The sequence below is a fragment of the Endozoicomonas sp. GU-1 genome (assembly GCF_027366395.1).
Taxonomy (GTDB): Bacteria; Pseudomonadota; Gammaproteobacteria; order Pseudomonadales; family Endozoicomonadaceae; genus Endozoicomonas.
This window is the reverse complement of sequence record NZ_CP114771.1, coordinates 461,372-519,042: the sequence shown is the minus strand read 5'-3', so window position 1 is coordinate 519,042 and position 57,671 is coordinate 461,372. Positions and strand designations below refer to the sequence as shown.

Annotated in this window: 56 protein-coding genes and 2 pseudogenes (2 of these 58 running past the window's edge); 8 read left to right on the top strand and 50 right to left on the bottom strand. The window is 52.1% G+C overall.

What is annotated here, in order from left to right; all coding sequences use genetic code 11:
• Both mfd and O3276_RS02385 read left to right on the top strand, forming a co-directional pair.
• On the top strand, positions 1-2,394 hold the 3' portion of the coding sequence (gene mfd / locus O3276_RS02390; RefSeq protein ID WP_269674196.1) for a transcription-repair coupling factor. 1,065 nt of this gene lie to the left of the window's left edge; the window shows 2,394 of its 3,459 coding nt (coding positions 1,066-3,459); its start codon lies beyond the left edge, outside the window; its stop codon occupies positions 2,392-2,394.
• Between the two features lie 108 nt (positions 2,395-2,502).
• A complete protein-coding gene (locus tag O3276_RS02385; RefSeq protein ID WP_269674195.1) occupies positions 2,503-3,339 on the top strand; it encodes a CsiV family protein in 837 nt (278 codons plus the stop codon).
• A gap of 226 nt (positions 3,340-3,565) precedes the next feature.
• Here O3276_RS02385 and O3276_RS02380 read toward each other — a convergent pair whose 3' ends face one another.
• The 10 genes from O3276_RS02380 to O3276_RS02335 form a co-directional block, all read right to left on the bottom strand.
• The gene (locus O3276_RS02380; protein ID WP_269674194.1) at positions 3,566-4,006 is read right to left on the bottom strand and encodes an ATP-binding protein; all 441 of its coding nucleotides are present in this window, start codon (positions 4,004-4,006) and stop codon (positions 3,566-3,568) included.
• A 2-nt stretch (positions 4,007-4,008) separates the two neighbouring features.
• Positions 4,009-4,341, bottom strand: coding sequence for an STAS domain-containing protein (locus O3276_RS02375; RefSeq protein WP_101747520.1), 333 nt, complete (start codon positions 4,339-4,341; stop codon positions 4,009-4,011).
• A gap of 50 nt (positions 4,342-4,391) precedes the next feature.
• Positions 4,392-4,646, bottom strand: a complete 255-nt coding sequence (locus tag O3276_RS02370; protein ID WP_269674193.1) for a PP2C family protein-serine/threonine phosphatase — start codon at positions 4,644-4,646, stop codon at positions 4,392-4,394.
• Positions 4,636-5,562 (bottom strand): response regulator, encoded by a 927-nt coding sequence (locus tag O3276_RS02365; RefSeq protein ID WP_269674192.1) that lies wholly within the window; start codon positions 5,560-5,562, stop codon positions 4,636-4,638. The genes O3276_RS02370 and O3276_RS02365 overlap by 11 nt, the downstream gene beginning before the upstream one ends.
• A gap of 36 nt (positions 5,563-5,598) precedes the next feature.
• A complete protein-coding gene (locus O3276_RS02360) occupies positions 5,599-6,648 on the bottom strand; it encodes a mechanosensitive ion channel family protein (RefSeq protein ID WP_269674191.1) in 1,050 nt (349 codons plus the stop codon).
• Positions 6,649-6,767: 119 nt separating this feature from the next.
• Positions 6,768-7,889 carry a mechanosensitive ion channel family protein gene (locus O3276_RS02355; RefSeq protein WP_269674190.1) on the bottom strand — a complete coding sequence of 374 codons (1,122 nt, stop codon included), beginning with the start codon at positions 7,887-7,889 and terminating at the stop codon, positions 6,768-6,770.
• Positions 7,890-8,284: 395 nt separating this feature from the next.
• On the bottom strand, positions 8,285-8,926 hold the full coding sequence (nagZ, locus tag O3276_RS02350) for a beta-N-acetylhexosaminidase (RefSeq protein WP_269674189.1): 642 nt from the start codon (positions 8,924-8,926) through the stop codon (positions 8,285-8,287).
• The gene (locus O3276_RS02345) at positions 8,877-9,311 is read right to left on the bottom strand and encodes a glycoside hydrolase family 3 N-terminal domain-containing protein (RefSeq protein WP_269674188.1); all 435 of its coding nucleotides are present in this window, start codon (positions 9,309-9,311) and stop codon (positions 8,877-8,879) included. The genes nagZ and O3276_RS02345 overlap by 50 nt, the downstream gene beginning before the upstream one ends.
• 26 nt (positions 9,312-9,337) lie before the next feature.
• A complete protein-coding gene (locus O3276_RS02340; RefSeq protein ID WP_269674187.1) occupies positions 9,338-9,820 on the bottom strand; it encodes a L,D-transpeptidase in 483 nt (160 codons plus the stop codon).
• Between the two features lie 34 nt (positions 9,821-9,854).
• Positions 9,855-10,484: a TetR/AcrR family transcriptional regulator gene (locus tag O3276_RS02335; protein ID WP_209277694.1), complete on the bottom strand. Its 630-nt coding sequence runs from the start codon at positions 10,482-10,484 to the stop codon at positions 9,855-9,857.
• Positions 10,485-10,630: 146 nt separating this feature from the next.
• Here O3276_RS02335 and lexA point away from each other — a divergent pair, with 146 nt between their 5' ends.
• Both lexA and O3276_RS02325 read left to right on the top strand, forming a co-directional pair.
• Positions 10,631-11,227, top strand: coding sequence for a transcriptional repressor LexA (gene lexA / locus O3276_RS02330; RefSeq protein ID WP_269674186.1), 597 nt, complete (start codon positions 10,631-10,633; stop codon positions 11,225-11,227).
• A 357-nt stretch (positions 11,228-11,584) separates the two neighbouring features.
• Positions 11,585-12,016 carry a SulA-like leucine-rich domain-containing protein gene (locus O3276_RS02325; protein ID WP_269674185.1) on the top strand — a complete coding sequence of 144 codons (432 nt, stop codon included), beginning with the start codon at positions 11,585-11,587 and terminating at the stop codon, positions 12,014-12,016.
• A 20-nt stretch (positions 12,017-12,036) separates the two neighbouring features.
• Here O3276_RS02325 and O3276_RS02320 read toward each other — a convergent pair whose 3' ends face one another.
• From O3276_RS02320 to O3276_RS02305, 4 genes and pseudogenes are all read right to left on the bottom strand, one after another.
• Positions 12,037-12,279, bottom strand: a complete 243-nt coding sequence (locus O3276_RS02320; RefSeq protein ID WP_269674184.1) for a hypothetical protein — start codon at positions 12,277-12,279, stop codon at positions 12,037-12,039.
• A 128-nt stretch (positions 12,280-12,407) separates the two neighbouring features.
• Positions 12,408-12,884 (bottom strand): DUF6586 family protein, encoded by a 477-nt coding sequence (locus tag O3276_RS02315; RefSeq protein WP_146000036.1) that lies wholly within the window; start codon positions 12,882-12,884, stop codon positions 12,408-12,410.
• Between the two features lie 119 nt (positions 12,885-13,003).
• Positions 13,004-15,636 (bottom strand): annotated as a pseudogene (topA, locus tag O3276_RS02310) (type I DNA topoisomerase).
• 477 nt (positions 15,637-16,113) lie between these two features.
• Positions 16,114-17,376 (bottom strand): FAD-dependent oxidoreductase, encoded by a 1,263-nt coding sequence (locus O3276_RS02305; RefSeq protein WP_269674183.1) that lies wholly within the window; start codon positions 17,374-17,376, stop codon positions 16,114-16,116.
• A gap of 55 nt (positions 17,377-17,431) precedes the next feature.
• Here O3276_RS02305 and O3276_RS02300 point away from each other — a divergent pair, with 55 nt between their 5' ends.
• A complete protein-coding gene (locus O3276_RS02300) occupies positions 17,432-17,683 on the top strand; it encodes a hypothetical protein (protein ID WP_269674182.1) in 252 nt (83 codons plus the stop codon).
• A gap of 309 nt (positions 17,684-17,992) precedes the next feature.
• Here O3276_RS02300 and O3276_RS02295 read toward each other — a convergent pair whose 3' ends face one another.
• The 8 genes from O3276_RS02295 to fadB all read right to left on the bottom strand — a co-directional run bounded on the left by O3276_RS02295 (position 17,993) and on the right by fadB (position 25,591).
• Positions 17,993-18,577, bottom strand: coding sequence for a hypothetical protein (locus O3276_RS02295; RefSeq protein WP_269674181.1), 585 nt, complete (start codon positions 18,575-18,577; stop codon positions 17,993-17,995).
• The gene (locus O3276_RS02290) at positions 18,519-18,791 is read right to left on the bottom strand and encodes a hypothetical protein (protein ID WP_269674180.1); all 273 of its coding nucleotides are present in this window, start codon (positions 18,789-18,791) and stop codon (positions 18,519-18,521) included. The genes O3276_RS02295 and O3276_RS02290 overlap by 59 nt, the downstream gene beginning before the upstream one ends.
• Positions 18,757-19,134, bottom strand: coding sequence for a hypothetical protein (locus tag O3276_RS02285; RefSeq protein ID WP_269674179.1), 378 nt, complete (start codon positions 19,132-19,134; stop codon positions 18,757-18,759). The genes O3276_RS02290 and O3276_RS02285 overlap by 35 nt, the downstream gene beginning before the upstream one ends.
• A 19-nt stretch (positions 19,135-19,153) precedes the next feature.
• Positions 19,154-19,714 (bottom strand): hypothetical protein, encoded by a 561-nt coding sequence (locus O3276_RS02280; RefSeq protein ID WP_269674178.1) that lies wholly within the window; start codon positions 19,712-19,714, stop codon positions 19,154-19,156.
• Positions 19,715-19,953: 239 nt separating this feature from the next.
• On the bottom strand, positions 19,954-21,339 hold the full coding sequence (locus O3276_RS02275) for a hypothetical protein (protein ID WP_269674177.1): 1,386 nt from the start codon (positions 21,337-21,339) through the stop codon (positions 19,954-19,956).
• Complete coding sequence (locus O3276_RS02270) at positions 21,282-21,956, bottom strand: hypothetical protein (RefSeq protein ID WP_269674176.1); 675 nt, start codon at positions 21,954-21,956, stop codon at positions 21,282-21,284. The genes O3276_RS02275 and O3276_RS02270 overlap by 58 nt, the downstream gene beginning before the upstream one ends.
• A 255-nt stretch (positions 21,957-22,211) precedes the next feature.
• Positions 22,212-23,384, bottom strand: coding sequence for an acetyl-CoA C-acyltransferase FadA (gene fadA / locus O3276_RS02265; RefSeq protein WP_269674175.1), 1,173 nt, complete (start codon positions 23,382-23,384; stop codon positions 22,212-22,214).
• 59 nt (positions 23,385-23,443) lie between these two features.
• Positions 23,444-25,591 (bottom strand): fatty acid oxidation complex subunit alpha FadB, encoded by a 2,148-nt coding sequence (gene fadB, locus O3276_RS02260; protein ID WP_269674174.1) that lies wholly within the window; start codon positions 25,589-25,591, stop codon positions 23,444-23,446.
• A gap of 691 nt (positions 25,592-26,282) precedes the next feature.
• Between fadB and O3276_RS02255 the strand changes: the two genes are divergently transcribed.
• Positions 26,283-26,723 (top strand): universal stress protein, encoded by a 441-nt coding sequence (locus O3276_RS02255; RefSeq protein WP_269674173.1) that lies wholly within the window; start codon positions 26,283-26,285, stop codon positions 26,721-26,723.
• Between the two features lie 50 nt (positions 26,724-26,773).
• Here O3276_RS02255 and O3276_RS25400 read toward each other — a convergent pair whose 3' ends face one another.
• The 7 genes from O3276_RS25400 to O3276_RS02225 form a co-directional block, all read right to left on the bottom strand.
• Positions 26,774-26,998: a hypothetical protein gene (locus O3276_RS25400; RefSeq protein ID WP_332328176.1), complete on the bottom strand. Its 225-nt coding sequence runs from the start codon at positions 26,996-26,998 to the stop codon at positions 26,774-26,776.
• On the bottom strand, positions 26,995-28,674 hold the full coding sequence (locus O3276_RS02250) for an ATP-binding cassette domain-containing protein (RefSeq protein ID WP_332328175.1): 1,680 nt from the start codon (positions 28,672-28,674) through the stop codon (positions 26,995-26,997). The genes O3276_RS25400 and O3276_RS02250 overlap by 4 nt, the downstream gene beginning before the upstream one ends.
• Before the next feature lie 118 nt (positions 28,675-28,792).
• Positions 28,793-29,350, bottom strand: a complete 558-nt coding sequence (locus O3276_RS02245) for an MFS transporter (protein WP_269674172.1) — start codon at positions 29,348-29,350, stop codon at positions 28,793-28,795.
• 11 nt (positions 29,351-29,361) lie between these two features.
• Entirely contained in the window at positions 29,362-30,039 is a 678-nt protein-coding gene (locus tag O3276_RS02240) for an MFS transporter (RefSeq protein ID WP_269674171.1), read from the bottom strand.
• A 275-nt stretch (positions 30,040-30,314) separates the two neighbouring features.
• A complete protein-coding gene (gene sixA, locus O3276_RS02235; RefSeq protein ID WP_269674170.1) occupies positions 30,315-30,758 on the bottom strand; it encodes a phosphohistidine phosphatase SixA in 444 nt (147 codons plus the stop codon).
• 3 nt (positions 30,759-30,761) lie between these two features.
• A complete protein-coding gene (locus O3276_RS02230) occupies positions 30,762-31,109 on the bottom strand; it encodes a DUF4389 domain-containing protein (protein WP_269674169.1) in 348 nt (115 codons plus the stop codon).
• Between the two features lie 43 nt (positions 31,110-31,152).
• Complete coding sequence (locus tag O3276_RS02225; RefSeq protein WP_269674168.1) at positions 31,153-32,205, bottom strand: NAD(P)H-dependent glycerol-3-phosphate dehydrogenase; 1,053 nt, start codon at positions 32,203-32,205, stop codon at positions 31,153-31,155.
• A 592-nt stretch (positions 32,206-32,797) separates the two neighbouring features.
• On the opposite strand from O3276_RS02225, the gene fabA reads away from it, so the two are divergent.
• Positions 32,798-33,352: a 3-hydroxyacyl-[acyl-carrier-protein] dehydratase FabA gene (gene fabA, locus O3276_RS02220; protein WP_209201228.1), complete on the top strand. Its 555-nt coding sequence runs from the start codon at positions 32,798-32,800 to the stop codon at positions 33,350-33,352.
• Positions 33,353-33,446: 94 nt separating this feature from the next.
• Positions 33,447-34,661 carry a beta-ketoacyl-ACP synthase I gene (gene fabB, locus O3276_RS02215; protein ID WP_101747654.1) on the top strand — a complete coding sequence of 405 codons (1,215 nt, stop codon included), beginning with the start codon at positions 33,447-33,449 and terminating at the stop codon, positions 34,659-34,661.
• A gap of 270 nt (positions 34,662-34,931) precedes the next feature.
• Here the strand turns inward: fabB and tssM are convergent, their stop codons facing one another.
• From tssM to O3276_RS25385, 21 genes and pseudogenes are all read right to left on the bottom strand, one after another.
• The gene (gene tssM / locus O3276_RS02210; protein ID WP_269674167.1) at positions 34,932-38,432 is read right to left on the bottom strand and encodes a type VI secretion system membrane subunit TssM; all 3,501 of its coding nucleotides are present in this window, start codon (positions 38,430-38,432) and stop codon (positions 34,932-34,934) included.
• 18 nt (positions 38,433-38,450) lie between these two features.
• Positions 38,451-39,350: a type IVB secretion system protein IcmH/DotU gene (icmH, locus tag O3276_RS02205; RefSeq protein WP_269674166.1), complete on the bottom strand. Its 900-nt coding sequence runs from the start codon at positions 39,348-39,350 to the stop codon at positions 38,451-38,453.
• 4 nt (positions 39,351-39,354) lie between these two features.
• Positions 39,355-40,443 (bottom strand): type VI secretion system baseplate subunit TssK, encoded by a 1,089-nt coding sequence (gene tssK / locus O3276_RS02200; RefSeq protein WP_269674165.1) that lies wholly within the window; start codon positions 40,441-40,443, stop codon positions 39,355-39,357.
• On the bottom strand, positions 40,385-40,693 hold the full coding sequence (gene tssK, locus O3276_RS02195) for a type VI secretion system baseplate subunit TssK (protein ID WP_269674164.1): 309 nt from the start codon (positions 40,691-40,693) through the stop codon (positions 40,385-40,387). Before tssK (O3276_RS02195) ends, tssK (O3276_RS02200) begins: the two co-directional genes overlap by 59 nt.
• Positions 40,683-41,186, bottom strand: a complete 504-nt coding sequence (gene tssJ / locus O3276_RS02190; protein WP_269674163.1) for a type VI secretion system lipoprotein TssJ — start codon at positions 41,184-41,186, stop codon at positions 40,683-40,685. Before tssJ ends, tssK (O3276_RS02195) begins: the two co-directional genes overlap by 11 nt.
• A gap of 19 nt (positions 41,187-41,205) precedes the next feature.
• Positions 41,206-42,000, bottom strand: coding sequence for a hypothetical protein (locus tag O3276_RS02185; protein WP_269674162.1), 795 nt, complete (start codon positions 41,998-42,000; stop codon positions 41,206-41,208).
• Positions 42,001-42,148: 148 nt separating this feature from the next.
• Complete coding sequence (locus tag O3276_RS02180; RefSeq protein ID WP_269674161.1) at positions 42,149-42,445, bottom strand: PAAR domain-containing contractile injection system baseplate protein; 297 nt, start codon at positions 42,443-42,445, stop codon at positions 42,149-42,151.
• A gap of 2 nt (positions 42,446-42,447) precedes the next feature.
• Positions 42,448-42,870 carry a DUF6931 family protein gene (locus tag O3276_RS02175; protein ID WP_269674160.1) on the bottom strand — a complete coding sequence of 141 codons (423 nt, stop codon included), beginning with the start codon at positions 42,868-42,870 and terminating at the stop codon, positions 42,448-42,450.
• Positions 42,851-44,502, bottom strand: a pseudogene (locus O3276_RS02165) (IS1634 family transposase). Before O3276_RS02165 ends, O3276_RS02175 begins: the two are co-directional and overlap by 20 nt.
• Positions 44,430-44,786 (bottom strand): hypothetical protein, encoded by a 357-nt coding sequence (locus O3276_RS02160; RefSeq protein ID WP_269674159.1) that lies wholly within the window; start codon positions 44,784-44,786, stop codon positions 44,430-44,432. Before O3276_RS02160 ends, O3276_RS02165 begins: the two are co-directional and overlap by 73 nt.
• Complete coding sequence (locus O3276_RS02155) at positions 44,783-46,933, bottom strand: type VI secretion system Vgr family protein (RefSeq protein ID WP_269674158.1); 2,151 nt, start codon at positions 46,931-46,933, stop codon at positions 44,783-44,785. Before O3276_RS02155 ends, O3276_RS02160 begins: the two co-directional genes overlap by 4 nt.
• 20 nt (positions 46,934-46,953) lie before the next feature.
• Positions 46,954-49,017 carry a hypothetical protein gene (locus tag O3276_RS02150; protein ID WP_269674157.1) on the bottom strand — a complete coding sequence of 688 codons (2,064 nt, stop codon included), beginning with the start codon at positions 49,015-49,017 and terminating at the stop codon, positions 46,954-46,956.
• 22 nt (positions 49,018-49,039) lie between these two features.
• Complete coding sequence (tssH, locus tag O3276_RS02145; RefSeq protein ID WP_269674156.1) at positions 49,040-51,670, bottom strand: type VI secretion system ATPase TssH; 2,631 nt, start codon at positions 51,668-51,670, stop codon at positions 49,040-49,042.
• Between the two features lie 22 nt (positions 51,671-51,692).
• On the bottom strand, positions 51,693-52,526 hold the full coding sequence (locus O3276_RS02140; protein ID WP_269675923.1) for a type VI secretion system baseplate subunit TssG: 834 nt from the start codon (positions 52,524-52,526) through the stop codon (positions 51,693-51,695).
• A complete protein-coding gene (locus O3276_RS02135) occupies positions 52,417-52,758 on the bottom strand; it encodes a hypothetical protein (RefSeq protein ID WP_269676066.1) in 342 nt (113 codons plus the stop codon). Before O3276_RS02135 ends, O3276_RS02140 begins: the two co-directional genes overlap by 110 nt.
• The gene (tssF, locus tag O3276_RS02130) at positions 52,722-54,512 is read right to left on the bottom strand and encodes a type VI secretion system baseplate subunit TssF (RefSeq protein ID WP_269674155.1); all 1,791 of its coding nucleotides are present in this window, start codon (positions 54,510-54,512) and stop codon (positions 52,722-52,724) included. The genes O3276_RS02135 and tssF overlap by 37 nt, the downstream gene beginning before the upstream one ends.
• Positions 54,505-54,981 (bottom strand): type VI secretion system baseplate subunit TssE, encoded by a 477-nt coding sequence (gene tssE / locus O3276_RS02125; RefSeq protein WP_269674154.1) that lies wholly within the window; start codon positions 54,979-54,981, stop codon positions 54,505-54,507. Before tssE ends, tssF begins: the two co-directional genes overlap by 8 nt.
• A complete protein-coding gene (locus O3276_RS02120) occupies positions 54,978-56,264 on the bottom strand; it encodes a type VI secretion system contractile sheath domain-containing protein (protein WP_269674153.1) in 1,287 nt (428 codons plus the stop codon). The genes tssE and O3276_RS02120 overlap by 4 nt, the downstream gene beginning before the upstream one ends.
• A 187-nt stretch (positions 56,265-56,451) precedes the next feature.
• Entirely contained in the window at positions 56,452-56,874 is a 423-nt protein-coding gene (locus tag O3276_RS25395; RefSeq protein WP_332328174.1) for a hypothetical protein, read from the bottom strand.
• The gene (locus O3276_RS25390) at positions 56,820-57,503 is read right to left on the bottom strand and encodes a type VI secretion system contractile sheath domain-containing protein (protein ID WP_332328173.1); all 684 of its coding nucleotides are present in this window, start codon (positions 57,501-57,503) and stop codon (positions 56,820-56,822) included. The genes O3276_RS25395 and O3276_RS25390 overlap by 55 nt, the downstream gene beginning before the upstream one ends.
• Positions 57,454-57,671, bottom strand: the end of a protein-coding gene (locus O3276_RS25385; protein ID WP_332328172.1) for a type VI secretion system contractile sheath domain-containing protein. It continues 262 nt past the right edge of the window; the window shows 218 of its 480 coding nt (coding positions 263-480); its start codon lies beyond the right edge, outside the window; the stop codon is at positions 57,454-57,456. Before O3276_RS25385 ends, O3276_RS25390 begins: the two co-directional genes overlap by 50 nt.

Genomic DNA, 57,671 nt, shown 5'->3' with positions numbered 1-57,671 from the left:
CGATTTAATTTAAACCGTGAGGAATTGCCGGAACTGACCATTAATGCCCGGCTTGAGCAACCACTGGCCCACCTCAAAACCTTTATAAATGACATTCATCATGTCCTGCTGGTCGCCGAAAGTGCTGGGCGGCGGGAAGTACTGCTGGAGCTGCTGAGCCAGAATAATATAACCCCTGATCTGTGTGATGGCTGGTCCGCATTTCTTAAAGAAAAGCCCGCCCTGGCGGTCAGTACCGGGCTACTGGACAACGGACTGTACTTACCGGAAGAACAAATCGCTGTTATCCCGGAAGCACTTTTGCTTGGCCAGAGAGTACAACAGACCAGACGGCGGAAGACAGAAGACGAACACAGTGCCGACCAGGTGATTCGCAACCTGACCGAGTTAAGAATCGGAGCCCCCGTGGTGCATATTGACCATGGGGTTGGCAGATACAGAGGGCTGGAAACACTGGCAGTGGATGGCCAGACCACGGAGTTTCTGACCCTGGAATATGCCAACGAAGCCAAACTTTATGTACCGGTCGCTTCTCTCCACCTGATTTCCCGATACACCGGTGCCGATGATGAACTTGCCCCGCTGCACCGGCTGGGCAGTGAGCAATGGAGCAAGGTGCGGCGTAAGGCCGCCGAAAAAGCCAGGGACGTGGCCGTTGAACTGCTGGATATTTATGCCCGCAGAGAAGCACGAAAAGGGTTTCCTTTCACTGAGCCGGAGCAGAACTATCTGGCTTTCGCTGCGGCCTTTCCGTTTGAAGAAACGCCCGATCAGCAACAGACCATTGCCGCCGTTATTGGTGATATGTGCGCACCAAAACCCATGGATCGCCTGGTCTGTGGTGATGTGGGCTTTGGTAAAACAGAAGTTGCCATGCGGGCCGCTTTCCTTGCGGCCCATAGCGGTAAACAGGTGGCCATTCTGGTTCCCACGACGCTGCTGGCGCAACAGCACTACGAAAGTTTCCGCGATCGATTTGCGGACTGGCCCGTAGAAATTGATGTTATTTCACGATTCAAATCGCAAAAAGCCGTGGATCAGGTAAAAGAACGGCTCACTGAGGGCAAACTGGATATCATTATTGGTACCCACAAGATTCTTCAGGGCGACCTGACCTTTAAAGATCTTGGCCTGCTTATTATCGATGAAGAACACCGCTTTGGGGTCCGCCACAAGGAAAAGCTCAAGTCATTGAGGTCCGAGGTTGATATCCTGACCCTGACCGCAACACCCATTCCAAGAACGCTCAATATGGCCATGTCCGGTATTCGCGACCTGTCCATTATCGCGACACCACCGGCACGGCGACTCTCGGTGAAAACCTTTGTCCGGCAATATGACCAACCCCTGGTGAAAGAAGCGATCCTCCGGGAGCTGCTGCGTGGCGGGCAGGTGTACTATCTTCACAATCAGGTGGAATCCATTGAAAAAGTAGCCAGCGACCTTCAGGAACTGATTCCTGAAGCACGGGTCATCACCGGTCATGGCCAGATGCGTGAGCGTCAGCTTGAACAGGTGATGTCCGATTTTTACCACAAGCGCTACAACGTTCTGGTATGCACAACCATTATTGAAACCGGTATCGATATCCCTAATGCCAATACCATCATCATCAACCGGGCTGACAAGTTTGGCCTGGCCCAACTGCATCAGCTTAGAGGCAGGGTTGGTCGCTCACACCACCAGGCCTACGCTTATCTGTTAACACCGACACCGAAATCGATGACGGCGGATGCCGCGAAACGCCTTGAAGCCATTTCTGAAGCACAAACCCTTGGTGCCGGGTTTATGCTGGCCTCGAACGACCTGGAGATCAGGGGTGCGGGTGAACTGCTGGGCGAAGGTCAGAGCGGCCAGATACAGAGTGTTGGCTTTACGCTTTACACCGAGATGCTTGAGCGTGCCGTTAACGCCATTCGCAACGGCGAAACACCCAATCCGGACCAGCCCTTGAACCATGGCACAGAAGTGAACTTAAGGCTTCCGGCCCTGTTGCCTGAAGATTATATTCATGATGTCCATAGCCGCTTGATTCTCTATAAGAGAATTGCCGCCGCTGATAATGAGGAAAAGTTAAAGAACCTTCAGGTTGAGCTGATTGACCGGTTTGGCCTCTTGCCCGACCCGGCCAAAAACCTGTTCCGTCAGATGAAGTTAAAACTCTGTGCCCAGAAACTGGGCATCAAGAAACTCGATGCCAGTAGCAAAGAAGCAAGGGTCGAGTTTGAAGAGCAGCCCAGTGTCGATCCTATGCTGATTATTAAACTTATCCAGTCAAGCCCTCAGCAGTTCAGGCTGGAAGGCAGCAGCATCTTAAAGTACATTGACGCAATGGAAACTCCGGAACAGAGGTTTAAGGCAACAGAAACGTTGCTGGGCAGGCTTGCGGGTTAGCAGCTGATCTCTAGCAATAGCCACCTGGCTGGTTTTCAGACAGTCAGGAGCTGCTGCACAAAAGCCACAATCCCTGATTCCGGATTGGGTGATCCAAGGAAATTCTGTATGAAAAAACTTCAGCTTATCGCATTGTCGATAGCACTACTGGTTAATGTACCGCTTTCTGCTGCACAGAACGCGAGTGATGGAGAACCTGACACCCCATGGTATCAGGTGGATCTTGTGGTTTTTCGTTACCTCAACAATCACAGTGGCGAAGCCTGGCCTCCCGTTGCCGGTTACCGGGCACCTGGCAATGCAATCAAACTGCAAACTTACGCTGCCGACCCTGAGGATAGCAGTCCTCTGTTTGACATCATTGAGCCTGTAAAGCAGAGCCATCCTGATACGATGCGTGATGCCTACATCGACCTGCCAGCCAATGAAAGGATTCTGAACAGTCAGGTAACTGCACTTGAGAGAAATCGCAACTATCAGGTGATTACCCATAAAGCCTGGCGAATGCCTGTCAGCGCCAGATCAGGTAAGCGACCGATTGAAATCCGGGCTGCTCTCAGCGGGCAGGACAATCTGTTGCTGAATGGCACGGTCAGCGTCAGTGAAGAGCGCTTTCTGCATGTTGATATTGATTTGTGGCTGAATAAATTAAGTCCGGAATCACTCTACTCCGCACTGTCCGGAAACAATTACGAACAAAAGACAGCCGACGTTCTAGCTGCTTCTGATATAGGATCTGACAATCTGGTAAGGCTGGATGATGGCTCTCCGCCTTTGCGCATAACCGATAATTTTCAGATAAAGCAGCGAAGAAGAGTCCGGAATGTAAAGGAAATTCAATACATAGACAGTCCGGAGATTGGCGTCCTGTTCAAACTTACGCCCTATGATCGCCCTGAGGCGTTGGTGGAAACGGGGATGATCATTTCAGAAAAAAGCAGCTGACGTTGCTAGAAATAAGTGAACAGAACAGTTCATCATTTCAATAAGTTTCATGTGGACAATCTCCGTTCACCCTGAGCGGAGTCGAAGGGTGACTGGCACAATACATGAGGCCGGAGTTCACGCCCTTCGACAGGCTCAGGACGAACGTAGTTTTGAAACCCAGAAATGTGGAAATTATTTCAGGACAGCTCCTAAATGACCCCATCAACTGTATTGAAACCGTGTACTAACTCCTGATCTGCTTACTCATGATAAAACTGTTTTTATCCCCAACAGTCTGATACTCAACGTTATCCATCAAACTCTGGACGATCGGTAACCCTCTACCGCTGCACAGCCACGCCGCAGGATTGTCAGGATCCACTGACATATCCCTGCTCCCCAGCTTACCCTGCTCCATTGGCTTACCCCAATCACTGATGGTCAGCATTAAGCAAGCCTGCATAAGACTGACCCCAACCTCAACCTTATGGCCCTTTTCATTACCATAAGCGTGTTCAATGGCATTATTGACAATCTCAACCACACACAGCTCCACACGATTCACCTCAACCGGGGACAGTGTTGTCATGGCACAAAGGCCCCGGACAGCCATGGCAACCAAAGTGGTATTCGCCAGCTCACTGTCAATCTCAAGCCTGACAGCCTGCCCCTTTTCGTCGGTCATGATTACTTCTCCTTAATGGCCTCGGTCACTGTAGGGAGAATGGTAAACAGCTTGTCCATAGAGGTAAGACTGAAAAGATCCATAACCGCAGGCTGGGCACTGGCCAGCTTCATGGAACCGGCTCCCCCCATTTTTTTCAGGCCTGCCACCAATGCCCCCAAACCACTGCTGTCCATAAAACGCACCTGGGATAAATCAATCACCAGGTTATCGGAGCCATTGTCGATCTGGTCAAACAGATAAATCCTCAAAGGCTCTGATAAAGATGCATCAAGCCGGGTTTCGTCGATTGATACGATGGTATGCCCGGCATCATTTTTAGAGTCAAATGGCATGTCGCTCTCCTTGCGTTATAAACGTTGCGTAATTAATAAGGCAAGCCTGGTTACGGCTGCCACTCCAATACCAGATAAGTTACATCATCCTCAAAAACATCAGCTCCGCTCCAGTTAACAATGTCCTGCTCAACCCGGCTGATCATGGCTTCAAGGGTGTGATCAAAAGCATCCTCCAGAGAAGCTACCAGCCGGTCTTCACCAAACATTTCACCGATATGGTTTTCACACTCCGTCACCCCGTCGGAGTAAAGAAAAAGTCGGTCACCAGGTTGCAGCGCAATAGTGACATTTTTATACGTCATGTCTGGCATCATACCTATCGGTACGCCACCACAGGCAATTTTTTTCGACAGATTTTGAACCGCTTTTCAGCCACAGTGATGATGGATGGCCAGCCTGCGACAACGTAACAGAACCGGTACGGCTGTTGATTATCCCATAGGCAATGGTGAAGTAGAGCATCGACTCAGGTTTTGCCTGAAACTGCTCATTCAGACTCACCAGCACTTCATTGGGTTCTTTTATCCGATAAAAAGGCGGCTCGCTGAATGACGCCTTAACCAGCGATCCACTCCCGTCCTCACGAAGGGTATTGTTCAATGAAAAAGAAAACAGTGCTGAAGGAATACCATGTCCGGCTACATCCAGTTGATAGAAGCCCAGTGTCTCTCCATCAAGTGCCTGATAACCAAACATATCGCCACCAAGAATGCGGCTTGGTTTGAAATACCAGTTAAAATCCACACTCTGAATTTTCGCAGGTTCAGATAGCAGACGGGCCTGGGTTTCTGCCGCCGACTCCAGGTCTTTTTCTATGGTATGTATTTTATGTTCAAGCGCCGCTTTTAATTCGATAATTCGAATGCCGGCATTCAGGCGTGCACCAAGCTCATCAAAATCCACTGGCTTATTGATAAAATCATCAGCACCACGGTTAATTCCTTCCACCACGGCCTCACGATCCGAGTTACCCGTTAGCAGCATGAAATAGATATAGTACCCAAAATCACTGTTACGGATCGCCTCACACAGCTCGATACCATCCATATTGGGCATCATCCAGTCGCTGATGACAATCCGGATATCAGGATGGCTTTCCAGAACATTCAGTGCTTCATAGCCGTCTGATGCCTCAAAAACACGATGCCCCTGCTTTTTCAGAACCACAGACAGAATCATTCTCTGGTCACGGGCATCTTCAACAATCAGTATATCCATTAGCCTTGTTATCAATTTTCATCGTATTGAATATAACTACTGTGTTATCGACCCATCGGAAAGAATCCTTCGAGTCGGATAAGCAAATGACGCCCCTTCCTCGTTAACAACCGCTGCAACCAGAAGCAAAATAGATTGCTGAGCCTGTAAAAAACCAACACGATCCGTTCTTGTGATATGCACCCGAACCTGACATAACAGGGCAGAATCATCATAACGGATGAAAACGGCATAATGAGGCTCACGACTGTCAACCTCGGGAACCTGTTGAACAAGATCATCTATGCGACTGAGAATACGGGGTATTTTGCCAATATCCTCGTAACGAAGAGCAAAATTTTCAATCATCCGGCGGTTTTTCATTCGAGTGGCATTCTCCACCACGATGCCGGTAAAGATTGAGTTTGGGACATAAATAGGCCGTCTATCAAAGGTTCGTATTTTTGTCAGACGCCAGCCAACCTTTTCGATATGCCCTTCAATGGATCGGTCCGGAGAGCGAATCCAGTCACCCTCGGTAAAAGGGCGATCCAGCATCAGCATTAATCCACCGAAAAAGTTTGCCAGCCAGTCCTTGGCAGCAAGACCCAGAATAATACCGCCAATACCACCAAAGGCCAGAAGGGTTGACAGGCTATACCCGAAAGCCTGGGCAAGACTCAACAGTGTAGAAACAACGATAATCAACTGCACGGAACGGGCAATCACTGAAGGCGATAGGCGCTCACGCCACCGCTCGCCCATGGAAGCCAGCACCTCTGGCATATTCAGGCTGATTTCCCAGATAAACCAGGCCGGATAGATGGTCAGAATGAGTTTTTGAATCAGTTGCAGGGTTTCATTGACATCCGACCGCTCAAGCCCCGGCCAGTAATGCGCCGAATAGAGAATGAACAACACCCAGGGCAGCGTCAGCAAGGGTCTGTGCAGTATGTTGATAGCCAGGCACCAGAAGACCCGTTCCGGCCCCTTTTGCTCACCATGGGCCAACCACTTTATGCCATAAAATGAGGCAGCAGCCAGCAAAAAGGCAATCATCAAATGAGAATAGAACGAGATAAATTCGGGGTTCATGATCGGGATCATTCAGGGATTTCAGTTGGTTATTTTTATAAATTGTAGCCAGTTTGTTTACTATCCTCTTTCAAGCATTCCCACAACCTTGACAAACTGCCGCAACAACTCTGACCAACCATTTGAAACCACTAAATTTTCACCGCCTCAAGGGACGGCGAACCGGCACGCTGCTGAATATCACTTACCCCCTGATCACTATTGGATACATCCAGCGTCCGGGTCGGGAAGGCAATATCCGCCCCATGACTGTGTATAATGCTGATGATCTCAAGCAGCACGTTCTCCTGAATCTGCAGATATTCCGCCCAGTCAGTGGTTTTGGTAAAGCAGTAAATCTGACAATCAAGACTTGATGCAGCAAAGCGAATAAAATTCACAATGATGGTCTTATCCTGATCAATAGCATCGTGGTGCCTCAGGTAACTGCGGACATCCTCAAGAATCAAATGGACTTTATCGCTGTCACGATATCTTAATCCAAAGACCTGTTTGATGCGTCGATTTTGCATCCGGGAGGGATTTTCGACCGAAATATTCATAAATGTAGAGTTCGGAACATAGAGAGGGTGTTTTGCAAAGGTCATAATACGAGTCTGTCGCCAGCCAATATACTCTACAGTGCCTTCTATTTTTTTATCCGGAGAGCTGATCCAGTCTCCCACACGAAAAGGTTTATCCACATAGATCATCCAGCCCCCAAAGAAATTGGCCAGCATGTCTTTGGCGGCAAAACCCACAGCCAGCCCTCCCAACCCACCAAAGGCAAGGATACCGGAAAGGCTGTACCCCAGGGTCTGCATGGCAACCAGCACCCCGGTGATGATGACCGCAACTCTGATCAGACGGCCCAGGGCAATCACTGAGGTCTGGTCCAGTTTTTTCTTGCGTTCAACCTGCAGGTAGCGATGTTCCAATGCGTTGATAAAGGAGACAAAAACCCAGCAGAAAAGCACAATAACCAGAAGATCCCGGAAACTGAGAAGGCGCTGAAACAAAGTATTGCCGGTTCCTTCCCATATTTCTTCTGCTGTCCAGCTTAACCCGACAACCCAGATAAACAGATAAACCGGCTTCTGGCTCGCCGCAAGCAGTGCGTTATCCCAGAAATTCTGGGTAGCTTTTACCTTCGTCGTGAGCTTGCCGAAGAGTTTGCCAACAAGATATCGGGTAAAAGCTGTCAGACAGAGAGCTATCACTGCCAGGGGCAACCAATCAGGAATATTGGCTGAAGTAGGGGATAAAAAGTCCATGGTTATACCACAATGCTTAACCAAACCAGGTTATACCAATTCCGCCCTGCCCAACTGTTCAAAATGACTTGCCCGGTCTGATAGTTAGAAGGTGGAATTGGTATGAATACGGGCTGAAGAGAAAGCGTAATAGTCGCACCGGATTTATAACTATAAACCAGTACGACAGCTTAGAAAGAAAGTTACCCTGAATTACCGGACGGTGATGGCCATGGCACCATTAAAATCAGTCTATTCTCGGTCAGCCTCCAAGGAGGCTGTCCGAGAATAGCGCCCATAGCGAGGATGGCAGAAAATTGAGGATAAAAATTTCGTTTTGTGAGGTGAATAGCGGGGCTATTTGCCGAACAAAACGGAATTTTTAGACCAATTTGCTGCCACCGCAGTAGGGCAGTCTATTCTCGGACAGCCTCCAAGGCTTCTGTCAGCATTTTACGCGCTGTCCTGTAGCGCTCTGACTGTTCAAGAGACGCCCAGTCAGTGTATGAGTCAGGCATCAAACCATCCGGACCGACACCCTGCAACCCTGGGCCATCTATCTCAGCCAGAACCTCCCGAACCCCCTGACGATTACAGATAATCAGGAGATCACAACCAGCATCCAGGGCTGCCCTGGCCCTGGCAGGATAACTGCCGGTTTTCGCCGCTCCCTCCATCGACAGGCAATCGCTGATAACCAGCCCCTCAAATGACAGCTGGTTGCGTAACACCCCTTGCAGCCACTCTGAAGAATAACCCACCGGATGCCGGTCAATAGCGGGAAACAGGATATGGGCCGGCATTAATGCCTCAACCCCCTTTTGCATCATTACCCGGAAAGGCTCCAGGTCCGACTGGCAGATCTCATCAAAAGTACGATCATCCTGGGGAAGGCTTACGTGGGAATCAGCATCCACATTCCCATGGCCCGGAAAGTGCTTGATCACCACGGACATTCCCGCTTCATGAACCCCATCAATCCACAATGAGGCCAGGTGATTCACCTGCTCAATCGAACGCCCAAAAGCCCGATCCCCCCACGATCGGCGTTTTACCATGATCAATATCCAGCACAGGCCCCAGGCAAAGATCTATCCCGCAGGCCAGCAACTCAGAGGCCATTAGCCAGCCTGACTGATAAGCCATCTGATACTGCTGATCCGGGTCAAATACCCCATAAGCCTGCGCCGGGGGTAGACGGGTAAATCCGTCCCTGAAACGTTGCACACGCCCACCTTCCTGATCCACACAAATTAACAGATCCCGACGAACATTCCGGACAGAACGAACCAGGGCAATTAACTGTTCCCGACTCTGATAGTTCCTGGAAAAAAGGACAATACCCGCAACACCGGGCAGGGCAAGCAGCTGGTGTTCTTCGGCGGTCAGCTGCACTCCCTCGAGATCAATCAAAAGAACACCACGGTTCAGGCCTGTTGGCACGACTCTATCCTCTAAAAAAAACGGTATCAGCTAAGCTGTATATCGATCCTGGTACCGGTATCTACACGGTCAAACAGATCGATAATATCTTCCCCATGCATCCGGATACATCCCCGCGAGCCGGGTTCTCCCATCACTGCCGTATCCGGCGAACCGTGGATATAGATATAGCGACGCATGGTATCAACATTACCCAGCCGGTTATATCCGGGCTCCAGGCCACTGAGCCATAAAATTCTGGTTAATATCCAGTCCTTTCTTTCAGGGTACTGCTGACAAAGCCCGGGGGAATAAATCTCACCGGTAAAGCGACGCCCGACAAATACTGAATTAGCCGGCAGACCGGCACCAATTTTCGCCCGGATAACATGCTGACCAAGAGGTGTTTGCCAGCTCCCTTCCTGCTGCCCGACTCCCTTGCTGGCAGTAGACACAGAATAAACACGGCGCTTGCCGTCCTTCTCATGCAGCACCATCGCCTGACTGGCAATATGAACAGTAAGATGCATCGGTAAATCAAGCTCTGTATGGTTAAATGATCCGTCAGGTGTGTGATCTGAGACCTGCCGCCATGAAAGGCACCATCTTTCTCATGATATCTTCCAGTTCAGTCCTGACCCCATAATCGCTTTCCGCAATAGCCCTCAGTGCATCCGCTCCTGAAAGGGTAAACACCGCGGAACCCAGAATAAAATAGACGCGCCAGAACAGGTCATTCAATGGCAACTCAGGACACGCTTTTACCAGCAACTCCAGATAAGCCTGGAATACTTCCCCGTAGACGTCGCGCAAATATTTCTTCAGATGCCCCTGGCCCTGTGTGTAGGCCAGGCCAATCATCCTCATACAAACAGAGAGATCTTCAGGGCTGCGGGGTTTAACCGCCATGATCTGATCCACCAGTAAATGAAGTATTTCTTCCAGATCAATAACGTCATTATTATCCTGATATCGCACAAGAGCCCCGGAAAGATTGCTGACAAAAGGATCAAGAAAACGGGAAAAGACTGCCTGGATCAGGGATTTTTTGGAGCCGAAGTGGTAATTAACAGCGGCCAGGTTAACACCCGCCTGACTGGTAATTGAACGCAACGAGGTCTCTGCGAACCCATGCTCAGCAAATAACTTCTCGGCAGCGTCCAGAATCCTGTCTACTGTCGCTGACTGTGACATGTCTGTAAAACCTCCAATGTAAACACTTGTTTAAAACTAACGTTTGCTAACTGAAACATCAAGTTAGATTAATAAGACAGGGGTGGTTGCAGTCAGCAAAATACTGTATATAATTACATGTACTGTATAAAAACACAGATTTAATCATGTATAAATTGACCAAGCGCCAGACTGAGATTCTTGAACTGATCAAATCTCATATAGAAGAGACCGGTTTCCCCCCCACTCGTGCAGAAATCGCACAGACCTTCGGGTTCCGATCACCCAATGCAGCAGAAGAGCATCTCAGAGCCCTTGCCCGCAAGGGAGCTCTCGAGATCACCCCCGGCACCTCAAGAGGTATCCGAATCCCCGGCACCGAATCTTCCGGCCTGCCTATTGTAGGACAGGTTGCTGCAGGAAGCCCCATTCTTGCCCAGGAACATATTGAAGACCACCTGTCCATCAACCCCGGTTTCTTTTCCCCCAAAGCAGACTTCATGCTTCGGGTAAAAGGGATGAGCATGAAGGATATCGGTATTCTTGACGGGGACCTTCTGGCTGTCCATAAAACATCAACCGCAGCCAATGGCCAGATTGTCGTTGCCAGAATTGACGACGAAGTAACGGTCAAACGTTTTGAACAGGTTAAAAACAGAATTTACCTGCACCCGGAAAACAAAGAATTCAAGACAATCGAAGTAGACCTCAGCGTTGATACCTTTGCTATCGAAGGACTGAGCGTGGGCGTTATCAGGAACTAGTGCGGCTAAGCGTTATTACCCGTAAACCACGTTCACCCTGAGCGGAGTCGAAGGGTGCTTGGCACGATCTATCAGAGTCCGGAGTTTCCGCCTTTAGGCCCTATGGGTCCTTCAACAAGCTCAGGACGAACGGTATGGGTAACAGCGCTTAGCTGCACTAGGAGGCTGTCCGAGAATAGCGCCCGTAGCGAGGATGGCAGAAAATTGAGGATAAAAAGTCGGAAATTTTTAGTGAATAGTGGTTCTATTTACTAAAAATTTACGACTTTTTAGACCAATTTGCTGCCACCGCAGCAGGGCAGTCTATTCTCGGACAGCCTCCTAGACCCTGACGATCTCTGATGTAGAGGACCTGACATGCAAGCATTAACACCATCATCCAGTCAGAACGGTAACGCTCCCTGCATTGACAGTGAACCTGTCAGCTTTATTGATGAGCTGATTCTCTCAGGCCCGCCCTGGCAATCAGGACGCTTTCTGAAGACTGTTCTGTATGAGCTGGCTAACGATCAGGATCAACGCTGGCTTACCCTGATACTGTCCAGTGAACAGGCAAAAAGCACCATAAACTGGCTGAAGTCATCGGGCATCAGCAGGCAGCGCCTTCAGGTTCTCAACCCTTCCGCAGTGGCAGACCCACTGAAACTGACTCGCAAGGCACTGGCCTCAGGCACCAGCCACACCGTGGTCAGCTGGATTGAGCAGATGGATAGCATCACACTCTCTGAACTCGAGACCGCCGCTCGCTCAGGTCGATGTCAGGGACTGGCAATCAGGAACAGAGGATAACTGGAGGGTTTGTATGACGGTTAATGAAGAACCCGGTTTTCAGGGATGTACTCTCCAGCGTCAGCTTCTGTTTTACGCCCGACTTCTTCTATGCAGGTATCCAGCATAGCCTTGGCTACCTCCACCTGATCTCCCTGGAGAAAGTCCAGCAACTCCCGGGAGAATGACATGGTAACCAGAGGCTCAGCGTTCTCCTCATCACTGCGACGCAAAACAATTTCTCCGGAAGGCAGTTCAACAATTTCAAGAAACGACGCTGACATAAATAGTGACACCGGGATTTTAGGATTAGCAGTGAAGCATTGTGCATTAGCCAGCAGAGGCTTTCAAGATATCAGCCCTCAACAGCTGAATATAGCTGGCAATGAACAACGCTGAAAACACCAGAAACCTACCACTCCAGGCTGAAGTTCCGACTGTAGGTAACCAGCTCCTTCAAGGACTCAAGCACAGAAAGAAAGCCTTCTGACTGATCAAACCGCACACTATTGGCATTAAACAGAGGAATTTCATTCCGCTCAACACTTTTGCGCTGTATAGGCATGGCACAGTCCTGATGACTTTTTAATAACGCCGACAGCCAGGAATCATGTTGCTCAAGACGCTCAATGTACTGCAACTCAGTAGACACTTCACCCTTATGATGAACACTGTTCATTGCCTCATCAAGAGAGGGTAGCTGATTTACCGGCAAACGGTAATTCGTCATAATTTCCGCCAGTAACGAGCGGTAAGCCTGAACCATTGCATTCAAACAGGCCTCACGAAATGCCGGCTTGGCAAGATCATCAGCATCTTCCCAGGCATCCAGCAACAAACGGGCGTGAAAGAGCATTTTATTGGTATATCCCTGCCAATTGTTTGTCATAACCAACTCCATCAATCTTTCGGGAACAACTTGTGCTTTGTCGAGCTCAAAGTTTATAACAGCCATAATACAACAGGGCTTAATAGCCCTGTCTCACGAACCTGGGGTTTGAGATAAATCTAACTGGATTGCCGCTTTTTAGACTGCTTTTCATGCCAGCGGCCATCTTCAAATACCGCACTCCAACCCGTTGCCTTACCATCAAGCTCGGACATAACGTACTGCTGTTTGGTCTTGCGGCTGTAACGAATAATTGCCGGGTTGCCATCAGGATCCTGACGGGGAGCATCCATCAGGTAACCGTATTTAGGGTCGATCATGGCCTGATGGGGCAATAGCTCCGCCACCAGCGGAGCGCGGGTCTCTCTGTCTTGGGAAATTGACTGGCCGCAAGAAACAAACCTGACGCGCCATCCCTGAGCACATAATGGTCATCAACCTTGACGCACTTTAACTCAGGCATCGGCACCGGCTCCATTTTGGGAGGAGCGGGCTCACCACTTTTCAGCAACTTTCTGGTGTTCTTGCAGTCACTGTTGGTACAACCAAAATACTTGCCGAAGCGCCCGGTTTTCAACTGCATTTCACTGCCGCACTTATCACAGTCAAGTACGGGGCCATCATAACCTTTTAATTTGTAACTCCCCTTCTCCACCTCAAAGCCGGAACAATCCGGGTTATTGCCACAGACGTGTAACTTTCTCTGCTCATCAATCAGGTAGCTTTCCATCGCGGTAGAGCACTTGGGACAACGACGCATGGCTCGCAGGGCATTAACCTCGGCGTATTCATCATCGGCGTCTTCCACCTCTTCACCGGGAACCAGGTTAATCGTCGTTTTACAGCGCTCCTTCGGGGGCAGTGCATAACCGGAACACCCCAGAAACACCCCGGTCGATGCCGTGCGAATCATCATGGGGCGATGGCAGGTAGGACACTCTATATCGGTCAGGGAGGGTTCATTTGCGCGCATCCCTCCTTCAGCCTGGGTTAACTGAAGGGTAAAGTCGGAATAAAAATCATCCAGAACCTGCTTCCAGTTTTTTTCACCTTCAGCAATATCATCGAGTTTCTCTTCCATTCTTGCCGTGAAGTGAAAGTCCATAAGCTCATTGAACGACTCATTCAGACGATCAGTGACAATGTCGCCCATTTTTTCCGCATAAAAGCGGCGATTCTTCACTGAAACGTAACCACGGTCCTGAATGGTGGAAATAATCGACGCATAGGTCGACGGCCGACCAATACCCTGTTTCTCCAACTCCTTGACCAGTGCCGCCTCGCTGAAACGGGCCGGTGGCCGGGTGAACAGCTGTTTGGGGTCCAGCTTTTCCAGGGTCAGGGCTACCCCTTTTTGCAGATCCGGCAGAATCACATCTTCGCCTTTTCTGGCCAGAGGCTTTTGCACCCGGGTATAGCCATCAAACTTCAATGTCCGTCCCCTGGCTTTGAGCTGATAGCCGTTAACGTCGACGACCAGAGATGTACTGAGATACTCCGCAGGCGTCATCTGACAGGCAACGAACTGACGCCAGATCAAATCGTACAAACGTTCCGCATCCCGCTCCATTCCAGACAGATCATCAGGCTTTAACGTCACACTGGATGGGCGAATCGCTTCGTGAGCTTCCTGGGCACCTTGCTTGCTGCTGTACAGGTTTGGCTGCTCCGGACAGTATTGATCACCATACTGTTTGGCAATAAAGGAGCGGGCACTGGCCACCGCATCCTGGCTCAGATTGGTGGAGTCGGTTCGCATGTAGGTGATGTAACCCGCCTCATACAGGCGCTGCGCCAGCATCATGGTTTTCTTGACACTGAAACCCAGGCGCGTGCTGGCCGACTGCTGCAGTGTTGATGTGATAAAAGGTGCCGAAGGCTTGCTCTGGGTTGGCTTATCTTCCCGGCTGGTCAGGGCGTATTGACCCTGCTGTAACTGAGCCAGGGCTTTATCCGTTTCCGCCTTGCCTGTCGGCCTGAAATTTACCCCGTTCTCTTTCACCACCTGAAAACGGACGGCATCACTCCCGGCAGCCTGGAGATCGGCATAGACTTCCCAGTACTCTTCAGGAATAAAACTGCGAATTTCCCGCTCACGTTCCACCACCAGCTTGACAGCCACGGATTGAACCCGCCCGGCAGAGAGCCCCCGGGCAATTTTTGCCCAAAGCAGCGGGGAAACCATATAACCAACCACCCGATCCAGAAACCGGCGGGCCTGTTGAGCATCAACCCGATCCTGATTTAACTGCCCCGGGGATTCAAACGCAGACTGGATGGCTTTTTTGGTAATTTCGTTAAAGACAACACGGCGATAGCGCTCCGGGCTACCCCCGATGGCCTGCTGCAAATGCCAGGCAATGGCTTCTCCCTCACGGTCCAAATCCGTTGCCAGATAAATGGTATCAGCGTTTTCTGCCAGACGGGCAAGTTCGTCAACGACTTTCTCCTTGCCCGGTAAAATCTGGTATTGCGCTTCCCAGCCATTATCGGGGTTGATCCCCATACGGTCGATCAACTGCTCACGGGCCTTGATTTTCTTGCGCCGCTCACGCTCCTCAGGAGAGAGCTTTTTCGTCTCGGCAGCTGCCCTGGCCCTGGCCTTGGCATCCACGGCTTTCTTCGGCCCACCTGCTGTCGGCAAATCCCGAATGTGACCCACACTGGATTTGACAACAAAGTCTTTGCCCAAATATTTGTTGATCGTTTTCGCCTTGGCAGGCGACTCCACAATAACTAGCGATTTACCCATGCTGCCTTACACGTCCTGTCATCTGTTCCAATGTTCTGGCTGGTCAGATCTGTGAGCAGATAAATCGCCCATCATACTCAATAATCAGACCTGCTGAAATAGAGTCTACTCGCCAGAACAAGAAAAGCCGGGAGAGAAATTGCTTCAATATATAAGGCGAAGTCAATAATCGGTCAAGGAAAACCATCAACCTCGTTCCCGTAAAGGAGTGGGTTATTTTCCTGTATGATCCGTTGCAGAGCCTTATTTCCAGTACCTTAAAGCCACTTTCCGACTCGAATATTCTGGTCACATTTCCTCCGGGCAACTCAGCACTCAAACACCTGTATCAAAATCAGGCTGCCGGACTTACCCATCACTTTTTTATGCCAACCTGCTATGCGAACCTGCATATTTTCATGGTAATCAGTAACGGCTGAAACCCTTAAACGCTTAACACGGTTTTACCTGAGAACTCAACAACAACTATCCAATTGGTCAGAAAATACGGGATATGATTCGCTTAATTAAAGAGGGTATGTTCAGCGAAAATGAGCTGGCTGTTCTGGGTGTGAATGGAATTGCCAAATCTTTCACATCCTTATCCGCGTTTTTCAAACCTTCGGCAAAGAAAAAATTGGGTGTCTCTTTTGCGTCACCAATCGCTTCACTCTTGCCAAAAGGGAGTGCCATGGAAGGTTGTGCCAGCTTTTGTTTCTCTACAGTGAAAATGGCATGGCTCAAGTTCTTCTTTTTTGACCCTCGTGCGGTATGGCTGTCGGTATCGACGTAGGTTGGTGCCATCAGGCAAGCCCGCTTCGTCGGAGTCACTGTCGCTGCACAAATCAGGGCATTCCACTCAAGCTGTTGTTCGGGTTTGAGGTTTGTGGGGCACTGTCCGGAAATCCACAATTTCTCAGAGTTGTCATGGGATAAGAAAATGTAGCACTGAGGGTAATAGTTGCTGCGCCATCCCAGCCTCTTGAATTCAGGCAGCAGGTCAGCAGGTATTTTTTCTTGGGCTTTGAGGAAGGCACCGGTTTTGATCTCTGCCCAGCTTGGATGATGGATATAGGCGCATTGGCATCTGCCGCTAAAAGGGGTATTGACCGTTATTTTTTCCAGGCTGCCGCCCAATTCTTGTAACGATTGGCGCGATGTTCCATGCACGCCATCGGCATGAATAATTGAATCGAAAGCAATACGCCCCGATGGTGGTAAATCCATGGTTTGAATCCATGGGTTAAAAGAACCGGCTCTGGCTTGATGCTTGATATCGATCAAATCCGGATATTTTGTTTTCGCGTACTCCATATAGATACGCTGGATAACGTCGGTTTGTAAGCTGATATAGCTGTTGCGCCTTACTTGTTCCCGAATGCTTGCCAGGCTTTTTGGATGCGTTATATCCGATTTCTTTTTGTGAGAAAAAACGTATCCCGGGCCGTGAGTGCTTTCCAGAGCGTCCAACATCTGATTAATTGCATAAGTTGCTTCTGGCCTTAAAACCATAACGCTTGAGCGGATATCCCACTCCTCTTCATTGCGGCCTTCACACAGACAAACCTTGTGACCTTTCCTTGCCAGCTCCACCGCTGCCATCAATCCTGTCGGACCTGCACCGGCCACTACCGCATCATAATGGGGAATTTTCTCCTTGCTTAACAATTTGGCTCTTTGCTTGGCTAATGATGCCCGTTGCTCACCAAAGAGAGCGTTACTTTCGTGAAGCTGTTTAACCTTCTCGCCCAGCTGATGCAATGATTTAATTTTTTTATCGGCTTTGAGGATCTTAATCTTTTTCTGCTGAATGTTTTTGGATTCAAGACTTGATAGATTATTGTTTTTTTGCGTCGTTAAATTGCTGGTCTGGTTATTTTTAGATCGGGCAATTTTTCGGCCAAATCGTAGAAAGCTGAAATTGAATCGGGACTTCTTGGCAGGCTGTTCAGAGGGTGGTGCTGTTGTTGTGGAAAGTGTTGTGGGAGGTGTTGGTCTTTTATCTGATGGAATCAAAGTCGCCATGTGCCATCTCTCAAGAGTTGTTTTTATCGATATGTTGGCGTAACAACAGTTTAATCGGCATGTCATTGGAAAAATGGTGGTTCAGGCATAAAAAATGCCGATCTGTGCCACAATGGCACTGACTTAAGCGTGAAAGCCTTGCCATAGTTAGTTAAAAGACTTTCACCACAAAGGCACAAAGCCACAAAGGAAGAAAAAAGAAATCTTTTCTTTGCCGTGAAAGAAAATTGCCACGGAGGCACAGAGACACGGAAAACAGAAAAACGCTTTTCCTCCGTGTCTCCGTGACTAAAGCTTTCATGACAGAGGGTGACAAACCATCGTCATGAACATTTGTGTTTATGCCAGGGAATCACCCCCTGAGTTCCTCAAAGAACGAGTCCCTTGTCCGTGTGGGTGGTTTTTCCGGCAGTGCCGGTTGTTGCAGCCCGGGTGGCTCTGGAGGATGACTTCTGGGGCGTTGTACATCGGCAGGTTTCTCCCTTGCCTCTTTCCTGTCGGCTTTTATCGTCGGTTGGGCACTCGCTGCCTGACCCACAGTATTGATGGCCACCATCTCCTGCGGGTCATCGGCAGCGGCAAGGGATGACCCGCGGCAATAATGACGATAAATGTACCTCCCTGCCACCACCCCTACCACCACAAAGGCTGCAGCCCCCAGGGCGATACCGGCTACTGCGCCGGTACTCAGGGTAGCCGCCAGCGGTGCTGAAGTGGTGGGCAGCGTCATTGTAGCGGCATTTACCGGGCAAGCATCACTGTACGAAAAATCCAGCGCATCCAGAAATTCAGTACTCGAAGAGCAACTGGCTGTTAACACACGTGGGTCTGCTTTTTGGCAAAGAAGCTGATCATTGGAGATAGAAGAATTCCCCTCTTTAATGCCATTGACATAGCTGTTCACCGCCGTGGTGTTGGCCTCCGTTACTCTGACCACCCCCCCCCCCGATGCCGGCGGCTGCCCATTTACCCCTGGCCTCGACCCTGCTGTTCACCGCAATGGTGTTGTCAACCGTTCCTGCGACCCGCCCCCCCCCGATGCCCGCGATTGCCCTGTAACCCTGGGTTTCGACCCTGCTGTTCACCGCAATGGTGTTGTCAACCGTTCCTCCACGGTCAACCTCCCCCCCCCCCGATGCCGGCGTGTGCAAACTTGCCCCAGGTGAAAATATGAACATTTCCGGCCCAGATATCACTGACTGTGCCATTAACATAAACAACACAGGCTGCTAACCCCGTCGTCTTCTGAGAAATTATATTGGCACCAGTAAAGTGAAGGTTCCTGATGCTGCCTTGCAGAGTGTCAACAAAACAGTCAGACAGGTCGCTGATAGTACGGCACTGCCCATCGTACTCCCCGGTAAACGATTCGTTCTTATTACCAATGGACTGGTTTAGCTGGCTACCATCAATATCCGCCGTCTGCCGGTAAGTGCCATTCAGTGGGTAGTCCGGATCACGGCCAATCATGCCCAGGATCGTAGCATTCGGCACCTCAATCCACCCTTCGGTTTTACTGCCGGATGGGGATGCAGCCGCCGCAGCGCTCAGGCCAGACAGGGCACCCAGCGCCACGGCGGCTTTCGATAGCTGGCCAGGGCCGACGGAGGCGTTGGCCGGTGGGCTGGTCCGTTGTGGTGTTTGCTGCGGTTTCTTTTTTTTCCTGCCTTTGTCGTTTGTTGGCGAGCCATCCACCGGGCTGTTCTGGCTGGCTCTGCCCTGGTGGCGAACCTTTAGTCGTGCCGAAAAGATCCCTGAGCCGGGCCGCTGAGGAAAGCGTAATAAAACCCTCCAGCATCGTGCCGATCTCCGCTGGCAACACCGTATAAGGCGACACCAGTCGGGCAGCCAGCGCAACACCCTCGAAAAAGCTACCGTCCTGCCCATCGGGGCTGCCAAAAGTGAAGGCCGGCCCTTCATCCGGTTGCACCGACGGCTGCGTCCCGGGAGGAATATAACCGGGATGAAGCGACCGCAAAAACAGGATCGGAACGCGCCAAGGGGCGACCTTTAAGAACCCGGCAAATAGCCCGTCACTTTCCGTTGGCTGATCGGGCACGGAGCCAGAAGCCATGGGTGCGCCTGTGGACTGAACAGCAGGTTGGGATATCAAAGTTATTACCTCGCAAAATGAGGCAAGAATAGACAAGGCTGAGGCATCAAAAAGAACCGTTTGAATTATCCGCAACGGGTAATGCGCAAGAATCTTATAAAACAGAGAAAAGCCGGGGAGACAGGTCCCGAACTGCGTAATGAGTCAGTCGGCGGATACCTTGCTAAAGTGTTTCAATATCATTCTGGCTGCATTAATAATCAGGCGCTCTGGCGGTTCTCATTCTGCGGGGCACCGTCATCGGCGGGGTAGGGCCTGCAGTAACAATGACGATAGATGAAGCCCCCCACCACACCTGCCAAAGCAAAGGCCACCGCAGCCCCCAGGGTAATACCGGCTATTGCGCCGTTACTCAGGGTATTTGCCAGCGGTGCCGCACTGGTGGGCAGTGTCATGGTGGCCCCCGGAAAGTCGGAAACGCTCATGGCGGTGTTCGATGCCGTCACCACCGATGCTGGCGTGTATGCTGGCTTGGCCGGTTCGCATGTCAGCACCCCTGTGTTCACCTGCGTCGTATTGGTAACTACGCCCCCTGGCTCAATCCGGCCTGCGCCAATATCCGCCGAGGCATTATTACCGGAGGCAGTTGCCCTACTGTTAACCGCCAAGGTATCGATAACGCTGGCATTCCCCCTGATCATACCGGCACCGATGCCGGCATGGGCACGGACTCCCGAGGTTACTACCTTGCTGTTGCGAGACCGGGTGCCAACGATCCTTGCCCAGGGATCCATAAACCCGGCCCCGATACCAGCATTGGCCTCATCGCCGGTGGTGATCACCGACGAAAAGCATTGTGCTGAGGTATTTGCCACCCTGGCACTACGGCCAATCCTCCCAGCTCCGATACCGGCATTAGCACCAGCACCCGAGGTGAATACCTTACAGTCCTTCGCAAAAGTATCGGCTAACCTTGTGCCATCGCCCATGGCCCCGGCCCCAATACCGGCATTAGCACCAGCACCCGAGGTGGTTACCTTGTTCTGGTATGCTGAAGTGCCGACAACGGTGCCGTTCACATAGCCTGCGCCAATGGCGGCATTGGAATTATTACCGGTGGTTGTCACTTGACTGTTAAAGGCCCCAATACGGGAAATCGCTGAACCATTGCCAATACTGCCGCTACCAATACCGGCATCAGCCCCCTCACCGGTGGTGGTCACCTTGCTATGTAGCGCAAAGATGTTATCCAAAGTCCCACCCAACAGGACTCCCACCCCGATACCTGCATCGGCATCATTGCCGGTGGTTATCACCTTGCTTTTGTGCACAGAGATGTGACGAATGGTGCCGTTGCCGCCCATTTCACAGGCCACCACGCCCGCTGGTCGACTGGTGCTGATGATATTGGCACCAGTAAAGTGCAGGTTGCCGATCTCACCCTCAAGATTGTCCACCAGGCAGCAATCCAGGCCGGTAATGGCACGATACAGGCCATTGTACTCTCCGGTAAATGCATGGGTTTTATTGCCGATGGAGTGGGACAAGCCGCTACCATCAATATTCGCAGTCTGCCGGTAAGTGCCATTCAGTGGGTAGGCCGGATCACGCCCAATCTTGCCCAGGGTTGTGGCATTCGGCACCAAAATCGGTACTTCTGTTTATTGCCGGATGGGAAGGCAGCCGCCGCAGCGGTCAGGCTGGACAGGGCACCCAGTGCCACGGCGGTTTTCTGTAGCTGGCCAGTGCCGATGGCGGTGGTGGCTGGAGGGCTGGCTCGTTGTGGTGTTTGCTGCGGTTTCTTGTTTTTCCTGCCTTTGTCGTTTGTTGGGGAGCCGTCCTCCGAAATGTCTGCCCGGCTTGCCGTTGGAGGAGGATCTTTAGTCGCCCCAAAAGCGCCCAAAAGATCCCTGAAACGAGTGGCTGCGGAAAAGGTGACAATGCCCTCCAGCATCGTGCGGATCTCCGCTGGCAGCACGGTATAAGGCGACACCAGCCGGGCCGCCAGCTCAACCCCCTGGAAAAAGCTACTGTCCTTCCCACCGGGGCTGCCAAAAGTGAAGGCCGGACCTTTATCCGGTTGTGCCGATGGCTGCGTCCCGGGAGGAATATAACCGGGATCAAGCGACCGCAAAAACAGGATCGGAACGCGCCAAGGGGCAACCGTTAAGAACCCGGCAAATAGCCCGCCATTTTCCGTTGGCTGATCGGGTACGGGGCCAGAAGCCATGCCTGTGGACTGAACAGCAGGTTGGGATATCATAGCGATTATCTCGCAAAATGAGGCGAGGATAGACAAGATTCAGGCATCCAAAAGAACCGTTTGAATTATCCGCAACGGGTATTGTGCAAGAATCATATAAAACAGGAAAAATGAGGTTCTACCTTTGCAAAAAGGTTCGGTATGCCTTCGCAAGGGGGAGCGTGGAAGTTCAGACCGTTGACCAAAAAAGCCCGGACAAAGCCGGGCTTATGCATGGTGATAAAAGTCATTAAAACAGACGCCTCAAAACGTCGTTCAAACCCTTTCAAAAATGGTAGTGATACCCTGACCAAGACCAACACACATGGTTGCCAGCCCGAGGGTGCCGCCATTTTGTTTCATCACATTCAGCAGCGTTCCGGAAATTCGGGCACCGGAGCAGCCAAAGGGATGACCAAGGGCAATGGCACCACCATTGAGGTTAACCTTTTCCTCCATCTTATCCAGCACTTTAAGGTCTTTCAGCACGGGCAGTGCCTGGGCAGCAAACGCCTCATTCAGCTCGATATGATCAATATCATCAATGGTCAGGCCGATACGCTTGAGGGCTTTCTTACTGCTGGGAACCGGTCCATAACCCATAATGGAAGGGTCAACTCCGGCAACCGCCATGGCCCTGACCACCGCCATGGGCTGCAGACCGAGATCCCTGGCCCGCTGGGCAGACATCACGATCATACAGGAAGCGCCATCAGTAATCTGTGAAGACGTTCCTGCGGTCACTGTCCCCTTGGGGTTAAATGCAGGCTTAAGCTGTGACAGGGCTTCTACCGTTGTTTCCGGGCGAATGGTTTCGTCCTGAGTGAAAAGACGAAGGTTGCCGTCTGCATCATGCCCCTGCATCGGGATAATTTCATCTTTGAAGTTACCCGCTTCAGTGGCAGCCCAGGCCCGCTGGTGTGACCGGGCACCAAATTCATCCTGTGCCTGGCGGCTGATGCCGTGCATGCTGCCCAGCATTTCTGCGGTCAGGCCCATCATACCGGCAGCCTTGGCACCGTATTTGGACAACCTTGGGTTCGGGTCAACCCCGTGCATCATGCCCACATGCCCCATGTGCTCGACACCACCGACCACAAAGACATCACCGTTATTGGTCTGAATTGCCTGAACGGCTGTCTGCAGGGCACTCATGGAGGATCCGCACAAACGGCTGACCGTCTGGCCTGCGGAAGTATTGGGAATGGGGGTCATCAGCGATGCCATTCGGGCGATGTTCCAACCCTGCTCCAGGGTCTGGTTGACGCAACCCCAGATAACATCTTCCACCTCAGCCGGGTTCAGTTCAGGATTGCGGTTAAGTACGCCGGTAATCAACTCGGCAGACAGGTTGTCAGCACGGACATTACGATACATGCCGCCCTTGGAACGACCCATGGGGGTACGCCCGTAGTCAACAATTACAGCATCTCTTGGATTCAGGCTCATGATATTCTCTCTTTTATAGTCCCTGAAAATGGTTCAATAACGTAAGACTCCTAGAGCCATCAACCGTAGAAGGTCTTGCCTTCACGAGCCATTTCCCGAAGTTTGTCAGTGGGCGCATACAGTGGGCTGATATGAGCGTACTTGTCGGCAAGCTCAACAAACTCCGCCACACCTATGGTGTCAATATACTTCAGGGCACCACCACGGAAGAGAGGGAAGCCAATACCCATAATCAGTGCCATATCCGCTTCAGCGACGGAATCAACAATGCCATCTTCCAGGGTACGAACGGTTTCCATGCACAGTGGGATCATCATGCGGGCGATGATTTCCTCATCGTCAAAAGGTTTTTGCTCAGCACACACCTCACTGAACAGGCCATAAACCGCCTCATCGACCACCTTCTTCGGCTTGCCTTTTTTATCCTGCTCGTACTTATAGAAACCGGCACCGTTTTTCTGGCCATAGCGCTGGTTTTCGTACAACACATCAACAGCGGTTTTGAAGTCGCGCTTCATGCGATCCGGATACCCGTCAGTCATGACACTTTGACCATGGTTACCGGTATCAATACCCACCACATCCATAAGGTAGGCAGGGCCCATTGGCCAGCCAAAGCGCTCCATGACCTTATCCACCTGCTGGAAGTCAGCACCATCACGGAGCAAGCCAGCGAAGCCACCAAAGTAGGGGAACAGGACACGGTTCACCATAAACCCGGGGCAGTCATTAACCACCACCGGCGTTTTACCCATCTTGCGGGCGTACTCAACCACGGTGGCTACGGTGGCATCGCTGGTCTTCTCGCCACGGATAACCTCAACCAATGGCATCGCATGAACCGGGTTAAAGAAGTGCATGCCACAGAACTGTTCCGGACGCTTCAGGTCCCTGGCCAGTTCATTGATGGAAATAGTGGAGGTGTTGGACGTCAGAACAGCGTTCTCTAACACCTGGTTTTCTACGTCGGCCAGAACGGCTTTCTTGACCTTGGGATTTTCCACAACGGCTTCAACAACCACATCGACGCCCTCGAAGTCGCCATAGGACAGCGTAGGTACAATCTTATTCAGTACACTGCCCATTTTGCCGGCATCCATCCGCCCCCGGGAAACCCGCTTGGAGAGCAGTTTGGTAGCTTCGGAAAGACCAAGGTCCAGACCTTCCTGATTGATATCTTTCATCAGGATGGGCGTACCTTTCAGGGCAGACTGATAGGCAATACCACCACCCATAATGCCCGCACCCAACACCGCCGCCTTGTTGGTTTCAGCGGCAATACTGGCGGACTCTTTGGCTTTTTTCTTAAGGAACTGGTCGTTCAGGAACAGGCCAACCAGGGCATTACACACGGAAGACTTGGCCAGTTTAAGAAACCCTTTGGCTTCTACTTCAAGGGCCTTGTCACGATCCATAAAGGCATGTTTCTGGATGGTTTTGACAGCCGCTATCGGTGCCAGCATGTGTGGCCCGGCCTGCTGTTTTACCACGGCAGATGAGGTTTCAAACACCATCATCGATTCAATCGGCGGCAGTTTCAGCTTGCCTTTTTTCTCCTGCTTTCTGGCCTGATAATCCAGTTCACCATCCAGGCAGCGACGCACCAGGGCTACTGCGGAATCTTTCAGCTTCTCAGGCGCAACCACGGCATCAACGGCTCCTGCTTTCAGCGCGGCATCGGGGCGATACTCTTTGCCACTGGCAATCCACTCAACGGCATTATCCGCACCAATCAACCTTGGCAACCTGACGGTACCACCCCAGCCCGGATAGATACCCAGCTTGACTTCCGGCAAGCCAACCTTGGCCGCTGTGGAAAGCACCCGGTAATCGGCACACAGGCAGATCTCAAAACCGCCTCCCAGGGCAATGCCATTCACGGCAGCGACTGTTGGTATATCAAGATCTTCAAAACTTGAGAAGACCTTATTGACCGCCATCACTCCGGCCAATAACGTCTCATCATCCTGCTTGAAGGTCTGGGTGAATTCATTGATATCAGCACCAACGATAAATACATCCTTACCACTGGTGAGAATAAGGCCTTTAACCGTTTCGTCAGCACGGATGGCCGCCAGCGCAGCATCCAGATCCTCAATAGCAGAGTGACTGAACTTATTGACACTTTCGCCTTCGAGATTGAACTGCAGTTCGGCGATACCATCTTCCACAGGCAAAACCCTGAATGCCTTCCCCTGGTAGATCATGAACTTCTCCTTTCGGATTGAAGATAGACAGACTAACCATACTGTGGCGACCAACCTTCCATTACAGGGCTGATGCGAGTGTTACATGAACTATGGCAGCTATCTGATTATTATTGCTTTACTTCCTGACTTTACCCTGGTCTTTACCAAGTGCATCCCAGCAAATTCATACGACTGTTTGAATTTAGTGCCTACCTTCTGTGAATTAGTATTTAAAGTCAAGCCTGAAACACCATGAAGATGCCACCTTGGTCACACAGTTACACAAGATGACTCATCCAGAAAATAGCCACTGCCGAATCCGGGTCATGGCTGATGGAAAATTACCGGACAGACAGCTAATAAAACGATGAATAAAACCAGGATAGGCCTTACAATGGAAATGCCATGACTTTAGAAGCATTCATGCCCTCCATGAACTCCTCGATCCATCTTATTGATGATCCTGAGGAATCGCGACAGCGGTCTGGCCATCCAGATGTTATACCAATTCCGCCTTCTAAATATGAGATCGAGCAAGTCATTTTGGACAGCTGGGCAAGGCGGAATGACGAGTAATAGCAGGGCTATTGCGAGGAATTCCAACGAAGATCCAGCTGTTCAAAATGGCTGCGCAGTTCATATTTAGAAGGTGGAATTGGTATTACAGGGCGGATCACTTTTTGCATCTATTCAAGAAGGAAGACAGCTTATGAGCCTCTACAAGCATATTCTGGTTGCGATCGATTTGTCCGACGAAGCCGATGAGGTGCTCGAGAAAGCCAAATCCATTGCCGAAAAACACCAGGCGAGACTGACCATGGTTCATGTTGTCGAGCCACTCAGCGTTGCCTATGGCAGCGATATCCCTCTCGACCTCACCACCTTGCAGGATGAAATCACCGAACAGGCAAGAGAACGCATCGCCCGCCTGGCCGATTCCATCCAGCTGAAGAAAGGTGAACAGCATGTGGTCTATGGCCGACCCGAGCGTGAGGTGCACCGGATTGCCGAAGAGTCAGACGTTGACCTGATTGTGGTTGGCAGCCACGGCCGTCATGGACTGGCACTGATTTTAGGTTCTACATCAACCAGCATCCTGCATGGTGCCGGTTGCGATGTACTGGCAGTGAGAGTCGGTAAAAACAGTTAAACCTGCTATAAAAAAGAGCCACATTTGACATCTGTGGCTCTTCCTAATACCTACATATTATCCAACTCTTCCCACCGCTCCATTTTCTGTTCTATCAGCTCATTAAGCTCAGCCAGCCTGTTAAGCACAGTCTGGACTTCGGACTGATCTCCCTGATAAAAACTCGACTCAGCAGTTTGAGCTTCCAGCTGACCCAGCTCTTCTTCAAGTGCCTCAATCTCCTCCGGCAAAGCATCAAGCTCGCGCTGCAGTTTGTAGCTGAGTTTCTTTTTCACCGGCTTGCTGGCGGCTTCAGGCTGACTGGGTGGCGCTTTCGCCTTTTCCTCTTTTTCACCACCTGCGGTTCCGCTACCAGGCTGGAGATCGAACCGCCCTGGTGCAACCAGTCATCAAATCCACCCACATACTCACTGATATGACCACCTGGTTCAAACACCAAAGTACTCGATACCACATTATCGAGGAATGTCCGGTCGTGACTGACCAGCAAAATGGTGCCAGTGAAATCCACCAGCAAGGATTCCAGAAGCTCCAGAGTCTCAACATCCAGGTCGTTGGTAGGCTCGTCCATTACCAGCAAATTGGCGGGTTTACTGAACAAACGCGCGAGCAATAATCGGTTTCTCTCCCCACCGGAAAGCGCCTTGACCGGCACACGACAACGGCCGGGTGGAAACAGGAAGTCTCCCAGATAGCCAATCACATGTCGGCTTGAGCCATTGATGGTGATACTCTCACGCCCTTCAGCCACGTTATCAATCACGGTTTTTTCAAGGTCCAGCTGATTGCGCAGCTGGTCAAAATAAGCCACCTCAAGCCTGGTTCCCATTTTGACAGACCCCGCTTCCGGCTTGAGATTGCCCAGCAGGATACTGAGCAGCGTTGACTTCCCTGCCCCGTTGGCACCAATCAAGCCAATCTTGTCACCACGCATCAGCCGGAGATTGAAATCGCTGATGACGGTATGCTGATCAAACGACTGGGCAATATGCTTGGCCTCCAGCACCAGCTTGCCTGACGCTTCGCCCTGCTCCAGTCCAAAACTGGCATTGCCTTGCACCTCGCGACGCTGACGACGCTCCTCACGGAGTTTTTTCAGGTCCCGAACCCGCCCTTCGTTACGGGTACGGCGAGCTTTAATCCCCTGACGAATCCACACCTCTTCCTGCGCCAGTTTTTTATCGAACAGGGCATTTTGCTCAGCCTCTACTTCAAGGGCATGAGCCTTGCGCTCCAGAAAGGTTTTATAGTCACACTCCCAGCTGGTCAGCTGCCCGCGATCCAGCTCAATAATGCGGGTCGCCAGCGACTGAAGAAATGATCGGTCGTGGGTAATAAACAGCAAGGCTCCGGAGAAATCTTTCAGCTGTTTCTCAAGCCAGTCAATGGCAATAATATCAAGATGGTTGGTAGGCTCATCCAGCAACAGCAGATCAGGGTCGCCCACCAGCGCCCTGGCCAGCTCCACCCGCCGACGCCAGCCACCGGACAGTTCTTTCATCTGTTTTTCCGCCGGCAGACCCAGCTTCTGAATAACCGTATCCACCTTCTGGCTGAGGCTCCAGCCATCCACGGACTCCAGCTGCTGCTGGACTTTCTCCAGTGCTTTCATATCAGCGTCAGTGCTGATATTCATGGATAAGGCATGGTAACGACTGATCAGTTCACCAACCGCCTCAAGGCCTGAGGCAACCACATCATAAACTTTCTTTTCATCCTGGTCAGGAAGGTCCTGATTCAAAACCCCCACCTTCAGACCAGGCTTACGCCAGAGGGTGCCATCATCAGGCAGGATTGTGCCGGACACCAGCTTCATCAAGGTAGATTTGCCTGCGCCATTGCGGCCCAATAAGCAGACTCTCTCACCTTTTCGAATCTGAAACTCGGTATGATCCAGCAGGGGTTGGTCACCATAAGCCAGGCTGACCTTTTCGAATCTAAGTAACGGCATTATCCATCCAGGAGGTGAAGTCCTTTGCCAGCTATCCGCACCTGCAAAGGTTTAACAACCGAAAGTGTTGAAAAAAACAAACTAGAATAACGCCAACCACCGGCAATGGGTAGCAGTATCACTGTTTTTTCAGGCAAATCGCGACAATCAAAGCCATCAGCTGACAAAGCAATAAAGGCACAAAAGCCAGCTGGTAGTCCTCAATGGACAAGGCACCCAGGCCATCATGCCCGAGCCCCTCCAGGATAAACCCGATGATCAGCTGCATAACCGGACCTGCCAGCAGCATGGAACCATTGGTAATCGCCAGCAGGACGCCAATCCGTTCCGGTGGACTGATGCTTTTCACCACAGAGAATGCCAGCATATAGCCAACACTGCTGATCCCTGCCATAAAACAGATCATGGCCATGACCAGCATGGAACATGGGCAGAAGATCAGCAAACTGAACAACACAGGAGAAGCGATAGCGCAAACCACCATCACTTTACGCATTGACCCAACCAGGCAGGCCAGCCAGCCCAGCAGAGGAGCTCCAATAGCGGCACCGACAAAAATCAACGCAACCATATCAGCCACCGCTTCCTGCTCACCGGGAAAACGTTCATAGAAGAAAGGAATCCCCCACAAACCAGCAAAACTGGTGATGACGGCAAACAGGCCAAAACCATACAAACAGCACAGGATTAAAGAGGCTCGATCAAATGGCGTCTTTTCGCTGGGGTCAGACTCAGCCCCCCCCCCCCCCCACACGTCACATCATGCAACCTGGCATCACTGACGGAGACCGGCGGCGTACTTTGCACAAACACGGCAATCAGGGCAGCAAGTACAGCACCAAAAATGGCGGCGGCCTGCATGGCACCCTGCCACCCATAGGCTTCCATAAGATTTGGCAGTATCAGTGGGCCAAGTCCGCCACCGGCCAGACCAAACGCTTCAATAGCCCCCGCAAGGGTTGGAAAATAACGCTCCGGAAACCAGCGACTGGCCAGATTCATGCACACCACAATCACCGGGGAGGTCATCACGCCCATAAACGCCCGGGATGCGCTGGCTGACAACAGGGTTTCAGAAACACTGAACCAGTAACAGCCAATCGCCATAAATACACAGCAAACCACCAGCAATAGCCGGGCATTGCAATGATCTGCCAGGTAGCCTCCCGGAACCTGAAACAGCAGATAAAAGCAGAGGAAACTGCTGGTTAACCAGCCGATATCTGCCACATCAAGATCGAAAGCCGACATCAACTGAGGCACCATCACCGATGGAGCCCCCTGAAGCATAAATTGATACGAACAGAACAATGCTGCTATTGAGCAGATAATAATGCCTCTGAGGCTTATAGAACTTGTCGCCACCGTACTTACTCCCTAACTATCCCTAATACCCTTTCCCTATAAAAAAATGTCTTCAACATGGGGTCAGAGCAGGGTTAGATTAGATGACAATTAATAAGTTCATTAAAAAATCACCAGAGTAGACAGAAATTTAAAACTATTAACCATAAATGGCGTTAAGAGGCAGACTTAAAGCCCGAAAACAGGGGAAAAATAATATTTTCCACAATCAGAGCAAATGCTCTGGAATTCTGAAAGTAAACGGCTGTTCTTATGCGCAACAATAGTCTCTGAGGCTAAGGGATAATACGCTCAATGACTCTGCCCATTCCGGGAGCAAGAATATCCGCCTCCAGAACCAGAGCCATCCCGGTTTGAAAGGAAGGGCCAATCCTAGGGGTTCCGTCGCATAGTAAACCGGTCAGATAACCGACTATGGGCATATGACTGGCCAATAGTACTACACCGGAATCCGGGAGAGCGTCGAGTACTTTTGCCGGGTTACCATCAGGTTCCAGCTCGTCCAGCGTTGCAACCCTGAGCCCAAACGCCTCTGCCGCGATATGAGCCGTTTGCTGAGCCCGAAGATACGGGCTGGCAAACACACAATCTACCCGCTGAGCAGCCAATAAAGCAACGGTATCCCTGACTTCACGGACACCCTGCTCAGTGAGCTCCCTTTCCTTATCCGAAGGGGCAGACCATGATGCCTGACCGTGGCGCATAATGATAAGTTTCATGATTTAATCATTATCCGATCCGTTCAGTTCTTTCTCACCATCGCCTGACGCTCTGTCTCCACCAGGGGCAGGCCAGTCTGAGAATGGATAGGGTTTTATATCAGAGTTGTAGGTCAGGAACCCGGCAATCTGGTAAATGTACTGATTCACTCCGGCACTGAATTTTAACAGACGATCATTGGGTTCGCTCATAATAAACCCGTGCACCGCCTGAACAATTGCCATCAGCATCACCAGAAAGGCAGCAAGATAAGCCACGACGCCGAAAACCACCATAAAGACCAGCCTCAACCAACGAGACTCTGATTTAAGGTTATTAACCACTTTCTCATCCATCACGCTTCTCTCCATAGTCTGTTAACCCCGATATTCTCTAAAAAAAGGTATTATTCAGCTACTGCGTGGACATAAACTCCACATCGGTTTTCTGCTCCCGGAGCATCATTCCCTTAACCAGCGCACCAATGGCATTGCCCTCAAAAATAATGCTGTACAAACCATCCACCAGGGGCATATAAACTCCCAGCTGATCGGCCTTTTGCTTTACCTGCTTCAGGGTATTCACCCCTTCTGCCACCTGTCCCAGTTTTGCCTCAGCTTGATCAAGCGAACAGCCTTGTCCCAGGGCATAACCAACCCGGAAATTTCGACTCAGGTCAGACGTACAGGTAGCCACAAGATCACCCACCCCGGCCAATCCCAAAAATGTCATGGGATTAGCGCCGAGCGTTACCGCAAAGCGACTCATCTCCGCAAGGCTTCGGGTAATCAGCATACTTTGGGTATTCTCACCCATGCCCAGTGCCGCTCCCATGCCAGAGACTATGGCATAAATATTCTTTAAAGCACCTGCCAATTCCACACCATAAACATCCGTGTTGGAGTAAACCCTGAAGTAATCACAGTGCAAGACCGACTGTATGATCTGGCAAAGGTCTTCATCGTCACTGGCAATCACCGTGGCTGTCAGCGCCTTGGCAATGATTTCACCGGCCAGGTTGGGTCCGCTCAAAACACCGATACGAGGGTTTTCCAGCTCCTCCATCAGAATCTGACTCATCAGATCAAAGGTAACGGGTTCGATACCTTTCGTGGTACTGATCACTATCTTGCCACCAAGCAGTCCATTGGTTTTTTTGACCACCTCCCGGAAAGATTTGCTGGGAATAGCAATAAAAACGATATCAGCATCAGCGACCACCGCCGACAGATCCGTGCTTGCGCTAACGGAGGGATGAATCCTGAACTCGGGAAGATACCTGGCATTCACATGGTCATCATTAATACTCCTGACCTGCTCTGGATCTCTCATCCAGAGCTTCACCCTGTGGCCATTGGTGGCGGAGATATCAGCCAGAGCCGTACCAAAACTGCCGCCGCCAAGAACAGCGATTGTATATTCCCCGGTACCGCCATTTTCTGCGGTGCCATGTGGCCTGTCTGTCATATAGTTAATCCCGTTTTACCCGCAAAAACTGCATCAAAATCTCTTGAGGTCTGCGGTAAAAGCTTTATTTAATCACACCAGTAAAAAGCGTTGCACAGAAGATAGCTACCAGGAGGCTGTCCGAGAAACTGAATTTTTTTCGATTCAAGGTAAGCCTCCTCAATATTGTACGATTGTACAATGCTAGAAAACCATTCCTGACTGTATTACCTTTACTTCCCGTGTAGTAATGAAAGCCATACGCCTTCACAGACTCTTTGGCCTCTGCCGGTACTTTGCCAAATTATGCCCGTGATGCAAAAGGCCTGACGCTGATCAGCTCTCTGGTAATAAAATGCTATGACACTTATCATTGGCCACTGTTTCAGTGGCTCAGTGTTGTCTTTTTGTTACAAAGAGCCCAACAGCACTATGACAGATAAAAAGCAATGGTATAGTTCATCACCGGAACGATAGTAATGCATTTTGCAAGACTGTCAGGATTAAGCGGGGTCATCGGCCCCTGATGTGAATGCCGTATCGGCAGGGAAGTCCCGATCATCACTGGCCTGATACCATGCAGGTGCTGGACCTTCCAGGAACCAATAAACGAATGAAGCAACCATCGAAATCTGGCCTCAGACAAGAAGCCGTTAGCCAGCAAGAAGCTTTCAGCAAAGAAGATTTGTTACGCTGTTCACAGGGCGAGCTTTTTGGTGCTGGTAATGCTCAGCTACCGGCCCCTGATATGTTGATGCTTGACCGCATCGTTCGCATTTCTGAACAGGGCGGAGCTTATGGCAAAGGCGAGATCATCGCAGAACTGGATATCAATCCGGACCTCTGGTTCTTCTCCTGCCACTTCCCGGGAGACCCTGTTATGCCCGGCTGCCTCGGACTTGACGCCATGTGGCAGCTGGTTGGCTTCTACCTGGGCTGGATGGGCAACCCCGGCCGGGGACGCGCCCTTGGCAGTGGTGAGGTAAAATTTACCGGCCAGATTCTGCCCACCAGCAAAAAAGTAACATACCGTATTGATATTAAACGTATCATCGCACGCAAACTGGTTCTGGGCATTGCTGATGGATCAGTCAGTGTTGATGGCCGGGAAATTTACACCGCGGAAGGGCTGCGGGTAGGTCTTTTCCAGAACACTGACGCTTTCTGATCCCCCTGTTCCCTCTTGCCCGCTGGACGGGAGGGAGTGCCGGGATCTGACTCTGGTTTTTTCTGACTTAAACAGGCTATTCAGGTTGACATCAATGAAACGTGTTGTAGTTACAGGGATTGGCATCACATCCTGCCTGGGTATCACCCAGGATGAGGTAGCCGAGAGCCTTAAACTTGGGCGCTCCGGTATTCGCTTCAATGAAAGTTATAAAGAGCATGGTTTCCGCAGCCAGGTGTCCGGCACAGTAGACATCGATTTTGAACAATTTATTGACCGCAAAACCTTGCGATTTATGGGCAACGCCGCTGCCTATGCCTATATTGCCATGAAGCAGGCCATTGACGATGCGGGTTTGACTGAAGATCTGGTTTCCAACCCCCGTACCGGACTGATTGCGGCTTCTGGCGGAGCCTCGTCAGAAAATATTGTCGACTCTGCGGACATCATGAGAGAAAAAGGGGTCAAGCGCGTCGGCCCCTACCGGGTTACCCGCACCATGGGCAGTACCGTCTCGGCCTGCCTGGCCACCCCGTTTAAAATCAAGGGCGTTAACTACTCAATCACCTCTGCCTGTGCCACCAGCGCGCATTGCATTGGCAATGCCATTGAACAGATCCAGCTGGGCAAGCAGGACATCGTCTTTGCCGGTGGTGGTGAAGAGGAACACTGGACGCAAACCGGCCTGTTCGATGCCATGGGGGCACTGAGCACCAAGTACAATGACACCCCTGAGCAGGCTTCCCGTGCCTATGATGCTGACCGGGATGGCTTCGTTATCGCCGGTGGTGGCGGCATGATTGTGGTGGAAGAGCTGGAGCACGCCAAAGCCCGTGGTGCCAGAATTTACGCAGAAATCACCGGCTATGGTGCCACGTCCGATGGCTATGACATGGTAGCTCCATCTGGTGAAGGCGCTGCACGCTGTATGCGCATGGCCATGGAAACCATTAACGCCCCTATTGATTACATCAATACTCACGGCACCAGCACCCCGGTCGGTGATGTGGCCGAGTTGAAAGCGCTTACTGAGGTATTTGGCGACCAGATGCCAGTGATCAGCTCCACCAAATCACTGTCCGGCCACTCTCTGGGTGCTGCTGGCGTTCAGGAAGCCATCTACTGCCTGCTGATGATGAAGCACAACTTCATCACCGCTTCTGCTAATGTCCAGAACCTGGATGAAGCGGCTAAAAATCTGCCTATCCTGACCGGTGAAGCCCGCGAACAAAAACTGAACCGGATTATGTCCAACAGCTTTGGCTTTGGTGGAACCAACGCCTGCCTGGTATTTGAGCGTTACCAGTAATCATTTTTTCCTCAGGGTTTTGCAACAGCCTCGGGACCCTGAGGATCCGGTTTCTATCCATGTATAAAGCAGTTAAGCCAATCAATAATACATGGTTTCAATGAGTTTGACGTGCACAATCTCCGTTCAGCCTGAGCGGAGTAGAAGGATGCTTGGCACGATCTATCAGAGTCCGGATTTTCCGCCTTTAGGCCCTATGGGTCCTTCGACAGGCTCAGGACGAACGAAGTGCGGAGGCAAGACAACCCGTCAAACTCATTGAAACCATGATTAGATATCAGCCCTGATGATACCTCCGGGCAGCTTAATCCTGTCATATAATGAAGGCCCGAACGGGTTCCCCCCTCGCTCCAACTCCAGCTCCAGACGGGTCTGGTACTCCTTGCTGCCGAACAACAAATCAACATGATAATTTTTCTGCCACTGCTGCCCGTCAAAAACAAACCGCAGCCAGGCCCATGGCCCGGAGTACTGCTGTTGCGCCAGCACCACTGAATCATTGCTCAGAGTCACATTAATCTGTTCTTCCTCAGGACCCGGCCACTGTCGTTTTTGCCAGATCATGGGGCCGTGGCGATAGACAAAACGACCATTGCTGTCCCTGAGGGAAAATTCCGAAGCATGGTTACTCAAGGCAAGCATTCGCAAACGGTAATTAACCTGAAGCGTACCGTCAGGGTTAAACAGCTGCTGTTGCAAACGTTGGGCATGATTCATCTGCTGCAACAGCATCCCTTTAACCGGCAACTGCTGGCCTTTGACAGTTTTTAAATGCCAGACACCCGGTTGCCGCGCCGGTTGCGTCTGCAAAAATGGTTTCAGGATAGCCGCAAAGTCATCCAGCAGCCCCCCGGGCTTAAAGAACACAGTAAAGTCGGTGAGCTGAATATCGTTGCCAGCGTCTGTCACCAACGGAAAACGAGCATACAGATGCTGGCTCCAGAAAGGATAGATCTCCTGTTGCCAACGCCTTTGGCAATAACGGGCAGCACCAGCAATGGCCCGGCTCCAGACCTCTCCCGCCAGCTGGTTGAGCCATTGACCGGCCCGGGTGTCATCACTGTCGGCCTGATGCCAGAGACTCTGCAGAATATTCTGCTTATTGCCCATCACCGTTGCTGCCAGCTGATAGAGGGCAAAATCCGGATCAAAATGCCCGTTAATGTCCTGCAGCTCCTGCAAAAGCTGGTCCAGAACCGGGGTGAGCCGACTTTGCAGGTCCGCTGCATAGCCGGTGTATTCGGCAAAGGCCTGGTTGACAATGGCGGGATTATCCGGGGACACTTTTCCCACTTGCCCGGCTGGCAGCAATCGGGCAGCCTGATTCAGGATACGGTTGGCTTTAATAGCCGCAGGCGGCACTGCTCCGGGCTGCAGACCCGGAACCTTAGCACTGGCGGCTGGTGACTCTTCGGCCAGCGATGTCTCACTGGTGATCATATTGACCAGAGCCTGCAGTGCCGCGCCCCCTCTGGTCAGCAGGTTGGTTTGCTGCTCAATCTGGTCAAGGCTGATGGCCGGTTGCAACCGGATACGATGGATAAGATTATCCCAGGTGCGGATATAATCCTGAAAATAAAACTCCCGAACCCGTCGGCTGATCCGCGACAGCTCAATGGCTGATATTTCTGATTCACCTTTCTGAATCCGGTTCAGGCTGATGATTTCCCGTTTCAACATCGGAGAGCTTGCCGAGAGATCCAGACGGCTGTAAAGATTCCTGGTATAGAACCTGGGAATCCTGGTATTGCCACTGTCGTCTTCCGCCGTAAACAGAGTGCCGAACTCATTACCAAACAGATCCCGGGTATCCAGTGTACCGCTGAATTGTGGCAACCGGCGAAGATGGTCGTATACCAGGCGCTCCGGAGGCTTGGTTGACAATGCTTCACGGGCCCGCTCTATCAAAGCCTGATCCGGGGGAATACTTGCTGTTATCCTGTCACCCTCAAGGTGCCAGATATCCGTCAGCAGACTATCAAGCTGCCTGCCTGCCTCACCCTCCGGATCGTGCAGCAGCAATTTCCGGATATGACGGTGCAACAGCTCGGTATTGCGGACTTTCGGATCAAGCAACATCAGGTAATATTGCAGGTCATCAAACAGTCCTTTGCTGTGCCGGCTCAACGCTTTGTGCAAGCGGTCATGGAGATGCCGGGCGAGGGGTGATAACAGATAGTGTCGCAGCTGCTGCTGGTAAAAAAGCTGGATATCGTTCGCTGTCTCCCAATCCATAAGTCCACCGTAATACATCCACCGGGAAGACTGCCGGTACATACGGTGCAATAACTGAAGACCATCCAGCAGTTGCAGTACGTCACTGACAGGGATGGTATCCTCGGGAGCCTTCGGCTGATTCAAGGGCACCATCAGCTGTTCCATGGAGTACCGGTAATCCCTGATGATCATTTTCTGCTGCGCCAGCAGCTGTTCATTGTATTCTATCTGTGACCAGCAGAAGCTCAGCCCGGCAGCCAGAATGGCAACAAGAGCTCCTGACATCAGGTAGATACGGGCCAGCCAGAACTTCCTGGCCATGGGATCTTCCCTGACATTCCCCATATCATTAAACAAAATTCTATTGAAAAACTGCTGACTGAAATAGCTCTGGTTGCCGGGGATCTGGGGCTGCACAGGCTGGGCCCGGAAACCGTGCAACCGGGCAATCTCTGTAGCCAGCAGGTTGATCGTACTGCCATGCTGACCACAGGAGCTGAACCAGACACCTTTCAGCTGTAGTGTTGAGACACCATAACGGGGCAGAAAAATCTCATCACAGAAAAAATGCAGGCGTTCACCCAGCAGGCTGAACTGCAGAACATAACGGACCTGTGCCTGACGGGCATTACTGTCTTTTTCCGGGTGGAGACAATCGAACAATTTATCAGACAGTTCAGTGTGGCACAGGTCAAAAGCCTCACGAAACTGTTCAGGGTGGTAACCTTCCTTCAGGTAAAACCCAAAAGGGAACATCTGCCGTTGACTGCTCATACGACGGATCAGCTCCATAAAACCATTCAGCCGATCCGCCTGGGTCAGCAAAATCCAGACAGGGAGGGTATTGGCAAAACGCTGGTTAATGTACAGTAACCGCCACCGCAACTGCCGGGCCTGCTCCAGCAGGCCATTGGGATCACGCAGAAGCAACTGTTCTGTAGAGAGCGCTGCGAGAATGCCATTAAGGGGCCTTCTCGGACGTTTCTTGCGGACCAGCACCAGCAGATGATCAAGGAGAAATTCGTCCAGCTGTTCTTTATCACGGGTATAGTACTGCCCTACCAGTTCAACGATAACCGCATGCTCACTCAGCCAGAATACGATACTGGACACCCGGTTTGGGGAAGCCGTGGTCACCTTTTCAAAACCGGCACTAATTAACCAGCTGGATTTACCGGAACCTTCAGTACCAATCATCACCAGCCAGGCCAGGGTGTAGGGCTTTTTGCCATGGCGACTGTTCAGAATTTTCCAGAGCTGATTCCAGTCATACATTAGCTGTTGTTTATATTGCGCCTTCTGTTCTGAAACGCCGCTTGCAGAACTGTCATCAGAGGTTGTTTCGAAAACATGCCCGGTGGTGCCACGAGCTTTCTGGCGACGCAACACTAGCCATAGGATCAGACAGCAGGCCAGCACAATAATTAACGACAGTACCCACTGCCAGACAGCGGTAAGCCAGCTTAACCACTCACCACTGACCAGAGGGGCAAACCAGACCATTGACAGCAGTAATACCGACAGCGATGCGACAATAATGATCGGATTAGTCATGACATCATATAAAAAATATCAGGTCTTCTTATCAGGGCCTGGCACTGTGACCCCGGAGGATTCGGAAGGATTCCGTAAAATAGACAGCTGCACCGGTTTTGCCTGTCCCTGCTGCAATTGCAACTCAGACAGCCCGGTGTAAGTGTGATTGATATACTGTATACAGAAATGGGTAACCGCCCCCGACAGCATCAGGATTGCGATAACCATTGGCAGATATTGCCGGACTCTGACCATCTTCAGCGGTCGCCAGGGTGCGCTGAGAATGGCCATGGTTTGATGCTCTCGGGGTTTCTGGTGCTCGCGGATTTCCGTGAATATGTTATCAGCAAGCTTTGCCAGCTCATGTTTATCGGTGTGCTGATAACGGCCGCAAAATCCCAGTCGCAGGAGCAGATAAAGCAGTTCAATAAAGTCAATCATTTTGGGGACATTCTGCCGCGCCTGTTCCAGCAGGACAAAAAAGACTTCACCGGCATTACGCTGCTGAAAAAGCTGCGCCACCAGGGCATGATTTTCCCAGCAGCCCGACTGCCCCCAGCCGGTATTCATTATTTCCTCATCCACGGCGGCACAGAGCGCATAACAGGTTTTCTCCATCATTCTGGGGGGGTATCCGGCTTGCAACCCACGGTTATGCAGTTCGTTAACACTTCTGACCAGATACTGGTGCAGCTCAGGCAGATTACTGACTTCCTGCTGCTGTGACAGCGTGCTGAGAATAGCCAGCAGTTCTGCCGACAGGTTGATAAGCGTATTGCTGCTGATATTGAAATTACCGAACAGGCCACTCTCGTCACGCAGCTCAGCACCAGAGCCACCCTGGGGGGCTGCCTGTTGAGTTTCTGCGATAGTTAATCCTCTATCCGCTACTAACTCATTCCCAACAGCCTGAAACCCAATACTGGACGATGTCATACTATTACCTGACTACAAAACAGTTGATAACGGTGTCTTCCGGCATCTGCTCATCCACATGAAGGGCCAGCAGATCATGGGTTCGCACCATCTCCTGCCACAGCTCATTATCAGTGTCGATCTCGAAATAGACCGTGTTAACCTTTGCCCTCAGCTCAATGGGTGGCCCCGCCATGGCGGTGATGGGTACTGCGGTCAGTGCATTGCGAACCCGCTCAGCAATACGGTTATGACCACAGAGTTTGGCCGAATTGATAAATACCGTACGGGTAAGGGACTGATTCAGGCTGGAGGCTACCGAAAGAATAAACCGGCCGTCGTTAAACAGAGTTCGGTCATCAATCCTGGTACGCAGTAAACGACGGAGTTGAAACAGCCGGGTGTCCCAGACAAGCTCAACCACCTTGTCCTTACTGGCCTGACGCAGATTGAGCAGCAAACTGGACAGCACAGGCGCAAAGCACCCATAAATATCCAGCTCATTAAAATCGGGAAATTCCGGTGCCAGTGTCGTGTTAAAGGTGGCCAGGTCCGCAGCCATAATGGCCAGCATCCGGTAAAGCTCGCAGGCTGAGATACCTGACTGTTTTTCCACCAGCTTGAGCCAGGCACCATGGCGATTCAGTGCCTGCAGCCAGAGATACTCAATCTGCAGGGTCTGAAAGCTTTTCTGCTGCCCCTCTACCCCGACCTGGGTGGCAATAAATGACGCCCGTTGCCTGACCATAGCACGAAGGTTCTGGACCTGTTCAAGCAGGTAGCGTGAGGCGCGGTAATCAAGACAACGGGGAATAAAGGTACTGTCCAGGACCACTTCGCCATCGGGATGAAATTCCTGAATATGGGCCATCGCCAGAGTGGAATAGTCATCCCGTGCCTCACCCTCAGCCATAAGGCAGGGATTCAAACGCGACAGTTCCAGCTGCACCGGCTCATTTTTGCGATCAGTACCATCATAAACACTGTGAGCCGAGCTGATATATCGAACTGCTCTCGTCTTTTTCTCTTCCGGTACCGTGTTAACACAACCGGGCTTATTCAGGGGAATGGCCAGATAGACCGTCCTGCCACAATGGCTGCTGTCCAGATCCATGGACAGTGAGGCTGCCAGTTTGAAAAGGGGTTCCATCGGGAAACAGGCCGCTGGCTTCACGAATAAACAGTTTGCCAGCCCGGAGTTGCTCACTATCAATGCCCAGGGAGGTAAAGCCAGCCTTGCCCGGCGCATAAATATTAAACAACTGCCGGTTATACCATTCCAGGTAGCGTTCCTGTTGCTGGAAATGCTGGGGACTGAGAAACATCCCCTCGAGCCAGACGGCTCTGTCAACGCTATGATCCATGGGATAGTCCACCGACAAGACGAAGATGGTTACCGTTGATCTGTAATACCATCGAATTCTGACTGGCAGGAACAATGGATTCCAGCACCCACCAGATAGCTGACTGATAACTGGCAAACTCGGCAAAAATAGCGATAAACCGTGTTGTCCTGTCCAGCTGCAAGGTCAGCTGGCTGCCGGTATCCGACCATACCGTGGGCAACCGGTGTTTCTTGACCAGCGTCCCCTGGAGAATGGCCACATCCTGCAGGTAGATATCCAGGAAGTCAGCATTGGCAAATAGCTCGGCACTTTGCAGTTCATACATGCGCAGCTGTAAAGGTGCCGCATCAACCTGCTGACCGCTGTTCATACCGGTGCCGTTATTGCTATCACTGTCTGCCACGATCTCCAGCGATAACAGGGTCTCAGGCTCTGGCCGAACTTCGCTGCCAGAACAGCCAGTTAATACCAGGGCCAGCAGGAGAAGAAATGAGCCTGAAATAGCATACATTGAATCAAGTCCTACCGGTTCACCGCCTCTTCAGCCGCTGTAGAAACAGCGCCTGATAATGTCTGCCATACATCAGGCAACGATAGAAATTCTGATACTGTTGCCAGAAGTCGGCACAGGATGTTTCTGATGTTTCCTTTGCATTCCCGGAATCTGGCTCCTGCCGGTAATTCATCGGAGATAACAACTGCTCGAGGTTATCCGGACAGAAGTCAGCCATCATTAAATCAACTGCCGCCAATATGGCATCCAGCACTGCCGGCTGTTGCATAAGTTCCGAGAGTTGCCATGCTTCTGCCTGCGACAGTTCAGGCTGATGCGGTTCGGATGGCTCAGCGCCCGTTAAATTGGGGGGATCCTGTTCAATGGCTTCCGCCTGCGGCACCGGTAGCATTCTGAGATTCCGGTTTATGCTCCACTCACTCTCTTCATCTTCCCTGGCCAGAACATCTATAAGCGGCACTGGTTGACAGCTGACTGGGGCTGCATCAGCCGTATCCACGACAAAGTCGGAAAACGGTGATTCAATTTGCAGCTCAGGGCCATCAGGTCCGATAGATAGCGAAGATTCCTGTCGTTGTGCCTCGAGTGGTAAAAACGGATCATCGAGATACTCTGTCCGGGAAGCTTCTTCAACGGACATAGTGTCTTCCGCTGGCAAAGGTCCCTCAAAATCCCAACTCTGAGGATCAGACTCCAGCCCGTTATTCTCAAGCGCCAGATCCGTTTGCTCAGTGGCCAGGGATGCCATGCCGTCCCTCTGCCAGGGAGAAAAATCACTGGCCATCAGACAGTAATTGCCACAGTAAATCATAAGCGATCTGATATGGTCGTTTGACAATCAAGTGTAGTTGCCTTGGTTCATTTCGCACGACGATTAACAGCCATATTTCGTTAGCCATTTGAAAAGATGTCTGCTTCCCGGGGCAGGAACCGGACAATATCCGGCACCATCAAGGTGCTCACCCTCCAATCAAAACTGTTGGCCAGCCCAAAATTACCGTTCCCCCATGGGCCGTGGTATCCCCCATACGTACCGCAGGCCGACCATTGATCAATACCGTCAAACTGCCTTTTACTATGCTATCCGGCGGACCTACGCAGATACATGGCTGCCCCAGGGTCGCCGCTGGCAGGCCGCCAATCAGCACCGTTGAAGGCAGTGGCAGAATTGGCCCACCCACATGGGGAACAGGCACGACTGTCGGCGTCTGCATCGGACAGATATGCATATCCCCGGCCCTTGCTGCTGGCCCCATGATTAACTCCCCTTGCCGCCGTCGGCAATATCAATACCCATGGCAATAAACTGCCGGTAACGTTTATTACCTTGTCGGCCATCGGGCAGCACCGCTGCCAGGCAGATAGCCCCGGCCACCGCATGGGCATAAAGCCAGGACGGAGCAGGACTTTGTGGCCCGTTTACCGGAGTCAGGCTGCCGCCACTCCAGAACACGCCCTGGGCCAGCCAGCCACAGGCATTATCCAACCCGGCCTGTTGCGCCGTGATTTCTGCCAGACGACGATGAATTTCTATCGGTTCCTGAAGCCACCGCCTGACCACATCGAGTGCCTTCTGCTCCGTTTCCGATAGCGGGATACCGGCCTTTTCAATGCATAAATATCCCCACCAGATACACTCCAGCCGCCTTTCACCACCCCAATCAGGAATATACCGACTCATATAAAATGCCTAAAACTTGAATGATCGTCCATTGTCTTTCCTTCAAACCGACCACACGTTGTTCCTGATTATTGACCGTTAATACACTAACCCCTTGAAAACAGAAAAACACCCATCTCGCCGTTGGATTCTGGCAGGGCTTTTTTTTCTGGTTTAAGAATACACGGCTCTGCTTCTTCAATTCATACCTTATTCTGTGTTGGATAGCAGCATAGACCATCAGACACAGTGTCATCACCATTAACAGGGCCTCAATTCGTTCCGCTTTCTTCAGGTAGAGTGAGGAAACCAGAAAGTCCGGGCTCTTCAGGAATCGAAAGCCACCTTCAACCTTCTGTTGTGACTTGTAGGTAGACAACAGCTCAGCGGCATTTATGCCCTTGTGGGTATTCAAACCCTTTTGGTCCAAATCATTGGTGCCCAAGATAAAGCAACCCAGTGAGGCCAGCGAATTCTCTCTTTCTCGCAGGAAACAAAGCATGTGCTCTGTACAAAATATTCGAAGTGATCAGGCTTACTATCTGACGATGGACGCCCTTTGCCCGGATAGCAGGGTTTACAGATAACCTCAGGTTCCGTTTCACTTTGACAGAGTTTCGATTGTTTCTGCCACAAGGCAAAAGCCTCCAATGCATCGTCCCGGCACAGAAAAGCCTTTTTACCCAACTTTTCCAGATCGCGGGCTTCTTTCAGTGACTGTTTCTGCATCTTTCTGGTTAGCGTTTTCTGTTCACTGAGCCTTCGCTTTTTATTGAGAAACAAGAACCATCGTTGTCGAACATCACCATAACAGGCAGGTACTTCAGTAAAAGAATAATCCTCATAGCCTTCAACAGGCTCCAGTGCCATCGCAGGCGCTTTGCCGACCAGCTCCTTGGCATCCTTGATATTCAGCGGCACCCGGGAGATAAACAGCTGTTTTTGCTTATCAAGCAACTGGAGGGTTTCAGCAACGTACATGGCTGCATCTGCGACCAGATAACGGTTATTCAAAGCTGCCTTAAAACACGACAAATGATTTTTGATAATTTCCTGAAAGCAAGTTTTGTCGTTTACATTACCACTCGCAGGTGCCATAAACACAGGGATACCCGCCTCATTTTCGGTGATTAACTGCAAGACAACCTGATTCAGGTCAGGCCGGTGATCACGGCTATAGCCGCGGCAGATATGGATGCAGTTCAAGTCATCAGGGTTTTCATTACTGTTATAGACACCGTCTGTATGAAGGCTGGTGCCGTCCAGGTTTAATGCCTTGCAGGGCAGCTTTAGATGGTTGACGACCTTAATGGCAAGATTCAGGTATAAGTCACTGACGCCAACTTCATAAAGACTGTCGAGAGCCCGGCCAAGTATTTTGTCGTTTAAGTGTTCTGCCTGGATGCCTTCCCCAATGAGGCGATCAATCGGCTTGTCCTCAAAAAACTCAGGGACCAGATAGAGGGTCTGCCCTGTAAAGCCCAGCCCATTGATGATCATTGCGACCACAGCCTGTCCAATGGTGACATTGCGTGCATCAGAGTCATTGGTTATGCGTGCATCGAAATATTCGGCTATCTTTAGCTCCCGGCACATGGCGGCAACCAGGCCAAGGTGATTAAGGTTCTTAGACTGGTATTGAACTGGCGGCATATCGGTGCTCCTGAAGATCTGATCAGTCCTTTGACATCAGGTTTCAGGAAAATATCAATCGGGGTGGTGAAAGGCAGCTCCAGGGCCAGCAGACTGTGGCTCAGAAAGATGACCAGTTCCTGATGCATTGTTTCCCCGGCCAGACGATTGATAAACGCCACCGGTGTCAGGGAAGGATCTACCCACTTCTGCAAAGCGCGATCCTGTTCATAGCGCTGGAGAATGTCTGTGGCCAGGGGTTGCGGGATTTTTTTCAGGCTCGGTTTGGTTACTAACATCGTCAATTAATTTTCACAATGGCACCGGAAAGATCGACCATCGCCCCGGCTTTCACAGCGGTCATGCCGTTGCCCTTGATATTCACCAGGGTACCCTTAAGCTCAGCATTGACAACACCCTCCACCGCTGCGCTGACCCCGCCCTTCACCGTTGCTGAAACTTTGCCGTCTATGTTCACCTGTACCCCGGATATCTCTACCCCCGATGGTGACAGGGTGACCGTGCTGGGACCACATTTGATCTGCACCGAACTGCCAGACAGGCTGATACTGCTGGCCCCGACACTGAGCTTGATAGCGGTTTTGCCTTTGGCACTGATACTGGCGGCATCCATATCAAGACTGCCGGTGGCGCTTTCTGAGATACTTCCCTTGCTGCTGATATTCACATCACCGGTACTTCGGGTGTCCGTTGCACCGCGGACCTCAAGGCTATAGCTGCCATCCGTTTTCTGCTGGTAATTACCGGCAGTATCCAGCATGCAGTCTGCCCGGGTCCGGGTGGTGATATTCCCGGTGACTTCCGTGCGTTGCTCGCCCTCTATCTTATGGCTGTCGTTTTCCTTGACGGTTCTTTCCGATGTTTTCTCCACCAGTGTCGTATCTTTACCTTTGATCACCCGGCTATTGTCGTTTTTGATCAGGATGGAACGGTCTTTTTCCGCCTGAACATACATCAGTTCTTCACCCTTGTAGCAATTGAAGCGCAACTCACTGAAATTATCGGCTCCCCCTTTTGGCAGCGATTTGAGTTTTATCCCCTGTTCCATTCCGGACTTGTAGGGCTGACGTCGCTGGCCATTATAAACGGTGCCCACGACCACAGGCCGATCCGGATCATTATCCAGAAAACTCACCAGCACCTCATCACCCACCCTGGGGGTAAACTGGCAACCAAAACCATCCCCGGCCAGAATCTGGGCAACCCTTATCCAGCAGGAGCTATTCTGATTGCCCTGCCCCTCCCGGTCCCAGTGGAACTGGACTTTTATCCGGTGAAACTCATCCAGGTAGACTTCATCCTTTTCAGGCCCAACGACAGTGGCACTGTGCAGTCTGGGCATAGACGGCTTTGCTATAGCCTGCCTGGTTTGCCAGGGGGTTTTCAGGGGAATACAGGAAAAACCGTTGCTGTATTCCAAACTGCGCCCGTCTTCTGCCGTCACCATGACATGATTGACCAGCCTGAGCAGGTAGTGTTGCTGTTCCTGACGGTCCGGGTGATGTTTCAGAGCAAAGGTTGTCCCTGCCGCAAAACCGGTCAGGGTACTTTCTCCCTCCACTTCACTAAGCCGGGTATCCAGTGCCTCCTGACGTTTCTCCACCACGGCCCCGCCCTGTTCCCGGCTGGTAAAAGCGCCGGGGTAAAAATACTGCTGCAACCGTCGGCGATGGGGCATGCTTTGTTGGCTTTTGACTTCATCAGTCAATATTGGCCGCCCCGTGGTCATATTGTAATCTGCTGACTGTACCGAGCCCGCCACCATCCGGTAACCGTGGACCCAGCGGGTAATGGCCCGCTCCAGCCGGGTGCTGTCGACAAAATATTCAATATCACTCTCCCCGCAGTCACTGAATACCCGGTTCGTTTCCCCGACAACCAGCTGATGCCGACCATTATCCTGCCTGAAATAATAGAACCAGCCCCGCGCAGCGATCAGCCGACAGATAAAATCCCAGTCACTTTCATTGAACTGAACACAGTATTCAAGGCGACTGTCGTTATTGATTTTCAACTGAAGATCCGATTGAAAATCATGTTCACGACAGATCGCAGTAATAATGTCACCGGTCTTCTGTTGTTGAAAAATACGACAATTGATTCGCTGCTGGAGAAACCAGCACCAGGGGGAAACCAGCAATTCATAGTGAAGGTAGCCCCGGCTGGCCATCAGGCCTACCTGGCGAACCTGGACACAATACCCATGAAAATACCTCTGCCGGACACGGTTTGAGCCTCTGCCGGGCTGATAGCAGAACGTGATTTGCTGCCCCAGCAACGCAGTTTCTGACAGTTTCCTGGCCAGAATCACCGCGCGGTGCTGAAAAAGGTCATCCAGCTGTTCGCTGCTGTGCAGCTCTGAGACAATCCACTCATCTCCCTGTTCCGAGCGGGCAGTCAAAGGCCGGGCATGTATCTCAAGGTCTTTCATTGGCTAACTGTCCGAAAGATTCAGGCATAAGCAAGCTGCCCGGTCTTGATATCCCTTTTAATAACGTCAAAAGCAATGCATTCCCCGGTCTGCAGAGTCTTTTTCAGTCCGGCATAATCCTTTGCCGCCCGCAAAAGAGCCGTCATATCCTCTGCCACAACCTGTTTCTTACGCTCTCCCCGGACTGTTTTACTCTGCAATACCGTCCCGTCATCCTTGGTTATCTGTTCCGTGGCGTATTGAAAATATTTCGACTGGGCATTGCCGACAAATCCCTCAACGGCATTGATCTCATTGATCCCCATAACATCCCCGTAACCATTAAAACCGGGCACCCGTGCTGCCCGTTTCTGTACCGCATCGGCCTCCAGGTCAAGATTGCTGACCAGGGCTACCATACGACCACGACAGTCCATATAGACCTGACTCAACTCGGCGTCCGAAGCCCTGTCATTCAGAAATTGGGCAAAGGTGATCAGCCGCCGGGTATGCACAGAACCGGGATTGTAGTGCTTCATGGTTTTTGCCAGTTTCATCAGGGCCGGCATGGCAATGGCATCATACCCCACCAGCAGAAGGCCTCTGGGAGAAATGATGCAGCTGGCGCTGAGACTGGAACCCACCCCCAGCGTGGCCCCGGCTGAGGTGTCAAAGCTGACTTCATCGATGGACGCCTTTGCTGCCAGTTTTGCGGCTATGCCAACCCCGAATGACATCGACTCCCTGGCCTGCAAGGTAAAGATATTCACCCCCCTGCCGGGGTGTTGCAAAGCGACTTTCTGCTCAGAACCCAACTCAAAACCGGCAAACAGTTTGCCCCCGATATCCATCCCTACCCCCTGGCCATTGACGAAGCACTGCAGGTTACCCGCGGCAATACCACCGGCAAACAGGTCGCCACCCAGTTCCACTTCCGCCATCTGGCCAACGGTCACACTGCCCTGGCCATTCATCACGACAGCCAGGGAAACCTCCCCTTCAAGATCGGCTTTAAGTCCATGAAATCCCCGGGTAGCTGACGTAGAATTTTCGATCAGGTCGGTCTCCACAGCCGATTCCTGATAATTGTTCACCACTCCTGCGGTTGTCCCTGCACTGCCTCCGGCCCTGGCGTGAACTTCAGCACTGCCACTGGCGTGGACTTTTACCATGTCCAACTCACCACCCAGCAGACGACGAAGGTATTCTCCTTTGACCTTACAGGAGTAGGTCAGCTGATAATCAATATCCGCCCGCAGACTGGCCTCAGCGCCAATGCCTGCTGCCGCACTGGCCCTCAGCTCATCCATTCGGGCTGCGCCAGACGCATGACCGGAGGCCTGACCACTGGCTTGCAGGTTGCCTTTCAGGGATTGTTTCAACCGGCCCTGCTGCCACTCCTTTTCAACGGACAGGTCAGCACTGCCAGCGGCCGTTACCGATGCATCGCTCTGCGCACTGCCCTCGGCCAGCCCGATGATCCCCTTGCCAAAGCCGGTGGTGGTGCTCCCGGCACTGCGTGCTACCGAGGTGCTGCCCTGGTACAGCCCCACCGTTTTGGAGTTCCATTCATACCAGGTAGTCCAGTCCGTATCCACCTCCGTCATATACTGGTCATGGACCCGTGCGGCACTGGCCGCCAGCAGCTCGTAGCGGAGCCGGGAAACCGCCAGTTCCGCCAATGTCCAGGAGTGGTCGGTTCTGTCCTTTTTGATAATATCCAGAAGGTCAATTTTATTGGTGATAATCCGGGTTGCCAGAGTATTGCGGATCATGCGCTTGACCCTGGTCTGTTCCACGGGCGATGGCTGGTAAGCGGCCAGATGTTCAGGAAAATTTCGACTGGCGCAACCCACCAGGATTTTCCATTTGGGGTGCGCCAGGATTTTTCTGGGGTCCGTGGTCTGGAGTTCACCTTCCAATGTCGTATAAACAGTATCAACCGCTTCCTGAAAGTGTTCGACACGGGTGGCTTTCTGATAGCCAAACAGCTTTTTCTCGCCCATCTCCCGGGTCCAGCCGTCAACCAGCTGCTCAAAGAGTGAATCATTGATATTAATCAGCTTTCTGGTGGGACCCAGTTCCAGCAATTCGGTGAATCTCATGGTGGCTGTACCTTACTCACGCCTAACCAATGGTATAAACAATCCGCTGGTGATCCAGCCCAACGGCAACTGAAGCAATGCGTTTACCCTCTGCCATAAAGGCCAGACATTCCGCCGCCAGCTGCGGCATCAGGTTCCTGTTGATCTGTTGCTCGATAGCCCGCGCACCAATTTTTGGATTGCTGTGCCATTGCACCAGCTGCTGAACCACGGCGTCATCCACCCGCAGGCTGGCACCATATCGGCTGGCCAGGTTGTGCTCTATCCTCCCCAGGGCCAGACGACAGATTCTGGTCAGATCAGGTTCGCTCAGGGGCAGATAGGGAATAATGGTTACCCTGCCCAGAAAGGCCGGTTTGAAATAGCGCAGCAGTTCATCATTGATGGCCGCCAGAATGGTATCCCGATCCGGAATACCTTTACCCTGCCGCTGAAACTGAGCCACCAGGTCGCAGATCACCCCGTCAGCGGCATTGGAGGTCATAATGATAATGGTCTGGCAAAAATTCACTTCCCGCCCCTCACTGTCCGTCACCCGGCCCTTATCAAAGACCTGGTAGAAAATATCGTGGACACCGGGATGGGCTTTTTCCATTTCATCCAGTAACAATACTGAATATGGACATCGTCGTACGGCTTCGGTCAGTACACCACCTTCACCATAGCCCACATAACCTGCCGGGGCTCCCAATAACATTGAGACTTTATGTTCCTCCTTGAACTCGGTCATATTCAGTACGGTCAGATTCTGTTCACCGCCGTAGAGCTGATCGGCCAGGGCCAGGGCTGTTTCTGTTTTTCCCACACCAGAAGGACCGCACATCAGGAAAACCCCCACCGGCTTGCGTGGATCTGATAATCCGGCCCGGCCAATACGGACACTTTGGCTGATCCCTGAAATGGCATCGTCCTGACCAACCACCCGCTGGCACAGGTTCTGTTCCAACAACATCAGTCGTTCAATTTCATCCCTGAGCATGTCGCCTGCGGGAATGCCAGTCCAACCGGATACCACTTCCGCCACACTGCCGGCATCCACCCGGGCAAACACCAGCGGCCAATTCTGACGACAGGCCTCAAGTTCCTGCTGTAACGTACTGAGTTGATTCAACTCTTCCGTTGCTACCGGCACTTCGTTGGTTAACAACTGCTGATCCACCCGGGCCGACAGGGGAAGCATTTTTGCCACTATCTCCTGTTCCTGCCGCCAGCGTTGTTCCAGCACCTCACCCTCGGTTTTTGCGGTTGCTATTTCCTCCTCCAGCAGGGCAATACGTTCAGCCACCGCTGCCCCGGTCACCCGGTCTCGTTGCAGCTCCCGGAGTTCACTGGTCAGGGCCTGCTGATGCTGGCGCAGGTGCTGCAATTCAGCGGGGGTGGTATGGCGGGAAAGACTGACCCGGGAGCAGGCAGTATCCAGCAGGCTGATGGCTTTATCGGGTAACTGTCGTTCAGGCAGGTAGCGGATCGACAGTTGCACAGCAGCCTGTACCGCGTCCTCATGAATCCGCACCTGGTGATGTTTTTCCAGCAGTCGGGCCATCCCACGGGTCATCCGGATGGCACTGGTTTCGTCCGGCTCCAGTATTTTCACCGGCTGAAAGCGGCGGGCCAGGGCCGCATCCTTGTCAAAATATTGTTTGTATTCCGACCAGGTGGTGGCCGCAATGGTTTTAAACTCTCCCCGCGCCAGGGCCGGTTTCAGCAGATTCGCCGCATCATTCTGACCGGCAGCGCCACCGGCTCCCACCAGGGTATGGGCTTCATCAATAAAGACAACAATGGGATGATCAGACTGTTTGACTTCATTAATGACATCCTTAAGCCGGTTTTCAAACTCCCCTTTAATACTGGCACCGGCCTGAAGCAACCCCAGGTCGAGACTGAGAATCGCCACCCCCTGCATAGTTTCCGGCACATCACCCAGCACGACCTGCTGGGCCAGCCCTTCCACCACAGCGGTTTTGCCAACACCGGCATCACCCACCAGGATCGGGTTGTTCTGCCGGTGACGACAGAGAATATCAATGATCTGCCGTATTTCCCGGTCACGGCCAATAATGGTGGGGGATCTATTGCTTAATGAACCGGATTCTTCCAGTACCGCACGGGCGGCATCGGTCATATTGATGGTGTATTTATCCAGTGCTGACTGACTGCCAGGCGGTGCCCCTCCCTGTTTATCCGGCACTTCCGGTTGCCGGGCCAGGCTTTGCAGTTTTTCCCTGGAAATTTTCCCCAGCTCCCGGGTGAACGGGGTCTCTGTCAGGGTAAAACTCTCTTTGGCCAATAGCGCCAGAATCAGGTGGTAAGCGGTCATGGTATTCTGCTGGAAATTCACCGAGGCCAGCAGCCAGGTATCCTGAATCAGGCTCACCGTGGTTTGGGCCAGGGCCGGGGTGGCTTGATAGCCTGTGTTAAGTCGATCCAGCAGCTGCTCCAGATCATCCACCATAACTTCCCGGGTCAGCTGCTGGCTATGGATAATCCGCTCCATATCACGGCCCGGTTCCCGGAACAGTTGCAGCAGCCAGTGCTCCGGTTCAACCGTCTGATGCCCACGGTGAACACAGAGTCCGGCAGCCATTTCCAGAGCCTGGCGCAGCTCCGGTGATAAATGACCAACCAGGGTTTTCAGTTCCACCTGTTGCATAAATCTTTGGCTCTGCTCCAGCTTAAAAAAAACGGCTGCCCCACTTACTGGTTTGATGTTCCGGGAAATCCACCGTGACTCTCTGCTCTGGATACAACTCCGATAACAAACAGCTGAGACGCCCAAGGCGGGCAGTGTGGACAGCGGGTCTGGCAGACAATTGTGGTGCTGACAGGCAGTGACGCGGACAGTTAATCTGCAGTCGGAAGCGAACCAGGTTGGCAAAATAGATGCCGCACATCTCCATAATGGCCGGTGCCAGCTGTCGGTCCCGGGTGATCGCCTGATACTCTGCCCCGGTATTGATCACAATCACCACGTAAACGCAGGTATACAGCAGATAGCCGGAATGGCCCAGCAGGCAGCTCGCTCCCAAGCGGCCCACACAACGGCTGCGATAACCCACCCGGGAGTGCAATTGTGTACGACAGTCTGGTGCCACTGGTATTCTCATCGGGGAGGGAGACTCCAGACGGAATTTCAACGAAAAATAGTCCTCCAGAATTAACGACAGTAATTTCAGGTTGGAGGTTTTCCGGCCAATAACGGCGATGTAGCGCACCAGGTTATTCACCGGGATAGTTTTCGGTGAGGGCAATCCGCCCAGTGCCAGCAGCCGTTGTCTCGGGCTCTGTGCACTCCCCGGTTTCTGTTCAAACAGCACGGACAGACTGGAATCCAGGGTAATCTGGCTGGTGTGTCTGAGGATCTGGTCATTAAAGAGGGAAAAAAAGCCCGATATGCTCTCAGACGTATCCCCCCGGCCTCCACTCAGCCGCATCTGCTTTTCCAGATCCTGGTAAACATAAGGCAGTGTGCCGTAATAACCATGCAATGTCGGCTGGGTAGATAGCAGACGCCAGCCGCTGGCAACTCGACACACCTGGTAGAGTTCCCCCACAGGGAAAGCGATAAGCCGGATCACAGGCAAAGCGCAGCGACACCTGCGCCCGGCCATCGCCACGGTGGTCAATGGGCTGGGGAATCTGCCCCAGCACCCGCAGGGCCTGGGCGGCCTGCCAGCGCCAGGGTTCCTGCAGCAGGGAGGTAATCAGCGATTGATCTGATAACCATGACGGCGTGTACATCGAATATATTCTCCCTGATGCCCTTTCAGCTGAATGACCACCTGGATAAAACTGTGGAAGCCGGCAAAACGAACGGCCAGATAGTCCAGCAGGTTGCTGAACATCATGATGCTGGATTGTTTCAGTTTGATCGGGTCCAGCTCAAACACCACTTCACTGCCCTGCAACAGGCACTGGTGCCCATCAATACGAATCTGCGCCACCTGTGGCTCTACCCGAATGGCGGACATGGATTCCAGCCAGGCAACCCCTGTCGTTGTTTTCCGCTGCGCGTACATGGACAACAGGTTACGGAATTGTCCGGCCGGGTCCCGGGCCTGAAATATTGAGACAATATTTTCGCTGAGCAGCACCAGCAGATTGAGCCGGGTCTGGATATCCAGCTTGCGAGCGACGGGTGCCGTAGGCCGCATCAGCAGCCTGATGTCGGAGGGCAGAATAATATTATCCAGACACTCAAGCCCGGGATTGGCCGGCAGGTCCAGCACCTGATTACCGTTGCTGCAAGTAACATGGGGAGACAGCACCATCACCTGATTGCGACCGGGGTCCATATCAGTATGGGTAATCTCCAGATGACCATAACGCCCGGTATCCACATCCACCGGCCGGTGCAGCCAGAAGCAGTGATGCTCACCATCGTTATGTTTCAGGCCATACAAAGGCGGCAGCACCACCGGCTGCTCATCGGTAATATCCAATACCTCTGTGACCGCCTGGATCTCCACCGTATTCGGGCTATAGCTATCGGGAATCAGGGGATAGTCCAGCTGCCGGTGATCAACCACCACCGGTTCGGCAATATGGTCAAACAGGTTAACCAGGGGCGCGCAGCCCAGCAGAAAACGAAGCTGGTCTACTCCCAGCAGCATTTCATCGGGCATATTTTCCAGGCAGAACAGCAGGCTGACCTCACGGCTGTCAAACTGTTGCAGTTGTGTCCCGATTCCGTTCAGCCGGAACCCGAAAAACAGCTCCGGCAGAGAGAGCAGTTCAGTCACCATTTGGTAGTCAGAAAAAAAAGTATGTTCCTGGCTTAACAGCCGGTCGCCTTCGCCAAAACCCACCGGTGCAAATGATGTCAGGGGTAACTCATGGTAGCTGCCCTGCCGGTCCACCAGCAGAATCCTGCACAGATCCCGGCATAGCAGGTCATACATCAGTGTCTGCAGGCGGGCGGTACCCCGGAAATAGATGGTCAGCCCGTAGTCATCCCCCAGTTCATTAAATCGCCGGGACTCATCAATCATGGCAAGATCCAGCCCGAGCATGGCCACTGCCAGTTCCGGGCAGGGAATGTTGTCCCGGCCAAACGGGCGACGCTCAATATGGGTACTGACAATATCAAACGGGCAAAGCTCCAGCTGGCGGGTAGTCCGGAACTGGCAGTAGCGGTCATCATCGATATAAGCCCGGAAGCGGGTGCCCTGTGGCAGGGTCTTCACGGATGACTGGTCAATATCGGGAGCAACCCGGATCATACTGACGGAAGGCAATGGCTGCACACACAGGGGAAAAACCACCTGGAGCAGGTCAATGGAAATCTTACTGGACTCCCGGGCTGCCTGACGTGCCATTCTGGCGGTCAGCAGGGCAAACGATTCCATCACCCTGGCCACATGGGGATCATCCACCGTGTCATAGCTGATCCCGAGGCTCTGGGCCTGCTGGGGATGCTGTTCGGCAAAGTGCCGGGCCCCCTCCCAGAGCAGGGTCAGTTCCCGTTCGTACCAGGCCAGCAATGAATCAGGCAATGCCGTTCTCCTCTTGACCCGAAATAACCCCCATACCCAACTCCTCGGTGTTGACAATATCCACCCGGGCATCCGTCAGGTTCAACACTGAATCGAAACCCACCGGGACCCGCTGCTGCCGATCCACCAGTACGCCTTCAATATGAAAGCGGATACTGTTGACCCGCTCATTGAGGGCCACCATCTCCACCATAACCTCCGTCAGCCGTGGTTCGTAATACCGCAGCAGCACCTCAATCTCCCGCGATAACCGACTGGCCTGAAAGTAGCTGCGACCGAGATGGTCAACCGACAGGCCATAGCGCAGCAGCGACCGCCGGGCGAGCGGATAATCATCATCCGGAGCCAGCAGCGGCTGACGGGATTCCAGCAGAAACCTGATATTTTCCAGCACCGACAGGCGCAGATCGGTGGTGCGCTCACCGGATGGCTCTCGGGCCAGCAACAGCTCCAGCAGACTGACGCTCATTCCGTCTCCCTCAACTCGCTGGTATCGGTTTTCAATAGCAGACTGCTGTTAATGACATCGAACTGGTACTGGGGCTGCAACTCAACTTCACAGTAATAGACACCCAGGCTCTCATTGCCATGAATCGTCACCCTGGATTTTTTCAATGGATAACTGGCCAGTACCGAGTCGTCGGCGTAATCGGCATTGGAGGTGTAGCCCTGCAGCCAGGTGTTCAGCTCCCGCTGGCAGGATACGGCGCTATCGTAGCTGCCAATATGCTCCCGGATCAGCATTTTCAGATAGTGCCCGAAACGGCAGCCGATCAGTGTCGTCTGCAACATATTAATAATCCGTAAATCATCGCCTTCCCAGCCGGACTGATGGAGCGAGCAATTACTGAAAAAGGCCAGATCGCCACTGAGATAAACCGTGGTCAGGGGGATAAAACCCTGACCACTGTAAAACTCTGCCAGAGAGTCAGTGAGCCGTAGCCAGGCGGCGGCGGACACTGTCGCACGTTTTTTCACCAGCGCCCCACCCCGCTCACCCGGTACCCTGAGGAAACCAAACCAGCGAATCCGGTTAAACTCCTGCAGAACATTACCAGCAAAGGCAAAAGCGCTATTGCCCCACAGGTAATCACTGCCAACGCCGTATACCGGGTGCTCATTAAAAAGGATCCCCTGGTAACAGTGCTGCCAGGGTGTCCTGAGCAGCACTTTGGGAAACACCAGCCCGAGAAAACGACTGCAACCCAGGCTGCGCAGTCGACGCCAACCAGCAAAATCCTGACTGTTGAGAATACGCTGAACCCGCTCCGGATCGGTCCAGACATCAATATCGCTGGTGCCGAGAAAGTTTTCTGACACTGTCATCACCACCGGACAGAGGGACTCCTGGCCCAGCTCCGCCAGCAGCTGCAGGGTATACAGATCATCGTAACCAGTGACCTCATCCACCTCCGTGGTAATCGCCTGGTCCACCACCAGCAGCCCAAACGGATGGCCGCCCAGAGTATTGAGCTCCTGCCGGTTAACCAACCGGAACAGCACTGACGTCTGTATGCTGGTACTTAAATTCAGATCATGGGACAGTTCAGCCCAGCTCATACTCAGGAGCCGTACCCGTACCGGAGCCACACCGGGTACCGCATCCATCATATAAAGCAGACCACGCCACAACGACTCCAGTGCTTTAAAACGAGGGTGCTGAATGATAGTACAGAGCTGTTCGGCCACCTCTTCATCAATGGCGGCCACCAGTTTTTGTGCCAGTGCCTCGGCCTGTAGCGAACCTTTCATGGTGATGAGGCAGAAGACTTGCACCCCAAAGACACAAAGGCACAAAGAAAAGTTCGGATATAAATGGTATCTCTGCCGATCGATTCATATCCCTTAACACAGGGGAAAATCTGTCGCAAAACCCTCCAGACTCGTTCCCCCTCTTCTCTCTTCCTTTGTGCCTTTGTGTCTTTGTGGTTCATCTTTCTTAACCTGGAATATTGGCCACCATCCGCAAAGAGGTGGTCAGCTCTTCCATCTGCAACCAGGGGCGCAACCAGGCGATGGCGGAATAACAGCCGGGGCGGCCAGCCTGTTCCTGTACCATTATTCTGGCTTCCCGCAGCGGTGTTCTGGCCCGGGCTTCATTACCCACAGCATTGGGGTTGGTGTAGAGACCGATCCAGGTGGACAGGTCTTTCTCCACATCCACCGGGTCCATGGCCGAACCGATTTTGTCCCGGCCCATCACCTTGAGATAGTGGGCAATCCGGGAACTGGCCATCATATAAGGTAACCGGGCCGAAATGGCCGCATTGGCCGTGGCATCAGGATCGGTATATTCCTTCGGCCGATTCAGGGTCTGAGCGCCCATAAACACGGCGTAGTTGGCATTTTTGTAATGCACCATGGGCAGCAGCCCCAGGTCCGACAGCTCCTTTCCCGCTCATCGGTCAGGTTAACTTCAGTAGGACACTGTTGTACCCGGTCACCGGCTTCAGAGACATAGGTGTAATTGGGCAGGTTCTCCACCTTGCCGCCATTTTCCAACCCGCGAATGGCAGTGCACCAGCCAAAAGCGGTAAAGGCATTGTTGATCAGCAGCCCCATATCATAGGCAGCATTACTCCAGGTGAAATCACGGTTGGAGCGTGGCCGATGTACACCATCCCGGCCTTTGGGAAACTCCTCGAAGTTAAACCCCTTGACCGGACTGGCTGCCTCGCCATAGGGCAAACGGGCCAGGGTCCGGGGCATGGTCAGGGCAACATAACGGGCATCATCGCTGTCCCGGAAGGCATTCCAGCTGGCGTAGGCAGAAGCATCAAACCCTGCGGCCACCGGCCTGCCTGCCCCCAGCTTGCGGATATCGTCAAATTCAAACAGTCCGGGCGATGCGGCGGCAATTAAGGGTGAATGGGAGGCGGCAGCCACCACCCCCAGGTAGCGCAGCAAGGCGACATCTTCATCATTGTGGCTGAAGGTATAGTCAGCCAGCAGGACACCGTAAGGTTCCCCCCCCTGCGGTACCAAACTCATGCTGATAAACCATATTAAACAGACGACTGCGGTCAATAGCTGGGGCCTCTTCAAACTGCTCCAGTAACTCATCCCGGGTGATATCCAGCACCCTGACCTTCAACCGGGAACCCAGATCGCTGTTACGGATCAGCTTATTAAGACCGCGCCAGGAGCCTTCCAGCTGCT

What these genes read in the sequence shown, in the direction of transcription:
- O3276_RS02385 (WP_269674195.1), top strand. Translation starts at nt 2,503, where the DNA reads ATGAAAAAACTTCAGCTTATCGCATTGTCGATAGCACTACTGGTTAAT.
- O3276_RS02380 (WP_269674194.1), bottom strand. Translation starts at nt 4,006, where the DNA reads ATGACCGACGAAAAGGGGCAGGCTGTCAGGCTTGAGATTGACAGTGAG.
- O3276_RS02375 (WP_101747520.1), bottom strand. Translation starts at nt 4,341, where the DNA reads ATGCCATTTGACTCTAAAAATGATGCCGGGCATACCATCGTATCAATC.
- O3276_RS02370 (WP_269674193.1), bottom strand. Translation starts at nt 4,646, where the DNA reads ATGACGTATAAAAATGTCACTATTGCGCTGCAACCTGGTGACCGACTT.
- O3276_RS02365 (WP_269674192.1), bottom strand. Translation starts at nt 5,562, where the DNA reads ATGGATATACTGATTGTTGAAGATGCCCGTGACCAGAGAATGATTCTG.
- O3276_RS02360 (WP_269674191.1), bottom strand. Translation starts at nt 6,648, where the DNA reads ATGATCCCGATCATGAACCCCGAATTTATCTCGTTCTATTCTCATTTG.
- O3276_RS02355 (WP_269674190.1), bottom strand. Translation starts at nt 7,889, where the DNA reads ATGGACTTTTTATCCCCTACTTCAGCCAATATTCCTGATTGGTTGCCC.
- nagZ (WP_269674189.1), bottom strand. Translation starts at nt 8,926, where the DNA reads ATGGTAAAACGCCGATCGTGGGGGGATCGGGCTTTTGGGCGTTCGATT.
- O3276_RS02340 (WP_269674187.1), bottom strand. Translation starts at nt 9,820, where the DNA reads ATGCATCTTACTGTTCATATTGCCAGTCAGGCGATGGTGCTGCATGAG.
- O3276_RS02335 (WP_209277694.1), bottom strand. Translation starts at nt 10,484, where the DNA reads ATGTCACAGTCAGCGACAGTAGACAGGATTCTGGACGCTGCCGAGAAG.
- lexA (WP_269674186.1), top strand. Translation starts at nt 10,631, where the DNA reads ATGTATAAATTGACCAAGCGCCAGACTGAGATTCTTGAACTGATCAAA.
- O3276_RS02325 (WP_269674185.1), top strand. Translation starts at nt 11,585, where the DNA reads ATGCAAGCATTAACACCATCATCCAGTCAGAACGGTAACGCTCCCTGC.
- O3276_RS02320 (WP_269674184.1), bottom strand. Translation starts at nt 12,279, where the DNA reads ATGTCAGCGTCGTTTCTTGAAATTGTTGAACTGCCTTCCGGAGAAATT.
- O3276_RS02315 (WP_146000036.1), bottom strand. Translation starts at nt 12,884, where the DNA reads ATGACAAACAATTGGCAGGGATATACCAATAAAATGCTCTTTCACGCC.
- O3276_RS02280 (WP_269674178.1), bottom strand. Translation starts at nt 19,714, where the DNA reads ATGGCTTCTGGCTCCGTGCCCGATCAGCCAACGGAAAGTGACGGGCTA.
- O3276_RS02270 (WP_269674176.1), bottom strand. Translation starts at nt 21,956, where the DNA reads ATGATATCCCAACCTGCTGTTCAGTCCACAGGCATGGCTTCTGGCCCC.
- fadA (WP_269674175.1), bottom strand. Translation starts at nt 23,384, where the DNA reads ATGAGCCTGAATCCAAGAGATGCTGTAATTGTTGACTACGGGCGTACC.
- fadB (WP_269674174.1), bottom strand. Translation starts at nt 25,591, where the DNA reads ATGATCTACCAGGGGAAGGCATTCAGGGTTTTGCCTGTGGAAGATGGT.
- O3276_RS02255 (WP_269674173.1), top strand. Translation starts at nt 26,283, where the DNA reads ATGAGCCTCTACAAGCATATTCTGGTTGCGATCGATTTGTCCGACGAA.
- O3276_RS02250 (WP_332328175.1), bottom strand. Translation starts at nt 28,674, where the DNA reads ATGCCGTTACTTAGATTCGAAAAGGTCAGCCTGGCTTATGGTGACCAA.
- sixA (WP_269674170.1), bottom strand. Translation starts at nt 30,758, where the DNA reads ATGAAACTTATCATTATGCGCCACGGTCAGGCATCATGGTCTGCCCCT.
- O3276_RS02230 (WP_269674169.1), bottom strand. Translation starts at nt 31,109, where the DNA reads ATGGAGAGAAGCGTGATGGATGAGAAAGTGGTTAATAACCTTAAATCA.
- O3276_RS02225 (WP_269674168.1), bottom strand. Translation starts at nt 32,205, where the DNA reads ATGACAGACAGGCCACATGGCACCGCAGAAAATGGCGGTACCGGGGAA.
- fabA (WP_209201228.1), top strand. Translation starts at nt 32,798, where the DNA reads ATGAAGCAACCATCGAAATCTGGCCTCAGACAAGAAGCCGTTAGCCAG.
- fabB (WP_101747654.1), top strand. Translation starts at nt 33,447, where the DNA reads ATGAAACGTGTTGTAGTTACAGGGATTGGCATCACATCCTGCCTGGGT.
- tssM (WP_269674167.1), bottom strand. Translation starts at nt 38,432, where the DNA reads ATGACTAATCCGATCATTATTGTCGCATCGCTGTCGGTATTACTGCTG.
- icmH (WP_269674166.1), bottom strand. Translation starts at nt 39,350, where the DNA reads ATGACATCGTCCAGTATTGGGTTTCAGGCTGTTGGGAATGAGTTAGTA.
- tssK (WP_269674165.1), bottom strand. Translation starts at nt 40,443, where the DNA reads ATGGATCTGGACAGCAGCCATTGTGGCAGGACGGTCTATCTGGCCATT.
- tssK (WP_269674164.1), bottom strand. Translation starts at nt 40,693, where the DNA reads ATGGATCATAGCGTTGACAGAGCCGTCTGGCTCGAGGGGATGTTTCTC.
- tssJ (WP_269674163.1), bottom strand. Translation starts at nt 41,186, where the DNA reads ATGTATGCTATTTCAGGCTCATTTCTTCTCCTGCTGGCCCTGGTATTA.
- O3276_RS02185 (WP_269674162.1), bottom strand. Translation starts at nt 42,000, where the DNA reads ATGATTTACTGTGGCAATTACTGTCTGATGGCCAGTGATTTTTCTCCC.
- O3276_RS02180 (WP_269674161.1), bottom strand. Translation starts at nt 42,445, where the DNA reads ATGGGGCCAGCAGCAAGGGCCGGGGATATGCATATCTGTCCGATGCAG.
- O3276_RS02175 (WP_269674160.1), bottom strand. Translation starts at nt 42,870, where the DNA reads ATGAGTCGGTATATTCCTGATTGGGGTGGTGAAAGGCGGCTGGAGTGT.
- O3276_RS02155 (WP_269674158.1), bottom strand. Translation starts at nt 46,933, where the DNA reads ATGAAAGACCTTGAGATACATGCCCGGCCTTTGACTGCCCGCTCGGAA.
- O3276_RS02150 (WP_269674157.1), bottom strand. Translation starts at nt 49,017, where the DNA reads ATGAGATTCACCGAATTGCTGGAACTGGGTCCCACCAGAAAGCTGATT.
- tssH (WP_269674156.1), bottom strand. Translation starts at nt 51,670, where the DNA reads ATGCAACAGGTGGAACTGAAAACCCTGGTTGGTCATTTATCACCGGAG.
- O3276_RS02135 (WP_269676066.1), bottom strand. Translation starts at nt 52,758, where the DNA reads ATGTACACGCCGTCATGGTTATCAGATCAATCGCTGATTACCTCCCTG.
- tssE (WP_269674154.1), bottom strand. Translation starts at nt 54,981, where the DNA reads ATGAGCGTCAGTCTGCTGGAGCTGTTGCTGGCCCGAGAGCCATCCGGT.
- O3276_RS02120 (WP_269674153.1), bottom strand. Translation starts at nt 56,264, where the DNA reads ATGAAAGGTTCGCTACAGGCCGAGGCACTGGCACAAAAACTGGTGGCC.
- O3276_RS25395 (WP_332328174.1), bottom strand. Translation starts at nt 56,874, where the DNA reads ATGGTGCATTACAAAAATGCCAACTACGCCGTGTTTATGGGCGCTCAG.
- O3276_RS25390 (WP_332328173.1), bottom strand. Translation starts at nt 57,503, where the DNA reads ATGAGTTTGGTACCGCAGGGGGGGGAACCTTACGGTGTCCTGCTGGCT.